The organism is Pseudomonas sp. GW822-FHT02G04 (genome assembly GCF_058802085.1).
This window is the reverse complement of sequence record NZ_JBXANU010000004.1, coordinates 55812-113482: the sequence shown is the minus strand read 5'-3', so window position 1 is coordinate 113482 and position 57671 is coordinate 55812. Positions and strand designations below refer to the sequence as shown.

General features: G+C 61.4%; 38 protein-coding genes, 1 tRNA gene and 2 pseudogenes (2 of these 41 cut by a window edge). 20 read left to right on the top strand and 21 right to left on the bottom strand.

Annotated elements, in window-relative coordinates; translation table 11 throughout:
- From AC1RO5_RS07365 to AC1RO5_RS07350, 4 genes are all read right to left on the bottom strand, one after another.
- Positions 1-1828: the beginning of a DUF5801 repeats-in-toxin domain-containing protein gene (locus tag AC1RO5_RS07365; RefSeq protein ID WP_493174032.1), read on the bottom strand. It extends 6050 nt beyond the left edge of the window; 1828 of the gene's 7878 nt are visible here — the first part of the coding sequence; its start codon is at positions 1826-1828; its stop codon lies beyond the left edge, outside the window.
- 334 nt (positions 1829-2162) lie between these two features.
- Positions 2163-6353, bottom strand: a complete 4191-nt coding sequence (locus AC1RO5_RS07360; RefSeq protein WP_493174454.1) for a DUF5801 repeats-in-toxin domain-containing protein — start codon at positions 6351-6353, stop codon at positions 2163-2165.
- A 342-nt stretch (positions 6354-6695) separates the two neighbouring features.
- Positions 6696-8672, bottom strand: coding sequence for a preprotein translocase subunit YajC (locus tag AC1RO5_RS07355; RefSeq protein ID WP_493174030.1), 1977 nt, complete (start codon positions 8670-8672; stop codon positions 6696-6698).
- Between the two features lie 219 nt (positions 8673-8891).
- Positions 8892-10004, bottom strand: a complete 1113-nt coding sequence (locus AC1RO5_RS07350; protein ID WP_493174028.1) for a CapA family protein — start codon at positions 10002-10004, stop codon at positions 8892-8894.
- Between the two features lie 224 nt (positions 10005-10228).
- Here AC1RO5_RS07350 and AC1RO5_RS07345 point away from each other — a divergent pair.
- Positions 10229-10303 (top strand) — tRNA-Gln (locus tag AC1RO5_RS07345).
- A gap of 171 nt (positions 10304-10474) precedes the next feature.
- On the opposite strand, the gene AC1RO5_RS07340 is transcribed toward AC1RO5_RS07345, so the two are convergent.
- Positions 10475-12472 carry a peptidase U32 family protein gene (locus AC1RO5_RS07340; protein WP_493174023.1) on the bottom strand — a complete coding sequence of 666 codons (1998 nt, stop codon included), beginning with the start codon at positions 12470-12472 and terminating at the stop codon, positions 10475-10477.
- 83 nt (positions 12473-12555) lie between these two features.
- Positions 12556-14079: a MocR-like pyridoxine biosynthesis transcription factor PdxR gene (pdxR, locus tag AC1RO5_RS07335; protein WP_493174018.1), complete on the bottom strand. Its 1524-nt coding sequence runs from the start codon at positions 14077-14079 to the stop codon at positions 12556-12558.
- Between the two features lie 129 nt (positions 14080-14208).
- Here pdxR and AC1RO5_RS07330 point away from each other — a divergent pair, with 129 nt between their 5' ends.
- Positions 14209-14844, top strand: a complete 636-nt coding sequence (locus AC1RO5_RS07330; protein ID WP_493174014.1) for an FMN-binding negative transcriptional regulator — start codon at positions 14209-14211, stop codon at positions 14842-14844.
- Between the two features lie 51 nt (positions 14845-14895).
- On the opposite strand, the gene AC1RO5_RS07325 is transcribed toward AC1RO5_RS07330, so the two are convergent.
- Positions 14896-15861 carry a helix-turn-helix domain-containing protein gene (locus tag AC1RO5_RS07325; protein ID WP_493174012.1) on the bottom strand — a complete coding sequence of 322 codons (966 nt, stop codon included), beginning with the start codon at positions 15859-15861 and terminating at the stop codon, positions 14896-14898.
- A gap of 159 nt (positions 15862-16020) precedes the next feature.
- Between AC1RO5_RS07325 and AC1RO5_RS07320 the strand changes: the two genes are divergently transcribed.
- The 13 genes from AC1RO5_RS07320 to AC1RO5_RS07260 all read left to right on the top strand — a co-directional run bounded on the left by AC1RO5_RS07320 (position 16021) and on the right by AC1RO5_RS07260 (position 34588).
- Positions 16021-18012 carry a TonB-dependent receptor gene (locus AC1RO5_RS07320; RefSeq protein WP_493174010.1) on the top strand — a complete coding sequence of 664 codons (1992 nt, stop codon included), beginning with the start codon at positions 16021-16023 and terminating at the stop codon, positions 18010-18012.
- 26 nt (positions 18013-18038) lie between these two features.
- Positions 18039-19079: a methyltransferase gene (locus AC1RO5_RS07315; RefSeq protein ID WP_493174007.1), complete on the top strand. Its 1041-nt coding sequence runs from the start codon at positions 18039-18041 to the stop codon at positions 19077-19079.
- Positions 19076-20386: an MFS transporter gene (locus AC1RO5_RS07310; RefSeq protein ID WP_493174005.1), complete on the top strand. Its 1311-nt coding sequence runs from the start codon at positions 19076-19078 to the stop codon at positions 20384-20386. The genes AC1RO5_RS07315 and AC1RO5_RS07310 overlap by 4 nt, the downstream gene beginning before the upstream one ends.
- A gap of 25 nt (positions 20387-20411) precedes the next feature.
- Positions 20412-22826, top strand: a complete 2415-nt coding sequence (locus AC1RO5_RS07305) for a decarboxylase (RefSeq protein ID WP_493174003.1) — start codon at positions 20412-20414, stop codon at positions 22824-22826.
- A gap of 23 nt (positions 22827-22849) precedes the next feature.
- Positions 22850-25360: a prodigiosin MAP biosynthesis aminotransferase PigE gene (pigE, locus tag AC1RO5_RS07300; protein WP_493174001.1), complete on the top strand. Its 2511-nt coding sequence runs from the start codon at positions 22850-22852 to the stop codon at positions 25358-25360.
- A gap of 181 nt (positions 25361-25541) precedes the next feature.
- A complete protein-coding gene (moeB, locus tag AC1RO5_RS07295) occupies positions 25542-26714 on the top strand; it encodes a molybdopterin-synthase adenylyltransferase MoeB (protein ID WP_493173999.1) in 1173 nt (390 codons plus the stop codon).
- 20 nt (positions 26715-26734) lie between these two features.
- Entirely contained in the window at positions 26735-27142 is a 408-nt protein-coding gene (locus tag AC1RO5_RS07290; protein ID WP_493173997.1) for a M67 family metallopeptidase, read from the top strand.
- 77 nt (positions 27143-27219) lie between these two features.
- On the top strand, positions 27220-27492 hold the full coding sequence (locus AC1RO5_RS07285) for a MoaD family protein (RefSeq protein ID WP_493173995.1): 273 nt from the start codon (positions 27220-27222) through the stop codon (positions 27490-27492).
- Between the two features lie 87 nt (positions 27493-27579).
- Positions 27580-29445 carry a CoA transferase gene (locus tag AC1RO5_RS07280; RefSeq protein ID WP_493173993.1) on the top strand — a complete coding sequence of 622 codons (1866 nt, stop codon included), beginning with the start codon at positions 27580-27582 and terminating at the stop codon, positions 29443-29445.
- Positions 29442-31091, top strand: coding sequence for a class I adenylate-forming enzyme family protein (locus AC1RO5_RS07275; protein WP_493173991.1), 1650 nt, complete (start codon positions 29442-29444; stop codon positions 31089-31091). The genes AC1RO5_RS07280 and AC1RO5_RS07275 overlap by 4 nt, the downstream gene beginning before the upstream one ends.
- Positions 31085-32308, top strand: coding sequence for an acyl-CoA dehydrogenase family protein (locus AC1RO5_RS07270; RefSeq protein WP_493173989.1), 1224 nt, complete (start codon positions 31085-31087; stop codon positions 32306-32308). Before AC1RO5_RS07275 ends, AC1RO5_RS07270 begins: the two co-directional genes overlap by 7 nt.
- Positions 32301-33509: an MFS transporter gene (locus AC1RO5_RS07265; protein ID WP_493173987.1), complete on the top strand. Its 1209-nt coding sequence runs from the start codon at positions 32301-32303 to the stop codon at positions 33507-33509. The genes AC1RO5_RS07270 and AC1RO5_RS07265 overlap by 8 nt, the downstream gene beginning before the upstream one ends.
- Entirely contained in the window at positions 33506-34588 is a 1083-nt protein-coding gene (locus tag AC1RO5_RS07260) for a glucuronyl hydrolase (RefSeq protein ID WP_493173985.1), read from the top strand. The genes AC1RO5_RS07265 and AC1RO5_RS07260 overlap by 4 nt, the downstream gene beginning before the upstream one ends.
- Positions 34589-34604: 16 nt before the next feature.
- Here AC1RO5_RS07260 and AC1RO5_RS07255 read toward each other — a convergent pair whose 3' ends face one another.
- The 6 genes from AC1RO5_RS07255 to AC1RO5_RS07230 form a co-directional block, all read right to left on the bottom strand.
- The gene (locus AC1RO5_RS07255) at positions 34605-35597 is read right to left on the bottom strand and encodes a LacI family DNA-binding transcriptional regulator (RefSeq protein WP_493173982.1); all 993 of its coding nucleotides are present in this window, start codon (positions 35595-35597) and stop codon (positions 34605-34607) included.
- Between the two features lie 75 nt (positions 35598-35672).
- Positions 35673-37163 carry a glycoside hydrolase family 32 protein gene (locus AC1RO5_RS07250; protein ID WP_493173980.1) on the bottom strand — a complete coding sequence of 497 codons (1491 nt, stop codon included), beginning with the start codon at positions 37161-37163 and terminating at the stop codon, positions 35673-35675.
- Complete coding sequence (locus AC1RO5_RS07245; protein WP_493173978.1) at positions 37160-38293, bottom strand: ABC transporter ATP-binding protein; 1134 nt, start codon at positions 38291-38293, stop codon at positions 37160-37162. Before AC1RO5_RS07245 ends, AC1RO5_RS07250 begins: the two co-directional genes overlap by 4 nt.
- A gap of 27 nt (positions 38294-38320) precedes the next feature.
- On the bottom strand, positions 38321-39163 hold the full coding sequence (locus AC1RO5_RS07240; RefSeq protein WP_493173976.1) for a carbohydrate ABC transporter permease: 843 nt from the start codon (positions 39161-39163) through the stop codon (positions 38321-38323).
- The gene (locus tag AC1RO5_RS07235; RefSeq protein ID WP_493173974.1) at positions 39160-40122 is read right to left on the bottom strand and encodes a carbohydrate ABC transporter permease; all 963 of its coding nucleotides are present in this window, start codon (positions 40120-40122) and stop codon (positions 39160-39162) included. The genes AC1RO5_RS07240 and AC1RO5_RS07235 overlap by 4 nt, the downstream gene beginning before the upstream one ends.
- A 21-nt stretch (positions 40123-40143) precedes the next feature.
- Positions 40144-41418 carry an ABC transporter substrate-binding protein gene (locus tag AC1RO5_RS07230; protein WP_493173972.1) on the bottom strand — a complete coding sequence of 425 codons (1275 nt, stop codon included), beginning with the start codon at positions 41416-41418 and terminating at the stop codon, positions 40144-40146.
- Positions 41419-41585: 167 nt separating this feature from the next.
- Here AC1RO5_RS07230 and AC1RO5_RS07225 point away from each other — a divergent pair, with 167 nt between their 5' ends.
- Positions 41586-43151, top strand: coding sequence for a carbohydrate porin (locus tag AC1RO5_RS07225; RefSeq protein WP_493173970.1), 1566 nt, complete (start codon positions 41586-41588; stop codon positions 43149-43151).
- A gap of 63 nt (positions 43152-43214) precedes the next feature.
- Here AC1RO5_RS07225 and alr read toward each other — a convergent pair whose 3' ends face one another.
- Positions 43215-44453, bottom strand: a complete 1239-nt coding sequence (gene alr, locus AC1RO5_RS07220) for an alanine racemase (RefSeq protein WP_493173968.1) — start codon at positions 44451-44453, stop codon at positions 43215-43217.
- A 34-nt stretch (positions 44454-44487) separates the two neighbouring features.
- Between alr and AC1RO5_RS07215 the strand changes: the two genes are divergently transcribed.
- The 4 genes and pseudogenes from AC1RO5_RS07215 (at position 44488) to AC1RO5_RS07200 (ending at position 47951) form a co-directional block, all read left to right on the top strand.
- Positions 44488-44613 carry a hypothetical protein gene (locus AC1RO5_RS07215; RefSeq protein ID WP_493173965.1) on the top strand — a complete coding sequence of 42 codons (126 nt, stop codon included), beginning with the start codon at positions 44488-44490 and terminating at the stop codon, positions 44611-44613.
- Positions 44614-44834: 221 nt separating this feature from the next.
- Positions 44835-46059 (top strand): annotated as a pseudogene (locus AC1RO5_RS07210) (aspartate aminotransferase family protein).
- A gap of 2 nt (positions 46060-46061) precedes the next feature.
- A pseudogene (locus tag AC1RO5_RS07205) lies at positions 46062-47093 on the top strand (HAMP domain-containing protein); the annotation flags it as partial.
- Complete coding sequence (locus tag AC1RO5_RS07200) at positions 47073-47951, top strand: methyl-accepting chemotaxis protein (RefSeq protein WP_493174452.1); 879 nt, start codon at positions 47073-47075, stop codon at positions 47949-47951. The pseudogene AC1RO5_RS07205 and the gene AC1RO5_RS07200, both read left to right, overlap by 21 nt.
- Positions 47952-48081: 130 nt before the next feature.
- Here the strand turns inward: AC1RO5_RS07200 and AC1RO5_RS07195 are convergent, their stop codons facing one another.
- The 7 genes from AC1RO5_RS07195 to AC1RO5_RS07165 all read right to left on the bottom strand — a co-directional run.
- Positions 48082-49137 (bottom strand): hypothetical protein, encoded by a 1056-nt coding sequence (locus AC1RO5_RS07195; RefSeq protein WP_493173962.1) that lies wholly within the window; start codon positions 49135-49137, stop codon positions 48082-48084.
- 33 nt (positions 49138-49170) lie between these two features.
- A complete protein-coding gene (locus AC1RO5_RS07190) occupies positions 49171-50979 on the bottom strand; it encodes a hypothetical protein (protein WP_493173960.1) in 1809 nt (602 codons plus the stop codon).
- A 3-nt stretch (positions 50980-50982) separates the two neighbouring features.
- Positions 50983-52293 carry a hypothetical protein gene (locus AC1RO5_RS07185; protein ID WP_493173958.1) on the bottom strand — a complete coding sequence of 437 codons (1311 nt, stop codon included), beginning with the start codon at positions 52291-52293 and terminating at the stop codon, positions 50983-50985.
- A gap of 19 nt (positions 52294-52312) precedes the next feature.
- Positions 52313-53236: a hypothetical protein gene (locus AC1RO5_RS07180; RefSeq protein WP_493173957.1), complete on the bottom strand. Its 924-nt coding sequence runs from the start codon at positions 53234-53236 to the stop codon at positions 52313-52315.
- 67 nt (positions 53237-53303) lie between these two features.
- Positions 53304-55700 (bottom strand): hypothetical protein, encoded by a 2397-nt coding sequence (locus AC1RO5_RS07175; RefSeq protein ID WP_493173956.1) that lies wholly within the window; start codon positions 55698-55700, stop codon positions 53304-53306.
- A gap of 10 nt (positions 55701-55710) precedes the next feature.
- Positions 55711-56850 carry a hypothetical protein gene (locus tag AC1RO5_RS07170; RefSeq protein ID WP_493173955.1) on the bottom strand — a complete coding sequence of 380 codons (1140 nt, stop codon included), beginning with the start codon at positions 56848-56850 and terminating at the stop codon, positions 55711-55713.
- A protein-coding gene (locus tag AC1RO5_RS07165; protein ID WP_493173954.1) for an alkaline phosphatase family protein crosses the window boundary here: on the bottom strand, positions 56829-57671 show its 3' portion. 603 nt of this gene lie beyond the right edge of the window; the window shows 843 of its 1446 coding nt (coding positions 604-1446); its start codon lies beyond the right edge, outside the window; the stop codon is at positions 56829-56831. The genes AC1RO5_RS07170 and AC1RO5_RS07165 overlap by 22 nt, the downstream gene beginning before the upstream one ends.

Below are 57671 nucleotides of genomic sequence, written 5' to 3'. Positions count from 1 at the left end.
TGGTTGCGGTCAGGGTCACCAGATTGTCCGAGGTCAGCGTCTTCGAATCATCCGGATTGGTCGTGTCGGGATGCACCACGGCACGGATCTGGTCAAGGGTGACGTCACCATTGGCGGCCACACTGACGGTGAACACCAGCAGGTTGGTGATGGCCGTTCGACCTTCGACCACTGTGCCGTTGAGTGACAGGTTGACTGCCTCACCGGTGGCCGTATCGGTCAGCCCGGAGCCGCCCGCGACCACGCCCAGTGCATAGGTCAGCGTGCCTGCACCGTCGGCGCCAAACGCCGAGGTGAAGTTGGCGGTAAAGCTCTGGGTGTCGTTGGTGGCCAGCACCGTTTCGTCCACCGTCAGCGTTGGTTCCGTGCCGGTGGCGCTGATGCTTGGCCCATCGTCCTCGAAGATCATCTTGGAGCCGATTTCGGCGGTCGAGGTGGAGGCTTTGCGCAGCGAGAAGCCGCCGATATCAAAATCGGCGTGGTTATCGCCTCTGGCGTCTAGGGCCGCGCCGTTCTGGACGAGTACGCGGTTGTGATCCGATGTTGTGGTGTATTCAATCTGGTAGCCGGCTTTAATGCCGGTGAGTGTTGCAACCCCACCCGTAAAGCTGATGGTGATGGTCGGATCATTCACAGAGCCGTCGGAATTCTCGATCACCAGCCCGGTGCTATTGCTGAAGACACGAACATTGGTGATGGCCACCGGCGCGTCATTCGCATAGCCGTTGATGAAATTCGCGCCAGGTTCAGCAGCGGTATTGAATGCGCTGATTTTTACCACAGCACTCTTGCCGCTTTGCAACTGCACGACGTCGAAATTGGCCGATGTCGAATTGTAGACGCCGGTAAAGTCGATGTTGGACTCAACATCGGCTTCGGTCTGACTAAGGTTGGGAACGGTCACATCCTGCCTGGCGCCGGTGACGAACGAAAAGCGGATGCCTTCCTGTTCCGTAATCATCTGGTTATTGGTGCCGATGGTGGTCGGGCCACCGCCCTGGCTGGTATTGATCGTGTCGCCAGTGTTTATCTTGGCGCCGCTTGACTCGTCAGCGGGGTCCTTGCCGGTGGCGATGATGGTTGGATCCGTGATCCGCACGACACCATTAACGGTTTCAGTTGCCGGGTTCGCTTTCGTGAACATCAGGAACAGGTTCTGACCGGAGGGGGCACCGGCCAGACTGAATCCCAGATCCTGAGTGACTCCGATGAACACCTTATTCAGCAGATTGAGCGAATCATCGGGGTTCGTTATATCTGGATGCTTGAGTGGTTGGTATTCCACGGTCCAGATCTTGCCGCCCGAGACCGGCGATCCGGTTTCTTCGATATAGCCAGCGAGCACGATCGCGCCGGCTGGGCCCCCGGCGCGGCCCACAACGATGTTATTGTTGCTCGTATCCGTATAGAGAAGGATGCTGGTGCCATCGAGGGTATCCAGTCCGCTATCCAGGCCATTGAGCGGTGCGCCGGCACTGTCGACGAAGCGGATGTCGGTAACGCCGGACGGGTCGGTGAGGGTGAATGCATTGCTGCCGGTGTTGCCCGCGGCACCGGTATAACCACTCAAGGCCGCACCCGTTGCGGTACCTGCACCCAGTGCGGTCAAACGGGTAGAAAAGGCCGAGGGCAGGGACGCCACCAGAATATCGTTATCGTCAGCGTCTCCCGCGGGGCTTGGCGTGGCGGTGAGGTTCTGCAACCCGGCTGTTTCGTCCAGCGTAACGTTCGCGCCGGGCACCACGCTCAGAGCGTTGGCCGTAAGTGACGTTAAGTTGAGGGAAGTCGGATCGCTCGTTAGCGATGAGTTTTGCTCGCGAATAGTCATGATTTTCTCCTGAGCCATTGCGGTCATCGAGGTCGGACCATTGACCTCTGCAACTATGACTAATCGCCGGGAATTGCACATCGGCCGATACTCCCAAGCGGGGTGGGAGTTTCGGCCTACTTGGGAGGGGAAACGGGATGAGGACGCGAAGGCGTGCTGCCCATATTCCGTTTGTGAATGAGCACAGGCTGCTGATGCTCGCCAGGACTTTAAACGCCAGCGTGTCGAGCTGGATGTGAGTCAGCGCCGAAGCGTCTGTTCACCTCCCGGAACTGCAAAAAAAAAAGCGAGGGTGTTTTTCACCACCCTCGCATTTTTTTACGCGCGCGCGTCCTCAGGCGCTGCCATGGACTATGTCAGTACTCAGCAGATCAACCCCGACCAGGGTAATGGTGGTTATTTGTCCGCCTGTTTCGGTAACCGTCACGATGCTGTTTGCGCCGCTGTTGTCGATCTGGGCAACGGAGCTCTGGTCGCCGTTGAGCACCAGCGTGTCGCGCAGGCCTGCGCTCGCATCGAAGCCGGTGATCTGGTACTTGTTTTGGGTGAATGACAAATCGACGTTGAAGGCATCCCGCTCACCGGCCGTGCCCACCAGCGTGAAGTCGAAGGTGGTGCCCAGGTCGTTGGCGAACAGGTTGGCGTCAAACGCACTCGTCGCCGAGTCCCCATCCTTGTCCGTCAGCGTCGCGTTGAATGCCAGCTTGATATCGCTGGCCAGGCTTTCGGTTGGCTTAATGAATTCGATCACCGGGATCTTGATATCGCCTCGGCCCATCGTGAGCTGAACCGCGTCGATCAACTTCGTGCCCTGCTGCTGAACGAGGAAGGACACTTGTCCGCCGGCCTCCGGTGTCACGGTGTTCACCTCGGTGAGGGCCGAGAACGTGCCATCCTCGTAGTAGGCCCTGTAGTACAGGTCCTCGGTCGCCGTGTTGTACCCTGCCACGGAGTTATCGATGAAGATCTTCATGCCCGCCAGCAAGCTTTCCGGGTTGATCACGAAGCTTTCATCGGCATTGCTGATGGCCACCAGGTTGTCTCCCTGGAGAATGTTATTGGCGACGCCGATGCCGGACGTGCTGACGTTCATGGCCGCCGGGTCGATGTACGACGGCAGGGGGTTAGTCTGCAGCTGGGCTTCGGTGGGGTCGGGTTTCCCGACCCCGATGCCGGTCAGGATGTCCGAAGTCGACGCAAGCGCCTTCGCGGAAAAGAACACAATCTCCTCTGATGGTGAAGGAATGGTCGGTGGATTCTGCGCCGGGATCAACAGTGTGCGCACCGGATCCGGGCCACCGGCACTGAGCGAACCGTCGGCACTGCTGAGTACGATCTGCGAACTGAAGCCTTGCACCAGGTCCAGTGTATAGCTGCCATTGCTATAGGCGGTCAGCGTGTAGTCGACGGAGGTATTCGCGGTGGCGGCGTTGTTGTCGAAATCGCCGGTCAACGTGCCAGCGAAATGGTAGGCGCCATTGACGTCCGGTGAAGGCGACTGCTCGGTGAGCGTGCCGGTCCCGGTCGCGGTCGTGTTGTCTGGCCTGACGAGGGTGAACTGGTTATTCACCAACGAAATATCCAGACCGGTTGCACCCAGACCGTCGGCTCCGTTTGAATGATCCCAGTACCCTTGTTGCGGAAGAATGCTGCCGGTCCCGATCAGGTTGCCGAAGGCGAGTGTTGGGCCGTCGTCCTTGAACACCAGGTTCTGCCCGATATTGAGGGTCGCCTGGGCGCTGTCACCGTCTCCATCGGTCTTGGTCGCTATCAGCGTCACCAGGTTGTCCGCCGACAGCGTCTTCGAATCATCCGGATTGCTGGCGTTGGGATGCACCACCGCGCGGAGCTGGTCGAGGGTGACGTCACCATTGGCGGCGACGCTGGCCGTGAACACCAGCAGGTTGCTCGTCGCTGTACGGCCTTCGACCACGCCGCCGTTGAGCGACAGGTTGACCGCTTGGCCGCTGGCCGTGTCCACCAGCCCGGAGGCACCCACCACCACGCCCAGCGCATAGGTCAGTGTGCCGGCCCCGTCAGCGCCAAACGCTGAGGTGAAATTGGCGGCAAAGCTCTTGGTATCGTTGGTCGCCAGTACCGTTTCGTCCACCGTCAGCGTCGGTTCCGTGCCGGTGGTGCTGATGCTTGGCCCGTCATCCTTGAACACCAGGTTCTGGCCGATGTTGAGCGTTGCCTGGGTGCTGTCGCCGTCCTTGTCGGTCTTGGTCGCTATCAGCGTCACCAGGTTGTCCGCGGTCAGGGTCTTCGAATCATCGGGATTGTTCGCATCGGGATGCACCACAGCGCGTAGCTGGTCGAGGGTGACTTCACCAGTGGTGGACACGCTAGCGGTGAACACCAGCAAGTTGGTGGTGGCTGTTCGGCCTTCGACCACGCCGCCGTTGAGCGACAGGTTCACGGCTTCACCGGTGGCCGTATCGGTCAGCCCGGAAGCACCGACCACTACGCCCAGCGCATAGGTCAGCGTGCCGACTCCGTCAGCGCCAAACGCTGAGGTGAAGTTGGCGGCAAAGCTCTTGGTATCGTTGGTCGCCAGCACCGTTTCGTCCACCGTCAGCGTTGGCTCGGTGCCGGTGGTGCTGATGCTGGGGGCGTCATCCTTGAACACCAGGTTCTGCCCGATGTTCAGGGTGGCCTGGGCGCTGTCGCCGTCCCCATCGGTCTTGGTCGCCGTCAGCGTCACCAGAGTGTCCGAGGTCAGCGTCTTCGAATCATCGGGATTGGTGGCATCGGGATGCACTATGGCGCGGATCTGGTCGAGGGTGACGTCACCATTGGCGGCCACGCTGACCGTGAACACCAGCAGGTTGGTGGTGGCTGTGCGGCCTTCGACCACGCCGCCGTTAACCGACAAATTCACCACTTGGCCGGTGGCCGTGTCGGTCAACCCGGAGGCACCTGCCACCACGCCCAGCGCATAGGTCAGCGTGCCCGCACCATCAGCGCCAAACGCCGAAGTGAAGTTAGCCGCAAAGCTCTTGGTATCGTTGGTCGCCAGTACCGTCTCGTCCACCGTCAGCGTTGGCTCGGTGCCAGTGGTGCTGATGCTCGGCCCGTCGTCTTCGAAGATCATCTTGGAGCCGATCTCGGCGGTTGACGTGCTGGACTGCAGCACCTTGAAGCCGCCAATGTCGAAGTCAGCGTGCGTCTTGTCGCCGTTCTTGTCGGTCAGCAACCCGGCGTTCTCGATCATCACGCGGTTGTGGTCGGTTGCCGTGCCGTAGGTGATCTGTGAGTCGGTCGGAACGCCGGTAATCAGCACCGTGCCGTCGGCGTTGTAGGTGATGACGGCGCCGCTGACGGTGGCGCCCGCGAACGTCTTCACGGTGACACTGCCGTTGGTGATCGCGACCCTTTCGGTGCTGTCGTTGGCGTAGCTGTTGACGAAGTTGACACCGCTCTGCGACCCGCTGACGTTGTCGGCGTTCTTGAATGCGGTGAGCAAGAGCTTCGAGGTCGTGCCGCCCGTTTCCTGTACAACTTTGAAGGTCGCGGAGCGGGCGCCGAAGTACTGGGTGAAGTCAATGTTCTGTTCGACACCCGCTTCGCCCGGGCTCAGGTTGGGGATCGTGAAGTCCGCCTTGGCACCGCTGACGAAGCTGAAGCGCAGGCCTTCCTGTTCGGTGATCGCCTGGTTATTGGTGCCCAGGGTTGTGTTGCCGCCGCCCTGGCTGCTGTTGACCGTGTCGGCGCTGGTGATGGCAGCACTGCTTGCCGACTGATCCAGCGGATCCCTGCCGGTGACGACGATAGAGACACCGGGAATCCGGCCGTTCGCATCGGCCGTCGCGCCCACGGTCGTGAACATCAGGAACAACTGCTGGCCTGACGGCGCTTTGTCCAGACTGAATTCTGCGTCCTGACTGGCTCCGATGAACACTTTATTCAACAGATTGAGCGAATCATCGGCGTTCGTCATATCCGGATGCTTGAGCGGTTGATACTCCACGGTCCAGATCTTGCCGCCCGAGACCGGCGACCCGGTTTCTTCGATATAGGCCGCGAACACGATCGCGCCGCTTGCGCTCCCGGCTCGGCCCACAACGATGTTGTTATTGGTATCGGTGTAGAGAAGGATGCTGGTGCCATCGAGGGTATCCAGTCCGCTGTCCAGGCCATTGAGCGGTGCGCCGGCGCTGTCGACGAAGCTGACATCGGTAATACTTGCTCCGGGGTCAACAGTGAGGGTGAATGCATTGCTGCCGGTATTGCCTGCGGCACCGGTATAGCCACTCAAGGCCGCACCCGTTGCGGTACCTGCCCCCAGTGCGGTCAAACGGGTAGAGAAAGTCGAGGGCAGGGACGCCACCAGAATGTCGTTGTCGTCCGCGTCTCCGGCAGGGCTTGGCGTGGCGGTGGCGTTCTGCAATCCGGCCGTTTCGTCCAGCGAAACGCTTGCGCCGGAGGCCACAACACCTAGAGCGTTGACCACCGAGTCGAGGGTCGGAATGTATAGGGGGGGCGGATCGCCCGTTAGCGATGAATTTTGCTCGCCGATAGCCATGACTTTCTCCAGAGCAAGTGCGGTCATCGAGGCCTGACCGTTGACCTTTGGCCGCAACTATGGATAAACGCCAGCAATTGCGCATCGGCCGAAACTCCCATGCGGGATGGGAGTTTCAGACTACTTGGGAGGGGAAAGGGGAGGAGGGCGCGAAGGCGTAGCGTGTCGCTTATTGCGGTTGTGAATGAGGACAGGACGCAGGGGTTCTAAGGCCGCCCGGGCGTTAACCGCGAGCGCGTCGAGCTGAGTTTGAGTCAGCTCGGGCGGCCGGGATCCCGCAATGACACTGGTATGCCGCCAGCGTCATGCAAATCTAACCCTTGTCCATAAAGGCAGGCGAGCTCATGAGGTGCTTCCTCCACGCCGAATCACGATGGGCTGCTCAATCAACCGCAGTTCGAGCTCACCCGAGGCTGGTACAAAGCGCGGGCCAGTGCTTTCAGGCGTTGCCCGCAACCTCCAGGTGCGCTGCACCTTCGCCAGTTTGGCGACTCCCGACGCCACGGACCAGCGCCGGCAGACCTTCTCCAGCTTGAGCGGGTAGATGGTGAGTTGGTCGCCGTTGAAGTGCATGCGCAGGAAGCATTTGTGGTCGGCGATGCGTTGCGAGGAAAAAACCACCTCGCTATGTAGTCCCCAAAAGGTATTGCCCATGACCATCCAGGCACCGAACAGCAAGCCTCCCAAACTACCGCCGAGCACCAGTGTCCCCACCAGGAACAACAAGACCTGGAGCAGGTTTTCTACCTCGAACTGCAAGTAATGGATGTTGATACGGCCCATGAGCCACAGCAGCCCGATCGCCAGTCCCAGGTGAAGCAACCCGTGAACGGCCCCGACGCCATAGGCAAGCTTTCGGGTGCGCTTGACCCCGGCGGCTGAGAGCACTGCGCAGCCCAGCACAATGGTCACGGCGAGCATCACCGAGGAAGGACTGTGTGCCAGGACCAGGACCAGTTGTCGCCATACCTCGCGCAGGTTGGGAATAGACGCTTCGAGGCCAGACAATACCTCGATCAGGCTGCGGTTATCGCGCGCCGGGTGGGGCACCTTGCTGGCGCTTTCTACCATCCAGTCGAACAGCAGGTACAAGATGGCCAGCATGCCGCAGAACGAGAGGTTGTGGGTGGGTAGCCGCCATGCCCGATTACGCAGCTGTTCGGAGGTCTTTTTGTCCGGGTAGGTAGCCGCCAGCTCGTAATGCTGCCGGGTTCCGCCGACGCTGATCGGCTCGGGCGGATCTGGAAGCTGATGCGTGCCATGCAGGAAGGCGCCACCGCCTCCACAGGTGATGCGTTGCGGCGCCAAGGTGCCGGCTTTTGGCTGGTAGCGCGCGTAGTGGTGCGAGTCCCCGGCCAGGACCACCGCCAACTGGTCACCCAAGAGCTCCTCGATCTCGCGCAGACTGCTGAAGCGCAGGGTCTGGGTCTCGATCGAGGGCAAGGTCTTGCTCCCCACGCGTGCGAGTCGCTCGGCTTCGTCCACCCAGCTTGGCTCGGGGGTACAGAGGATCACGCGGTCGCCTGGCTGCAGTTTGGCGTGCATCTCTTCGAAGTACTGCTTCTGCTGTCGGTCGATCAACGACTCCAATTGCAGGTCCAGGCCCCAGATCCACCAGCCATTGGGCAGTTGCAGCACGTAGTAACTGGTGCGCTGACGGGTTTCCCAGCCGCCAATGGGTTTCTGCTCGCAAAACAGTTGGGAGAAACCGCGCAGGCCGTCATACCAATCGTGGTTGCCGGGCGTCGCCACCATCCACGGTGCACCCGGCTGCGGCACGGGCTGGTCCTGCTCATTAGGGCGCACCTTGGGGACCGGCGCGGGGAAGGCGGCGCGGAAGGGGTCCTGGAAACGGGTGCGATAGCCGGATTGGGCCGGTGTGGGGTAGACCTGATCGCCGCCGAGCAGCAGCACGTCGCCGCGCGGCAGCGTGAGCTCCGGCAACTTGACTTCCTGGCTGACGCACAGCGCCATGGAATAGGTGGAGTCCCAGCCATCGCCGGTATCCGCCAGATAGTCGATCCACACGTCGCCGTCGGCAGCCACCTGAATGGGCGGGTTAGAGTCCCGAGGGTTGAGCATGGCCAGCACATCGCGTGGGTCCGCGAAGGCACCCATGGTGGTGGCTACTGCCGATTGCAAGCCCGTGCGCATGAGCTGAAACGGGCCTAGCCAGTTGACCATCGACTCCTGGGTGTAAAGCTCTATGCGGCTATTGGTCGTGGAAGATTGGGGGGCGTGGGTCGTGGCGAGAAGCGCAGAATGCCCCTCTCCAAAGTCGCCATCTCCAGCGCGGAACTCAATCGATTGCTCCTTCATCGCCTAGCCTCCATTGCTGTAAAGAGTCCGGGTACGTCAGGTGGGGTTTGACTTCTTGTCGGTTGATTCAGAATAGGCCAGTTATGCGAGAGCCGCCGGTTCATGGCAAGACGATCAAAACGATGGACCCGCCAGAATGGCGGGTCCGAAAGGGGAGATCAGAGTGTCGGTAACTGTCCGATGCGCGGAAACGCAAAAGCGACGCAGAAATGAAAAAGCCTACCAACGCAACTCGAAGGCATTTTGCGTGCCTGGCTGGAGGCTGCTGCCCAAGCGTTTGCACTCGCGAGAAAGGGTGTCGTGCAGCCATTGACGGTCACCCCCTTCGGCGCGACAGAGGCGAAAGCGCTGTAGGCGAGTGGGGATCAGCTCCAGTGTCTGCAGGCGTCCGTCCGGGGCTAGCGAGGCAAAGTACAGAAGCCCCAGGTCGCCGCGATAATCTGCGTGGCCCTCAATGCCTTCGTAATCGTTCAGCAGATCCCCGCAGCCATAGAGAATCAGGCGTTCGCGGTACACCTCGATGCCCTTGATGTGGTGCGAGGAATGCCCGTGCACCACGTCAACTCCGGCCTCGTCGATCAAGGCATGGGCGAACCGGATTTGCTCGCGCGGGATATCGAAGTCCCAGTTGCCGCCCCAGTGAATGGAGGCCACCACCCGATCTCCCGGATTTTTGTACTTGAGAATCCGCTCGGCCACAGGGCGCAGGCTTTGCATCGACAGATCTTCCAGCCGCGCGACGCCCGCGCGGCTATCCGTGGCGGCCCATTGCGGTGGAATGCCGCTGTCGGGAGCACCGAGGCCAAACACCAGCAAGCGCCGCCCGTCAGGCTGCGACAGCAAGGCGGGCGCTTCGGCAGATTGCCGATTGTGCCCGGCGCCGGCGCTGCGCATACCGTTGCTCGATAGGGTGCCTAGCGTATCGGCCAGGCCTGGGGGGCCCCAGTCCAGCACATGGTTGTTGGCCAGCACGCAGCAGTCGATGCCGGCGGCGCTGATGGCCGGGAAGTTCTCCGGGCTCATGCGGTAATTGATGCCCTTCGGCTCCGGTCGTCCGCGGCGGGACACCGCTGTTTCCAGATTGATGATGCGTGCGTGTGGCTGGCGAAGTTCGAACTCATCCAGCGCAACGCCCCAGATATAGGTGAAATCGACCGGGTGGGGGATCGGACCATTGTGTCTTTCTGCCAGCCGGACGTAATCGCCGGCTTTCTTGACGTAGTCTTCGTAAAGCCGCGGATCGCCAGGATGTGGCAGCACTGCGTCGATGCCACGGGCGGTCATGACATCGCCGGTGAGAAACAGCTTCAGCGTATCGGTAACGGCTGCCATGGCACCCTCCGGATATCCCGAATAGCCTGGATCAACAGTAAACGTCTGTTTTAAAACAAATTAGTTTGTTTTTGGGCTTCCCAGACGCCGCGAAAGTTGATAAATTTCCGCGCGTTCTTGCAGAGGCCCTCACAGGGCTTTTAGCGTAAGGACGCAGCAGCTCGATATTGTTCGCAAGCTGCACAATCAGAAAGACAGTGCCAGGCACTCGTCGCAACAGCCACAGGGGCGTCGCCAAGCGGTAAGGCAGCAGGTTTTGATCCTGCCATGCGTTGGTTCGAATCCAGCCGCCCCTGCCATTTTCCTTACACTCATTCAGTTATGACTCAGTCGGCAGTATTGCGCGAGTCCTGGATGGTCGTGTTTGCGAGAAACGCCAGCGCCTATCCGGCCTGGCGTTTTTTTGTGTCGGTTGAATATCCCTCCGAGCGCAGCGAGCACGACGCCGTAGCGGCGCGCTCGCCCGTCACTCAGTGGGGTGCGCGAGGGATGGTCTTGAGCAGGTCCTCAGGGCTGATGTGGCCGACAACCTGCTGCACGCTGCCCGGTTGCGGCAGGCCAAGGATGTGGCCCTTCATCTTGCCGATCACGTGCATCTCGCAGGGCTTGCAGTCGAACTTCAACGTCAGTACCTCGTCACCATGCACCAGCTGCATCGGCGCAACCTTGGTGCGCACGCCGGTGACGCCCTTGGCCTGCTTGGGGCAGAGGTTGAAGGAGAAGCGCAGGCAGTGCTTGGTGATCATCACCGGCACCTCGCCGGTTTCCTCGTGAGCCTCATAGGCGGCGTCGATCAGCTTGACGCCGTGCCGGTGATAGAAGTCGCGGGCTTTCTGGTTGTAGACGTTGGCCAGGAACGACAGGTGCGACTCCGGGTACACCGGTGGCGGATCGGTCTCGGCCTTGCGACCACCTCGTGGGTGGGCTTCGATGCGGGCTGCGGTCAGCGCTTCGATGACTTCGCGGCGCAAGGCCTTGAGCTGCGAGTTCGGGATGAAATACGCCTGCGGTGCATCCAGCTTGATATCCGTGGCGTGGTACTGCGTGGTGCCCAATTGGCCGAGCAGGTCGTGCAGTTGCTCCAGGGCCTGTTCCGGCTTGTTTGCCACGCCAAATGGACCGTCGAGGGCGACACTGGCGCTGACACCTTCCTCGCTGGTGGCGGTCAGCTCGAGGCGATCCTCACGCAGGCGAGCGACCCAGGCCAGGCCCACACGGCGCTCGGCGGAGGTCTTGAGCAGGGCCTGCTGCCAGTTGTGGTCAAGGTTGCGACTCAGCGGGTGATTCGGCCGCAACTGGTGCAGCCCCTTCGGCATTTCGTTGGGCTCGACACGGTAGCGGTAGCGCTTTTCACCGTCCTCTTCGAACTCGCCCTTGGGCTCGGCGATGTTGGTACGCCAGCCCACCACCTCGCGTTTTACCAACACATTGAGGCCGTCGCCGTTGGACAGCGGTTCATGGGTGACCACCAGCAGGTCGCGCTTGCCGACTTTCTCCACCACACCCACCGGCAAGCCGGTGAAGGTCGGCGAATCGAAGGCGCCGATGTCGATCTTGCGCTCGCTGACGAAGTAGTCGGTGCTGCCGCGGTGGAAGGTCTTGTCCGGATCGGGCAGGAAGAAGTGCGCGGTGCGGCCGCTGGAAGCGCGAGCCAGGTCCGGACGGTCTTCGAGGACGTCGTCCAGGCGCTGGCGATAGTAGGCGGTGATGTTCTTCACATAGCCCATGTCCTTGTAGCGCCCCTCGATCTTGAACGAGCGTACGCCGGCTTCCACCAGCGCGCGGATGTTGGCGCTCTGGTTGTTGTCCTTCATCGACAGCAGGTGTTTTTCGTAGGCGATCACACCGCCTTTTTCATCCTTGAGGGTGTAGGGCAGGCGGCAGGCTTGGGAGCAGTCGCCACGGTTGGCGCTACGGCCGGTCTGCGCATGGGAGATGTTGCACTGGCCGGAGAACGCCACGCACAGCGCGCCATGGATGAAAAATTCGATGGCCGCGTCGGTCTCGTCGGCAATGGCGCGGATCTCCTGGAGGTTCAGCTCGCGGGCCAGTACCAGCTGCGAGAAACCGGCCTGATCGAGGAACTTCGCCCGCGCCAGGGTGCGGATGTCGGTCTGGGTGCTGGCGTGCAGCTCGATCGGCGGAATGTCCAGCTCCATCACGCCCAGGTCCTGGACGATCAGCGCATCGACGCCGGCGTCATACAACTGGTGGATCAGCTTGCGTGCTGGCTCCAGTTCGTTGTCATGCAGGATTGTGTTGATGGTGGTGAACACCCGCGCGTGATAGCGACGGGCGAACTCCACCAATTGGGCGATATCGCTCACCTCGTTACAGGCGTTGTGGCGGGCGCCGAAGCTCGGGCCGCCGATGTACACCGCGTCGGCGCCATGCAGGATGGCCTCGCGGGCGATGGCCACGTCACGGGCGGGGCTGAGCAATTCCAGGTGATGCTTGGGTAGGGACATGTTTTTTTAGTCTGGCTTGTCACGGTCAAGGTGCGCATTGTAGCGGCGAAACGCTTGACCGGCACCCGTATGCTGCCCGATGGCTACGTTGTGATCGAGTCTTTGGCCGCCGCTGGGTTCTGCGCAGCTATCGTGATGACCTGCGCAAGGCGCCGGGTGGCGGACTCAATGTCTTCGGCACTGAAACCGCCCAAGCCCAGAATCAATCCCGAACGGCCATTGCCACCGGCATACATCGGCGACACGGCGCGTACCGATACCTGAGCTTCGGAGGCTTTGGCGGCGACCCACTGATCGTCGATACCTTCCGCTAGCCAAAGCACCAGATGCATGCCCTGATCGCTTGGCTCCAGCCATGCAAGTTCGCGAGGAATCAGTCTGGCAACCGCCTCGATGATTTGCCTGTGGATGTCTGCGTACACGCCGCGAATTCGCCGGATGTGCCGATCCAGATGTCCTTCTGCGATGAACGCTGCGAGCACGTGCTGATCGGCGTTGGCGGGATGCCGATCCATCAGGGCCCGCGCACCGCAAAAGGCTTGCACCAGATAAGGCGGAACGATTGCGTAGCCGAGTCGTAACGAGGGGAACAGTATTTTGCTGAACGTCCCCAGGTAGATAACCCGGTCGGGGTCCAGCCCCTGCAAGGATGGAAAAGGGTGGCCGGCGTAACGCAGTTCACTGTCGTAATCGTCCTCGACGATCCAGGCATCGGACGCCCTGGCCCATGCCAGCAAGGCATCGCGCCTGGCCATGCTCATTGGCATGCCGAGCGGATATTGATGTGACGAGGTCACGAAGGCTGCCCGTGCCTGGGGGCATTGCGCTATGCCGTTTTCTACATTCAGCCCCTCGGCATCAACCGGGACGCGGATCATTTGATCGCTATGGCCCGCGCTTTCCAGAATCCCGGTGATACCCCGGTAGGAGGGATCCTCCACCCACGCGAAATCCCCCACATCGAGCAGCACCTGGCAGGCCAGGTACAGGCCCTGTTGCGTGCCGGAGGTGATGATCACCTGGCTCGCTTCACAGCGCACAGAGCGTGACTTGCGCACGTAATCCGCGACCGCTTCCCGTAACTCAAGCGCGCCTTGTGGATCACCGTATCCCGAGGGCGCTCCAGCCCCTCGCGCCCTGATGCGATTGCCAAGGCGACGCCAGATATCGTCAGGCGCCGCTTTGCCAATCGGCACCGAGACCGAGAACGGAATCTGCGGCGCTGCGGCAAATTGCCGGGCCACCTGAGCGAACCGTTCGATTCGCGCGGAGGGCGTCCACGACCTGGCTTCAGCTGGGCGACCTTGCTCCTGCCGGGCGGTTGGCGACGCATCTGCCAAAGAGCGGGCCACCCGCGTGCCCGCTCTGCCTTCGGATTCGAGGAAGCCCTCGGCGATCAACTGCTCAAAGGCCTCGATAACGGTGCCTCGGGCAATCATCAGCGATTTGCCGAGAATGCGCGTCGATGGCAGCAGCTCACCAGGCTTGAGGTCGCCCCTGCGGATCGCGGACCGCAGCGCTTGAGCAAGCTGTCGTCCCAATTGACCTGCGGTTCGATCCAGCGTGCCCAGCGATGGGATTTCAACGACGTTGGCTTTACGTGCCATCAATTCTGGCTCAGTGATTATGTTGGATATTGGCTCTATACCATGGGCCAGTTCATCAACACAATTTAAATGAAGGCCACCTCACCACTGGCGCGATGTCCCCACCCTTGATCGATTGACGGAGTTGTTATGTACGTACCTGCCCATTTTGATGAGCCTCGCGCCGAAGCCCTTCATGAGCTGATCGTCCAGCACCCGCTGGGCATTCTGTTTACCAACGGTGAGTGCGGACTGGATGCCAACCATATTCCTTTCGAGTTGAAGGCTTCGGAAGGGCAGTTCGGTGTTCTCCATGCACACGTCGCGCGCGCCAATCCGGTCTGGCAAGACGTTAAAAATGGCGACGAAGTATTGGTGGTTTTTCGCGGTGCCGAGGCTTACATCTCTCCCACCTGGTATCCGAGCAAGCACGAAACCCATAAACAGGTTCCGACATGGAACTATAAAGTGGTGCACGCCCACGGGAGGATCACCCTTCACGATGATGAGCGCTACGTCCGTGGATTGGTGGCTCTCCTGACCCGAACCCATGAGTCATCCCAGGCCGAGCCATGGAAAATGACCGACGCCCCGAAGGACTACATCGCTTCGATGCTTAAAGCGATCGTTGGGGTCGAGATCGAGATCACTCGCCTGGTCGGTAAATTCAAGTTGAGCCAGAACAAGGAAGCGAGAGACATCCGCGGTGCAGGTCAGGCGCTCAAGGACAGCGGGAAAATAGTGCTGGGAGAGGCAATGCTCGCGAGTGTCGATGCCAAATCCTGAGGCGCCTCGTGCACCGGTCGGTCTGCTGGCGGGGAGTGCGCCGCTGATGACTCAGCGGCGTTTTCCGAATACCGATTTGGGTGGCTTGCCGAAGAATCGGGTGAAAGCCGCGCTGAAGTTGTTGGGGAACTTGTAGCCCACCTGATAGGCCGCCTGGGCCACCTGGCAACCGCTTTCGAGCAGGGTGTAGGCCTTGCGCATGCGGATCTCGTGCAGCATGCGGTGCGGGGTGGAGTTGAAGCGGTAGTGCAGGCCTTCCTTGAGTTTGAACTCATTGAGCCCGACCGCGGCGCACAGGTAGGGGATGGTCAGCGGCTGGTCCATCTGCTCGATCATGATGTCCCGGGCGCGGTCGAGTTTCTCGATGTCGACCGCGCTGAACTGCAGGCTTTCGGAGCTGGTCGCGGGGCTCAGCAGTTTCAACTGTTCGGAGAGCAGGCTCAGGGTGTGGATGTGCATCTCCAGCGTGCCGGTCACCCCCTGGTTGAGGTAGCGGGTCAGGGCGGTGGCGTGGCTGGCGCTGGCCGCCGAGGTCTTCTGGAACGCCAGTTGGCGGACGTTGCCGTTGCCCAGTATCTGGCGGGTGCGTTGTTCGCCAATGTACTTGTTGAGCATGCTTTCGCCGATCAGCAGCCGCAGCTGCGACACCGTTGCCCCGGCTTCGTAACAGCGCTCGCCGAGGCTCATCTGGAACGAGGTGATGGTGGTGTAGCCGGCGCGAAACGACACCGCCGAACCGTCGGCGCCCTTGTACCCGGAGTCGCCCTGCATGCCGAAGGTGATCACCAGCATATGGCGATTGTGCGGGCTGACGGTTTCCTCGATCAGGTTGCGTGTAGGGCGGTAGCGCGAGCGCACCACCATCAAGTCGTCATCCAGGCACAAGCGTTCGGAATAGCACTCGCCCAACTCTTCCGGCAATTGCTGGCGCATCCAGCCGCAGGTGTCGTTGCTGACCAGCCGCGAGTGCGTTGACGCGACTCGATACGACTGAGAAATCCTCTGTAAAACCGCCACTTTTACTGCCCTCCTTGATTTGACTGCGGCTCGCATATGGATTGATCCAGAATCCATACGTACACACATGATAAGCATTCGCATTAATGAATAACATGTTTCCAGGTCAGCTGCCATCTCCGGACATGGCAGTGCGCTGATTCATTGATGGGGAAAGCAATGAGCATGCATGTGTTGAAAGCCAGCGGTTATACGCTGTTTGTTGGCTGCTGGGCAGTTGGGGCGACGACTGCAAACGCACAGACAGAACTGCCGTCGGTCATTGTCACGGCGAACAAGATCGAACAGGAACAGGAGAAAGTCCCGGCCAGCCTGTCGGTGCTCAGCGGCGAAGACCTGCGCAAGGGCGCCATTGATGATCTGGAGCGCCTGGCCCGGGTCACCCCAGGGTTCACCTTTCAACCTTTCGGCCAGTCTGGCACCAACCTGCCAGTAGTTCGCGGCCTGACCTCCAGCCCCACGGCGTTTTCGTCTTCGATGCTGATGCTGGTGGACGGCGTGCCGACCCTGATGGCGCAGGGTTTCGATCACAACCTGCTGGGAGTGGAACGCGTCGAGATCCTCCGTGGGCCACAGTCGACTCTCTACGGCCGCAATGCCGAAGCCGGGGTCTTGAGCATTCATACCCGCCAGCCCGGTGCCGAGCCATACGCACGGATTGAAGCCGGTGGCGGCAGCCGCGACCAGCGCACCCTGAGCGCCGATGCCAGCACCGCCCTGGTGCCAGACACCCTCTACGCCGGGGTGTCCGGGCAATGGCTGGAGCAGGACGGTTTTATCGACAACACCTATCGCGGCGGCCAGGCCGATGATCGCGAACGGCACAGCGCACGGACGGTTCTGCGCTGGACCCCGGGTTTGGCCACCGACGTCAATCTGCGCTACAGCCGCCAGGATTATCGCGACGGCGGATCGCAGTGGGGCGCGGTGAACGCTTCGCGGCGCGAGGTGCGTTCCGGTACTTCAAGCTGGAACCATTCCAGTGGCCGCAGCCTGTCCCTGGACGTGCTGCATGAATTCGATTCGGGGCTGAAGCTGCGTTCGATCACCGCGCGCAATGACTTCTACGACCGGGTGCGTCAGGACACTGATTTCATGCCGGCGGACCTGTTTCACGTAGGCCGCGACTACCACATGAACACCCTGTCCCAGGAGTTTCGCCTGGAGGGCCAGTGGCGCGATAACCAGTGGCTGCTCGGTGCCTATGCCGACCGCGACGATAATGACCTGTCCTATGAGCAGAAGCTGCCCCTGAGCCTGACCCGCACCGATGTGCAATTGGGCGGTAACACCACGGCGTTGTTCGGCCAATGGGTGATGCCCCTGGCGGAGCGCTGGACGCTGACACTCGGTGCTCGGGCCGAGCAGGACAAGGTGCATATCGACCCGGCGGTCGGCAGCCGCCAGAGCGATCAATGGCAACGCTTCACCCCCAAGGCGGCGCTGCAATACGAATGGCAGCCCGACGCCTTTGTGTATGGCAGTTACGCCGAAGGTTTTCGCGCCGGCGGTTTCAACGCCTTCTCCAGTGCCGCCAATTACCCCGGCTACGACCCGGAAAAAGTCAAAACCTATGAGGTCGGGGCCAAGGGCTGGCTCGACGACAAACGCCTGCGCTACTCGGCGGCGCTGTACTGGATGGACATCCGTGACATGCAGGTGCAGCAGATCATCCAGCCCGGAGTGGTGCACATCACCAACGCCGCTTCGGCGCGCTCCACCGGGCTCGACCTGGAAGCCGAATACCTGTTTGCCGACAACTGGCGGGTGGTCAGTGCCGTGGGCTTGAACCGCACCCGGTTCGAGCGCTTCAAGGAAGGCAGCAACGACTACCAGGGCAACCACAACCCTTTCGCGCCGGACTTCACCGGCCACCTCAGCCTGCGCTATGACGCGCCCGAGGGCTGGTACGCCCAGGGCGGCATCAGTGCCGTCGGCAAGACCTGGCTGGATTCGGCCAACCAGTACAGCCGTGGCGGCTACGGCCTGATCGACCTGAATGCCGGTTACGACTTCAGCCACTACAGCATTTCCGCTTACGTGAAAAATGCCGCGGACAAGCGCTACGACGCCGTCGGCTATCTGAATGGCACCGCCCGGGTCTATAGCCCACCGCGGGAGATCGGCCTGCGGGTCAGCTACGAACTATGAATGATCAAAATAGTGAGCTGCGAATTATGAATGGAATCAACCTGGCATCCCCCCATCCCTTGCAACCTTACTGGGACCTGACCCTCGCGGCGGTACGCGCCGATGCCCTGCGCATTGCCCTGGACTGGAAACTGTTCAACCTGCTGCAAGTGCCGGCCACGGCCCTGGCGGTTGCCCGGCAATTACAGCTCGACCCAGCCAATACCGGCTATTGGCTGGAGGCACTGTGGAGCATGGAGCTGCTGGAGCGCGACGATCGCCAGCCGCCCCATTACCGCAACACCGCGGTGGCCAGCGATTACCTGCGCGCCGAGGCGCCAGACTATTGCGGTGACGCCTGGACCTTTCGCCTGCGCGGCTTGCGGCATTTCGGCAGCCAGCTTGGTGATCAGGTGCGCAGCGGCCAGCTCAGCGGCCAGGCGCCGAATGTGGCGACCACCATCGACAACTGGACCACGGCGGCGCGCTTGCAGATTGCCCAGGAACAACGGGCGGTCACCGTGGATATGGCGCTGCGCCTGATGGCCCAGGTGCCGGAGTTCTCCGCCGCGCGGCGCATGCTCGACCTGGGCGGTGGCCCGGGACTGGTGGCCATTGCCCTGGCCCGGGACAACCCGCTGCTCACCGGCGAGGTGTTCGACTTCGCCCAGACCGTGACGGTGGCGGCGGATAACATTCGCCAGGCCGGCCTTGAAGGGCGGCTGGACGTGCGCGGTGGCGATCTGGCGAGCGATCTGATTGGCGAAGGCTACGACCTGATCTGGTGTTCTTCGGTGCTGCATTTCGTCCCGGACATGGCCGCGACCCTGGCCAAGATCCATGCCGCGCTGCGCCCGGGCGGGGTGCTGGTCAGCGCCCATGCGGAAATCCCCGCAGACCCGGAGCACGCCCGGCGGGTCATGCCTTATTACCTGTCGATGCAGATGCTCGGACGCCAGGTGACCCACGCCGGCGGCTTGAGCGACGCCTTGCAGCAGGCCGGTTTCGTCAACATCGACAGTTACCCCGAAGTGGCTTTCGCCGTGGCGCCAGTGTCGGTGCTGGTGGCGCGTCGGAGTGCCTCATGAACCGCCAAGGCAACGTCGGTGCCTGGCGGCTGCAACTGCTCTTTGGCTGGCTGAGTTTCGTGCTGGCGGTGCCGAGTATCTACCTGCTGCTCGGGTTGCCGCTGGTGATGCGCGAGCACGGTTGGTCCGGCACCGAGATTGGCCTGTTCCAGTTGGCCGGCTTGCCGGCGGTGTTCAAGTTCCTGCTGGCCTTGCCCGTGCAGCGCTATCGTTTCAAACGCGGGCATTACCGAATCTGGGCCCTGGTGCTGTGCCTGTTACTGGCGCTGTTGCTGGTGGTGGTCAGCCAGCAGGCGATCACGGCCCAACGCGGGTACCTGTTCGGCCTGGCGTTCGTCGCCGGGGTGCTGGCGACCTGGGCGGACATTCCGGTCAATGCCCTGGCGATCAAATTGCTGCCACAGTCCCAGCAGATTCGTGCCGGTGGTATTCGCTCGGCGGCGCTGTTTCTCGGCGCCATCGTCGGTGCCGGAGTGATGTTGCTGGTGCACAACCGCTGGGGCTGGCAGGCGCCGTTTCTGCTGATGGCCGCTGGGCTGCTGCTGGCGTTGCTGCCCCTGGCCTGGTTGCGCGAAAGCGGCGCTGAGATCGCAACTCCTGCGCCAACCAGACTTTCTCTGGCCGACTGGTCGGGCTATTTCCGCCAGCCCGGTGCGCACCTGTGGACCTGGATATTGCTGAGCAGCTTTCCCTTTGTCGGTGCCGCCTGGCTGTATCTCAAACCCTTGCTGCTGGACCAGGGTATGGCCGCGCAGCAAGTGGCCTTGATTGCCGGTGTTGGCGGCGGCGTGGTGGGGGCCCTGGCCAGCGTGCTGGGTGGGCGGCTGATTAAGCGCCTGGGGCCGGGGCGGGCGACTCCACTGTTTATGGTCTGGGCCTTGTTTGCCCTGCTGGCGCTGACCGCGGCGGTGGGGTTGCAGGCCGGGATGGCCTGGTTGGTGGCCGCGGCTTTTGTGCTGGCCACGGCCATGGGGGCGGTGTCGACACTGGTCTTCGCTCTGATGATGTTTTTCTCCCGCGAGCATCGGCAAGCCGCCGACTACGGGCTGCAAGCCAGCCTGTTCGTGTTGACACGCCTGCTGGTGCCGATTGCAGCCGGGGTGCTGCTCGACTACAGCGGGCATGTGGGAATGCTGGCCGGTCTGTCCCTGGCGATGTTCGTGGTCTGTGCGCTGGCCCTGGCTGCCCGGCGTTCGATCGCGACGGCCACGGCCGGTCTTCACCAGGAGGCGCCAACAAGGCGGTTGGCGCCCCGTCCGGTTCGAGCTGAGGGCCATGGGCCACAGCAGCGAGCCATTCAATCGTAAGTCTGACTTGAGTAAGGATGAGTTCATGAAGGCAACCTTAGGTATCTGTCTGGTTACCCAGGCTGAGCCTCTGATCGAGGATGTAACCTTTGTCATCGAGCAGTTGCAGGCCGGCTTGCAGCTACCTGCCACCGCCGCTGACTGGCCATTGACGATCGGAGGCTGCGAAGAAATGCACCGGGCTTTGGGGGCACGCCCCCGCAGCGAAGCGGTTCTGGAAACCCTGATGGTCCAGGCCCAGAGCTACCTGCAGGGTAGCCCGGCGAATACCGCGGCGCTGCCCGATCTGTGGTTGATGACCTTCGATTCAGTCGAGGCTGCGCAATCGCGGCTGCGCCAGCTAGACCCGCAACTGTCGAGCGAGTTGTTTATTCTCGACCTGGGTGAGCAAGCCGACGCCGGCGTCGCAGACCCTTTCGACAAACTGATCGCCGCCGCGCCCAACTCGCGCCTGTCGCCTCATTCGGCGTTGCTGTATTGCAGCCTGTCGGCGTTGCCGGAATGGATGAACCGCATCGGTGGCAATCGCCATCTGCGGGTGGCGGGGGAGGACCGCGCGGCGCGGCGCGCGGACTTGTTGCGGATCCTCCTCGATCACCTGGAACATGCCCACTTCAACCGTTTGCTGGCGCGCTCCATCAGCGGCCCGCTGATGTCGGTGAGCCTGGCCACGGAAGTGACGCGTTTTATGCGCAGTCGCTGGCAGGAGCGCTGGGATTTTCATTCCTACACCGGTTCCATGGTGGCCGGGTTGATTCAATCCATGCAGCAAAACGTTGCCGGCACGGGCGTGCGTTGCCTCAGTGGCTGCAATGAACACAGTCTGGCGGTGAGCGCCATGGCCGGCTGGCAGCTGTTTGGCCGGGCCTATGTGATCACCGTGACCTCGGGCATGATCGATGAATTCCGTGGCACCCTGGCCAACCTCAAGCGCCTGGGCGCGCCGGGGCTGATCATCTGCGCCGACAGTCCGGAAAGCGTCTGGTACGCCTTCCAGGGCACTCATGACGGTGACAACGACGGGCGCCGGGTGATCGAGGCCAAGGGCCTGCGCCAGGTGTTCATCCGCAAGGTCGAGGAGATCGGCGCCTGCCTGGAGCAAGCCTTCGCGATGCTCGCCGAACGGGCCGAACCGGTGTTCATCCTCGCCACTCAAGGCGTGCTCGAATCCCGGCCTCTGGCGCCGCTGGATGTGCGCCTGCCCGAGCCGCCAGCGACCCCGGCAACTCTCCTCAGCAGTAACCAGATCGAGGCGCTGGATCAGGCCCTGGACCTGATCAACCACCAGCCGCTGCACCTGCTCTGGCAATGCGGCAAGCTCAGCGATCAGCAACGGCAACGGGTGCATGCCCTGGCCGAACGCGGCGCCATCGGCCTGGCCGACAGCATCACCCAGCCCGGCAGTGTCGGCCCTTACCACGAAGGGCGGCCGGTGCCGCACTATCTGGGGCCATTGTCGTTGTACGGCTTCAGTCGACGGGTCTATCGGTTCGTGCACACCGACCACGAATTGAACGGACCGCAAAGCCATTGCGTGTTTTTCCTCAAGGGTAAGGTCGACCAGGCTGCCACGCCGTTTTCCGAGGGCAAGCTCAAGCGTCAATTGCGGGTGGTGCAGGTCAACCATGAGCCGCGGCATCTTTCGCCGTTTACCGACCTGGCGCTGGATGTGCCGCTGGATGTATTCCTCGATCACATTGAAAGAGGCTTGCAGGTCGAGCCGCAGATCCTCGCCATGCGTCGTGCCAAGCTCGAGGAGCTGTCGGCCACCAGCGAGAGCGTGGCGGCGGACCACATCGAAACTTTGCCGATGACCTCCAACTACTTCTTTCGTCGCTTGGGCAACCTGGTGCGCGAACTGATCGAGCAGCAGGACTATCGCTATATCGGCGTCTATGACGTCGGCCGCTGTGGCATCTCGGCGGTGCGCAATGTGCCGCGCACCGATCCGGGTTTTTCCGGCTGGTACGGGCGCGCCTTGATGGGTGATGCGCTAATGGCCTTGCCCTATATCGCCATGACCGGCACCGGCAATGTCCTGGCGTTTGTCGGCGACGGCGCCCGGGCGCTGGTGCCGGATATCGAGGCGCGGCTGGCCCAGGGGCTGGCCGAGGACCCCGGTGCGGCGAAGCGCAACGTGACCCTGTTCTACCTCACCAACGGCCTGTTGTCGCTGATCCAGACCTACCTCGACAAACGCTACGCCCACAATGGCGCGCAACAGGTTTCGGTGACCAGTGCCGCGCCGTTGGCGGCACCGCTGGAGCAAGTGGGGCCGATCAGTCTGCACCGCGAACGTCTGGTGAGCTTCGATGAAGCGCACCTGCGCAGCGCCCTGACGCGCCCAGGGCAATTGAATATTTTCGACGTGTTACTGGCCCATAACTCGGAAGGCGACGGCTTGAGCCTGGTCTCCGAAACCGCCTGGAACCGTCAATGAGCCAGAACCCAGGAAAGACTCCCATGAAATTCGGTTTTATCGCCCACCCGACCTCCATCGCCCTGCAACGTCAGGTGAAGATCATCGACTTGTTGGACCGCACCCTCGTCGAGCAGGACCGTGGTTACCAGGCTCAACTCTGGAAGCCGCGCAACCTGGTGCCGTTCGCCGACTTCGGGCGCATCGTCAGTGCCAGCGGCGCAACCTGCGAAGGCATCCTGCATTACCTGCCGCTGACCGCCGAGCAGATGCTCAGCCAGCCGCGAACCATTGCCGGTCGTGTGCTTGAAGGTGTGCAAAGCCTGAAAGAGCAGGGCGCGCAATTGGTTGGACTGGGTGGGTTTACCGCCATCGTCGGCAATCGCGGTTTGCAGACCCTGGACCGCAGTGGCGTGCCAGTCACCACCGGCAACTCGCTCACGGCCTACGCCGCCTATAAGAACGTGCTGGAAGCCATGGCCCGCCTGGAGGTGTCGCCAGTGGACAGCGAAGTGGCTGTGGTCGGTTACCCGGGGTCGATTGCCCTGGTCATCGCCAAGCTGCTGGCCCGGGACGGTTGCCGCCTGCGTCTGGTACACCGCGGCAGTGTCGAACAGGGCCGCGAAAGCCTGGCGTATCTGCCGACGGAGATGCACGACCAGGTGCGCATGACGGCAGACATCGACAGCTGTTACGACGAGGTGCGCTTCTACGTCGCCGCAACTTCCAGCGGCGGGGTGATCGATCCCTATCGTCTGGCACCAGGTTCGGTGGTGGTGGACGCTGCGTTGCCGCGTGATGTGCTGCCGTTTCACCACGACCGCAAAGACATCCTGATCATCGACGGCGGTCTGGTTTCGGCCAGCGAAGCCCTGCGTTTCGGCACCGAAACCCTGGGGCTGGCACCGAAGAAATTCCTCAACGGCTGCCTGGCGGAAACCCTGGTGCTGGCGCTGGAGGGGCGTGCCGAGGCGTTTTCCATTGGTCGCGAACTGCCCGAGGAGCGGGTGCTGGAGATCGGCCGGATCGCCGAGCTGCATGGTTTCTCTCCATCGCCTATGGCGTCCTATGGCGAACGTCTGCGCGAAGAAGACTTCCAGGCTTTGCGCCGCTTTCATCGACGGCCCACGGCCACCCCGACCGCCGAGCAGCCGGCTGCGTTGCGTGCCGAAGTCTTGCGTTGTTTTGGCGAGCACATCAATCCGGTGTTGCGCGAGTTCTATCAGTTCAACCATATCGAGCGAGTGTTCACCCACGGCAGCGGCTGCTGGTTGACCGATCTGGACGGCGGCCGCTACCTGGATTTCGTCGCCGGTTATGGCTGCCTGAATACCGGGCACAACCACCCGCGAGTCAACCAGGCGCTGCAGGCGTACTTGCAACAACAGCACCCGACCTTCGTCCAGTACGTCTCGGTGCCGCTGCAAACCAGCCTGTTGGCCCAGCGTCTCAGCGAGCTGGCGCCGGGCAACCTGGAGCGGGTGTTCTTCAGCAACTCCGGCACCGAGGCGATCGAGGCCGCGTTGAAACTGGCCATGGCCGCCATGCGCCGCCCACGGGTGCTGTATTGCGACAACGGCTATCACGGCAAGACCCTTGGGGCATTGTCGGTGACCGGTCGCGACAAACACCGCGACCCGTTCAAGCCGCTGTTGTCGCGCTGCGATTCGATCCCTTTCGGCGATCTGGCCGCGCTGGAGGCAGCGTTGAATCTGGGCGATATCGGCGCCTTTATCCTGGAGCCGATCCAGGGCGAGGGCGGGGTGATACTGCCGCCTGCGGGCTACCTGAAACAGGTCCGGGAGCTGTGCAGTGCCCATGACTGCCTGTTGATTCTCGACGAGATCCAGACCGGTCTGGGGCGTACCGGCAAGCTCTTCGCCTGCGAGTGGGAGGCGGTGGTGCCGGATATCCTGGTGCTGTCCAAATCCCTTTCCGGCGGCGCCGTGCCCATCGGCGCGACCTTGTCCAGCGCGGCGCTGTGGAACCGCGCCTATGGCAGCATTGATACCTTTGCCCTGCATACTTCAACCTTCGGTGGCGGCAATTTCGCCTCGGCCTCGGCCCTGGCAACCCTGGACGTGATCGCCGACGAAGACCTGGCCGGCAATGCCGCGCGGGTCGGTGGGCAACTCAAGGAGGCGCTGCGCGAGGCGGTCAGCGGTTACCCGTTCATCCGCGAGGTGCGGGGCCTCGGGCTGATGATCGCGATCGAGTTCGAGTACAGCTTCCACGGTGGGGTCGAGGCGTTCGTGCGTGAGTTCGCCAGTCGGATTCCGGGGAATGCGGCGGGCACTTATCGCATGCTGTCGGGCAAGGCCAAGCGGCACATCGAGGAGGCCATCAGCGAGGTGGAGAAAAACTTCGAGGAGATGTTCGTGCTGCGCTTCGTCAGCAAATTGTCGAGGGAGCATGGGGTGCTGACCTTCGTCACCGCCAACAATAACCGGGTGATGCGCATCCAGCCGCCGCTGGTGCTCAGCGACGCCGAGGCGCGGCACTTTGTCGAGGCGTTCAGCGCCGTGTGCAAGGACATGTCGACCTTCCTCGCCTGACGTAATAGACGCCCCCTGAAAGCCCTCTAAAGAGGGCTTTCATCTATTCGTCATTAGTTACCGACGATTGTTTAAATGCATACAAAAACGTGGCTTCTGAATATGAAAATCCAGACCCGTTGAATTGCTTAATTGAAGTTGCTGCCTGAGAATCGGTTGCATTCAGTAACAGGTATTTGCCATGAAACTTCCTGCTCTTGTAGAACCACTCGCAAACCTAAGTAATGAAGAAATAACCCGCTATAGCCGCCACTTGTTAATTCCCGATGTCGGCCTTGAAGGCCAGCGTCGCTTGAAGAGCAGCAAAGTGTTGGTCATTGGTGCGGGCGGCCTGGGTTCACCGGCCTTGTTGTATCTGGCGGCGGCCGGCGTCGGCACCTTGGGCATCATCGATTTCGACCGGGTGGACGAGTCCAACCTGCAGCGCCAGGTCATTCACCGGGTGGCCACCGTCGGCCAATTGAAGGTTGAAAGCGCCGCCGCGGCGATCAAGGATTTGAACCCGCATGTGCAGGTCAACCTCTACGACCAGCGCCTGGAACCGGAAACCGCGGTGCAGTTGTTCAGCCAGTACGACCTGATCCTCGACGGTACCGACAACTTCGCCACCCGCTACCTGGTCAACGATGCTTGCGTGCTGGCCAACAAACCCTATGTCTGGGGCTCGATCTTCCGTTTCGAGGGCCAGGCCTCGGTGTTCTGGGAAAACGCCCCCGGCGGCGTCGGTCTCAATTACCGCGACCTGTACCCTGAGCCACCCCCCCCGGAGCTGGCGCCATCCTGCTCGGAGGGCGGGGTGCTGGGCATTCTTTGCGCCTCCATCGGTGCAATCATGGCCACCGAGGCGGTCAAGCTCATCACCGGCATCGGCGAAAGCCTGCTGGGGCGCCTGATGGTCTACGACGCCCTGGAAATGTCCTACCGGCAGATGCCGCTGCGCCGTTCACCCGGGCGCCAACCGATCACCGCCCTGAGTGATTATCAGGTGTTCTGCGGCCTGACTGCGCCCAAGGGCGTGCAGCCTTCGGACATTCCGTCGATCAGTGCCCGGGAGCTGCAAGCCCTGCGCGACAGCGGCCAGGACGTGCTGCTGATCGATGTGCGCGAGCGCACCGAGTGGGACATCGTGCGCATTCAGGGCGCCCAACACATCCCCAAGGGCCCGAAGACCGCCGCGCTGATCGAAACCCGTTTCGGCAAGCACGCCAACCTGGTCCTGCACTGCAAATCCGGGGCACGCTCCAAGGCCGTCTTGTTGGAACTGCAGCAATTGGGCTTCAGCAATGTGCGCAACCTCGACGGTGGCGTACTGGCCTGGGTGCGGGATGTCGAGCCGACGTTGCCGAGTTATTGAACGGGGGGCGAGGGGCGAGAATGTTGAGTATTCGTGCCGGCCTGCTGGAGGCCATGCTGGAGCAAGCGCGGCGGGATCATCCGCTGGAAACCTGCGGCATCATCGCCGCACCCGCTGGCGCCAGGACCGCCGAACGGCTGATCGCCATGGACAACGCGGCGCGCTCGCCGACCTTCTTCAGCTTTGCGCCGAAACAGCAACTGGCGGTCTGGCGTGAACTGGATGAGCGGGATGAGGAGTGCCGGGTGATCTATCACTCCCATACCGCCAGCGCGGCCTACCCGAGTGCCGAAGATGTGCAGTATGCCGGTGACGCTTCGGTGCACTACGTGATTATTTCAACCGTGCCGGATATTGATGTAGCGGTCCGCAGTTTTCGAATCGTTAATCGTAAAGTTACCGAAGAAAGTATTCATGTCGTGCGCTGAAACTTGATGCCGGCACGGCGTTAAACAAGATCCATCAATTAATAAGAAGAGCCTTATTCAGGCTCAGGGAGTTCTGCATGTCGATTTCCGTCATTGTGCCAACTTTGTTGCGCACTTTTACTCAAGACCAAAAGCGCGTCGAGGTTCAGGGAAGTACCGTTCTTGAAGTCATCGAACAGATGGAACGGGAGTATCCCGGCGTCAAGGAGCGGCTGATTGGCGACGGTCAGGTGCATCGTTTCGTGAACATCTACGTCAACGATGACGACATCCGCTTTGCCGACAACCTGGCCACCACACTCAAGGCCGGCGATGCCATCACCATCCTGCCGGCGGTCGCGGGTGGCTGATGACTGACTGATCGCTCCGGGCCTGCGCGGCGTACCTCACCCGAGGCCGTCCGCGCAGGGTTATGTAACCACTCTGGCGTAAGTTTTATGTCTCGTCTTTTACATGGATGTAGCCTCAGCGGCTCCTTTGCCTCTTCATCTGGCAGGCTCGTACGATGGGCCGCCCCACTGGCCGCGTCACTGCGCTACCAGGCGACGACGCTGGGCCTGAACCCGCTGACCACAGCCGATGATTCGGCACACGAGGGGGTGAGCTTCGCCTTGCATCACCCCGATCTGCAACCGCTCACCGGGCTGATTCATGGTTGGCCCGACGGCAGCAGCGCGGGTGTCACCGAGCACACTGTGCAGGCGGCCTGCGGGCTGATGTCGGTGCATGGCCGGGCCAGTGGCAAGGCCCAAGGGCTGGGGGTGGATTATGTTTCGACCCTGAGCGCCAGCCTGGCCCTGCAAGGCGTGTTTGCCGCAGCGCTCGGGCAGTTACGCGGTGGCAATTTCAGCAGCGTGACCACTTCCATGGCTGCGGCCGGAGCGCTGGGGATTGCCCAGTACCTGGCGGGTGCGACTGCGGGGGCGGAAGCCGAACGCCTGTTGCCGGGGGCCACGTGCGCAAAGAATCGTCCGCCGTTTGTCTCGGCCGATGGCGTGCACTTTGAACTGGAAACCCTGGACGCCGAACCGTGGCGGCGTTTTTGGGCGGCGGTGGGCATCGACGGCGAGCAGGCCGGGCAGGGCTGGAAGGCCTTTCTGCTGCGCTATGCCAAGGCTGTTGCGCCGATGCCGGCGGTCTTTCGTCAGGCGCTTTCCCGGTTGTCCATGGCGCGGATCAGCGCTCTGTGCGACTTGAGCGGCGTTGCGCTGTGCCCGGTGCGCAGCCTCGCCGAGCGCCGTGCTGATCGCGATTTGCCTGGTCAACTGGAACAAGGGCCCTGGGCCTTCGACGCTGTCAGCGCGGGCGGCAAGCCATTGCGTGACCTGGATGGACAAGCATTGCCCTTGAGCGGCCTGACGGTGATTGAGTCATGTCGGCGGATCCAGGGCCCGCTGGCCGGGCATCTATTGGCGATGCTGGGGGCCGAGGTGATCCGCATCGAGCTGCCCGGTGGCGATCCGCTGCGCGGCATGCCGCCTTGCGTCGACGGAGTGTCGGTGCGCTTCGATGCCCTCAATCGGCACAAGCAGGTCCGTGAACTGGACATCAAGTCCGCCGCTGGCCGCGAAGAGTTGTACGAGCGAGTCAGGCACGCCGATGTGTTCCTGCACAACTGGGCGCCGGGCAAGGCCGCCGAACTCGCGCTGGATCGCGCCGACCTGATGCGGGTCAATCCGGGGCTGGTCTATGCCTACGCCGGCGGCTGGGGTCACGACCGGGCGGGCGAACCCTTGCCGGGCACTGACTTTGTGGTCCAGGCCTGGTCTGGCGTCGGTGAACAGATCGGCCTGGCCTCGGCGACACCGGGCGGTTCGCTGTTCACCGTGCTGGATGTGCTGGGCGGCGTGGTCGCGGCCCAAGGGGTCAGCGCCGCCTTGTTGCATCGCGCCCTCAGCGGGCAGAGCGTGCGGGTCGACAGCTCGCTGCTCGGTGCCGCCAACCTGCTGTGCGCGCAACAACTGCAAGGGACAGACACCGCCGAAAACAGTTTGCTCAAGGGCGTGTATCCGACCCTGGCCGGGCTGCTGGCTATCGACTGCCAGACCCCGGCCCAGCTTCAACAATTGGAAATGATCCTCGCCTGCGATCTGCACAGCGACCCCGAGGGGCGTGACGGTCTGATTCGCAGTGCCTTGGCGTCGCAGTCCGCCGCTACCTGGCAACAGGTGCTGGGCGACGCCGCAATACCGGCCTCCGTGGCCGTAGAAGACCTGTCAGCGCTGGCTCAAGACAGGCGATTGAAGACGTGTTTAAGCGTGAATGCCTATACCTCGGTCAACGCTCACTGGAGTTTTCGATGAACAACGCAGGCATTATTGATCTGGTCCCCGCCGATGTTCGCAGTGCTTGGGAACGCGACGGCACCTACCCCAACCGTTCGGTCTATCAACTGTTCCGCGAGCACGCACAGCGTGCCCCGCAGAAACCGGCGGTGCTCTCGCCCGAGGGCACGCTGAGCTATGGCGAGTTGCATGACGCCGCGCTGCGCCTGGCCGCGAGCCTGCGCGCTGCTGGCATCGTCGCCGGCGATGTGGTGGCTTATCAACTGACCAACAGTTGGCGCAGTTGCGCCATCGACCTCGCTGCCGCGGCGCTGGGGGCGGTGGTTGCGCCGTTTCCACCGGGACGCGGCAGCCTGGACATCCAGGCCCTGGTGCGCCGTTGCGATGCGCGGGCGGTGATCGTTCCGGCGGAGTACGCCGGCATCGATCTGTGCCAGGTCATCGAATCCCTGCGACCGAGCCTGTTGTCGCTGCGGGTGCTGGTGGTTGAAGGTTGCGCCCGGGACGGCTGGCAGAGTCTGCACGACATGCTCCAGGCCGAGCCGTTGACCCAAGCGCAATTGCCCAAGGTTTGTCCCAATTCGCCGGTGCGCTTGCTGGTGTCTTCCGGCACCGAATCCGAACCCAAGCTGGTGGCCTATTCGCACAACGCTCTGGTGGGCGGGCGCGGGCGTTTCTTGCAGCGCGTCCACCCCGAAGGCGAGAGCTTCCGTGGGCTGTATCTGGTGCCGTTGGGATCGTCCTTTGGTTCCACCGCCACCTTTGGCAGTCTGTCCTGGCTCGGCGGTTCGATTGCGGTGCTGCCGCAGTTCGACGTGGAGGCGGCGATCGAGGCCATCGAGCAGCTGCGTCCGACGCACATTCTCGGGGTGCCGACCATGCTCCAGCGCATCGCCGCCGATGCTCGCCTGCAACAGGTCGACAAGTCCAGCCTGCTGGGGCTGATCTGCGGTGGTTCGCTGATTGATGAAGTGACCGTGCGCCGCTGTGTCGAGGCGTTCGGTTGCGGCTTTATCAGCCTCTATGGTTCGGCGGACGGGGTGAACTGTCACAACACCCTGGATGATGCTCAGGACGTGGTGTTCTACAGCGTCGGCCGACCGAACCCGGCGGTGTGCGCGATCAAGATTGCCGATGAGCAGGGCAACGAATTGCCTCAGGGCAGCGTCGGCGAAATCAAGGCCCGTGGCCCGCTGAGCCCGATGCAATACGTCAACGCCCCGGAACTCGACGCGCAGTATCGCGATGCCGAAGGCTGGGTCAACACCGGCGACCTTGGCTACATCGACGCCGACGGTTACCTGATTCTGGCCGGGCGCAAGAAGGACATCATCATCCGTGGTGGCGCCAATATCAGCCCGGTGCAGATCGAAACCCTGGCCACCGGTCATCCGGACGTGGTCAGCGTCGCTTGCGTGGCGGTGCCGGACCCGGACCTCGGCCAGCGCGTGTGCATCTGCGTGACCCTGCGCGACGGCGCACCGCGCTTCTCCCTGAGCGAGCTGACCGACTACCTGCGCGAGCAGGGCCTGGAGGTCAACAAACTGCCGGAGTACTTGCGTTTCTATCGCCAGCTGCCGCTGACCCCGGCCGGCAAGATCGACAAGAAATCCCTGGCTGCCGAAGTGGCGTTTCTGGAGAGCGGGGCGGGCATCGCATGTTGAGCGCACAGCCATTGGCGGCCACCCGGGACAATGTGGAATTGGCCCGAGCGGTGCGACGTTTTGTCGACGAACGCATCATCCCGCTGGAGGCTGAACTGGCGGCGGAGCCCCGGCAGGCCGCCCGACGTATGGCCGAGCTCAGCGCCGAGGCACGGGCCGCCGGGCTCTGGGGCAGCTTTTACCCGCAGGCTCTCGGCGGGCGTCTCGCCAGCCTGCGCGACTACCTGGCGGTGGCCGAACAGGAGGGGCGTTCCGAGTACGCCCCGGCGATCTTCGGTGACGATGCCACCCTCGATCTGCACATGCTCACCCGGCATGCCAGCGAAGACATTCGTCAGCGCTTTCTTGCGCCTCTGGCGGCGGGGACGCTGGTTTCCAGTTATGGCATGTCCGAGCCCGACAGCATCGGCTCGATCCCGGCGACCCTGAACAGCCACGCGGAGTTTGTCGACGGCCAGTGGTTGTTGAGCGGGCGCAAGTGGTTCATCTGCCGCGCCGAGCGTGCCGGCCTGATTACGGTGATTGCCCGCACGGGTTCCGGTCCTCTGGAGAGCGCTCTGTCGATGCTGTTGGTGCCCAGTGATGCGCCGGGCTTTCGGATCGAGCGGCCGTTGTCGATCCTCGGCCGGTTCTCCGGCCAGGGCGAGTTGTCCTTCGATCAGGTGCGGGTCCCGCCGAGCCATGTGTTGGGGCAACCAGGGCAGGGGCTGGCGCTGATGCAGGAACGCCTGGGGCTGGGGCGGATATTGCGCTCGGTGCACTGGCTGGGCCTGGCCCAGCGCTGCTTCGACCTGATGTGCGCGCGCATCCACTCGGCCCGTGGCCAGCAGGCGCGGCTGTTGGATAAACAACTGGTGCGCCAACGGGTATTCAAGGTCTATCAGGCCATCGCCAGCGCCCGCGCGCTGCTGCAGGACGCTGCCGGTAAACACGATGCCGGGGTGGCCAACAGCATCGAGGTCAACATCGCCAAGGTTGCCGCTTCCCAGGCGTTGAGCGAGGCGGTGGATTCGGCGATCCAGATCATGGGCGCCGAAGGCCTGAGCGAGCTGTCACCACTGTCGGGGATTTACCGCACGGCGCGCACCACGCACATTCTCGACGGCACCGACGATGCGCTGATCAGCGCGGTGGGGCGGCAACTGCTGGATAGTTGCGGCGACACCGGGCTGGATTTCGACTGGCCGTCGGTGACACAGGGGATGGCCGATGACTGAGCACAACACGCCGTCAGGCTGGTGTTTGCGGGTGGTACTGACCGCGGCGATGGCCTTGCCGATGCTGATCTTCTACGCCGTCGGCACTCTCGGGCCGTTAATCGTCGCCGACCTTGGGGTGCCGACCCATTGGCTAGGTTGGCTGATTACCAGTGCCTTCGGGTTTGCTGCGTTGTTGTCATTGTGGGCCGGACCGCTGGTCAATCGGCTGGGCACCCGGCGGGCCATGGCGGTGCTGTTCTGGAGCACAGTGGGCGCCTATGGATTGCTGGCCAGTTTGCCGGGATTCGTCGGCGTAGTGCTGGCGCTGGCCGCATGCGGGATTGCCCAGGCGCTGGCCAATCCGGTGACCAATCTGCTAATCGCCGAGCGCGTCGAGCCCCGGCACAAGGCGGCGGTGGTTGGCTTGAAGCAATCCGGGGTGCAGGTTTCGGCGCTGTTTGCCGGCTTGCTGCTGCCGACCCTGGCGGTGAGTTTTGGCTGGCGCGAGGCGCTGGCGAGTTTGCTGATACCGGCCTTGTTGTTGGCATGTCTGGGGCCACGAGTGGCTCCCCGGGAACACAAGGGTAAACCGCTGAGCCTTGCGGTTGCCCGACCCAACGGGACGCTGGCGCTGTTGATGAGCGTGCAGCTGTGCGTGGGCATCGTGCTCTCGTCGTTCGTAACCTTTCTCGGGGTGTTCGCCGCGGGGCAGGGAATGCCGGCGACGTTGATCGGCGGGCTGATTGCCGGCTTTGGCGTCATGGGCATTGTGGCGCGGATTTTCCTGACGCCGTTGGGCGCGCGCATGGCCGATGAGTCGTGGCTACTGCTGGGGTTACTACTGCTGTCGAGCCTGGCCTTGTGGTTGACCTCGTTGGCCGCGCCGGGCAGTCACTGGCCGTTGTGGGCCGGGGCTCTGGGCATGGGGCTGACGGCGGTGGCGACCAATGCCATCGCCATGAGCATGGTCCTGCGCGATCCGGGCTTCGGCAGCCCGGCACCGGCTGCGGGATTGCTGTCGGTGGGGTTCTTTGGCGGTTTTGCGTTGGGCCCGCCGCTGTTCGGGCTGGTGCAGAACGGAGCATGGGGCTTTGCCTATGCCTGGCTGGCGCTGATCGGCGTGTTGCTGCTCGGTTGCCTGCTGTGCCTGATGTTGACGCAGGTTCGGCAGCGCCAGAGAAACGGTGCTGTCGAGCCGTCCCTGAGGGTGGTCAAATGAGCGCCCTCGAGGCTCTGGATCGGCCTCTTGAAACCGCTGAAGTTCGGCGCGCCATCAACGCTATCTTCACCCGACTGGAGCAGATCGACGCTGTCTGTGGCCAAGGCTTTCCCCTGTATTGCACGGGTGGCAGCGAGGCCTGGAAGGTGTCGGCCGGCGGCTCCTGGCTGGGCGGCTTCTGGGCCGGCCTGTGGTGGTTACGCGCCCATTGCAGCGGGCGCCGGTCGGATCAGCAACAGGCGCTGCGCATTGCCGAGCGGTTGCGTGGTCAGCTTGACAGCGATACCCATCATCGCAGCCTGATTTTCTGGTACGGCGCCGGGTTGGGCGCACGCCTGTTGGCCGATCCCCAGGCCGAGGAATTGACGGAGCAGGCGGTACAGCGTTTGGCCCGGGCTTTCGATCCGGTGCTGGGTTGCATCCCCCTCGGTCGCGGGATGGGCGGCGGCGAGCACGGTGACAGCCGCTTAAGCATCGATCCGCTGGCCGCGACCCTGCAGCTGTTTGCCCTGAGTGCCGAGCCACGGTTGCTGGGGCTGGGCCGCCAACAGTTGCAGACCTCCTTCCGCGCCTGCGCAGGCGGGGGCGGTACCTGGAGCAGCCATGCGCGTTTTGATCAGGGGCAATGGCAGGCCGGCGATGTGCCGGGCAATTGGTCCCGGGGCCAGGCCTGGGCCATGCTCGGCCTGGGGACGGGCGCCCGCTTGTACGGCGAGCCGTTCAGCAGCGACGCTGAAAAGGCCAGCCAGTACTGGTTGGGCGGTCGGGGCTTGTCTGTCCCGGTCAATCGCCTGGATCAGCCCCAGGAACTGAACGACCCTTGCGCCGCAGCGATGGCGGCATTGGCCCTGCAAGGGCAGGCGATGGGTGCCGCTGAGTCTGAGGTATTGCGGCAACAGGCCGGCCAGTTACTGGCAACAATCGTGCGCAGCGCCGACTTCGAAAATGGGCGCTTTATCGGCCATTGCTATCGCACCACTGCGGCGCAGGAACAGAAAGTCGAATCGGCCTGCGGCAGTTTCTTTCTGTTGGCGGCACTGCTGGCCTGGACCGGGGAGATTGATCCGCGCTGGATCTGAGGGAAGGGCGTGCGCCTCATAGCGACGCCCTGATCACCAATGGACAATCTACCGGCTGGGCTCCTTCCACCTCGAGGGCTTCAATCAGGTGCCGGGCCGCATTGCGACCGATCTCGTAGTACGGCAGTTGCACCGTGGTCAGCGGCGGGACGAACAGTTCGGCGATACCGATCATGTTGTCGTAGCCGAGCACCGCGACATCGCCGGGGATTTTCAGGCCACGGCCCAACAGCAGCTGATAGGCACAAAACGCGATGCGATCATTGCCACAGATCAGAATGTCGAATTGCGGGCTCCCCTCAATGATGTGCCGGTCGAGGATGGCTGCGGTTTCACCGTAGGCGTCATGCTCGGAAAGGTCGTATTGCAGGAGCGCTTCAGGCGCCAGCCCGAATGCCTGACAGGCACGCTGCAAGCCTTCTTGTCGCAGGCCCCAGGCGAGGCTCTGCTTTGGCAGATTGATGCACAGCGGGCGCCGATAGCCTTGGCTCAACGCGTGATGCACGGCTCGATACTGCCCCGTTTCGTCGTCCGGCACATAACTGACCAGGCGACTGTCATCCGCCAGGCAATTGGCGAGCACCAGGGGTTTGCTCTTCAAGCGCTCGGGAATGCTTACATGGCGAAAGCCCATGGCGCTGAAGATCAACCCGTCGGGGCGGTGCGACAACATCAGGTCGATGTTCTGGTCGGTGGGCGGGTTGCTCAACAAGTTGAGGATGAAGACATTCCAGCCCGCCTGCTGTGCGGTCTGTTCGATGGACAGCAGCAGTTCCACCGCGAACGGTGTGGTGGCGGTGTCCAGCGCGAACACCCCGATAGTACGCGACTGGAGGTTGTCGCCGCGCATCTTGCGCGCCGACAGGCTCGGTACGAATTGCAGTTCATCAATGGCGCGACGCACCCGCTGAAGGGTTTCGGGGCTCAGTTTTTCCGGGTTGTTGAGCGCTCGAGAAACCGTCATCAGGGACACGCCGGCCAGTTGTGCAACGTCTTTCACTGAAGTCATGCGAGGCGAGGCCGGTCAGGTTGACGCAGAATCATGACACAGGGCCCGGGCTTCTCGCGACTCGAATGACAACGCTCATACCCATCCTGAAGCGAGAGGCCACGCCCTGGGAATCGAGACACGCCCGCCACTGCCGCTGTCAAACAGCTTTACGCCCAGACTGTCGGGCCGTGGATAGAGGCGACTGCTGAGGCTGAAGCGCCCGTTTTCGTCGAACACCTCGATGGACGAACGATCAAGAAATACGCGCAGCTCCAGTCGCTCTTGTGTCGGGTCTATCGACACGCTGCGCTGGCCGGTGACTTGCGCACCCGAGCGGCTGCGGTCCAGCACCAGGCGCTGCAGCGCCGCATCGTAGTAGAGCAGGGTTTCTTCACGGCCATCGTCGCTGCAGCGCAAGGCGATGCCCAGGTGGCCGTCGGTGCAGCCGTGCAAATCCAGATGCACATGGATTTCGAGCATGTCGCCATTCACTTCCGGCACCCATTGGCTTCCCGATTCGTTCCGCCAGGAGGTGACCGGCAACTGCGCCTTGCGCAGCGCGGTGAGCTCCCGTGCCGGATACACGCAAAGGCGATCGTCATGCAGTTCAAGTTCGCGCGGCAAACCGAGCATGCCGCACCAGTGATGGGCCTGGCTGGGCATCGGGCTTTCCCACATGTCGAGCCACGCCCACACCAGGCGCCGACCATCGGCGGCCACCAGCGTTTGCGCGGCATAGAAATCGTGGCCGTTATCCAGCTCGATAAAAGGCCCGCCAGTGAAGTGCCATTGGCTGTCGAGTTGGCCCACGCGATAACCGGTCTGGTACTTGTTGAGCCGCTCGTAACCCTGGGGCTGCATGCCCTGAGGGGAGTACAACAACACATCGCGCCCGTTCAGGCGAAACAGATCCGGGCACTCCCACATATAGCCATCGCCCTCGCTGCCGCTGGCTACATAATCGAGGAACTCCCAGGTGTGCAGATCGGTGGAGCGGTACAGCGGCAGCAGCGGTTTATCGCCCAGCCGTGCGCCGGCAATCAGGTACCAATCGTCATCCTCCTGCCAGACCTTGGGGTCACGAAAATGCATGATCGAGTCGTGCGGCGCGGTCGCGATGACGGCGCCATGTTTGACGAAGCGGATGCCGTCGGTGCTGGTGGCCAGGCACTGGACTTGACGGATCGAGCTTTCGTCACCCACGTCCTTCAGCCAGGTGTGCCCGGTGTAGATCAGCGCCAGGGTATCCCCACACACCACCGCGCTACCGGAAAAACAACCGTCGCGGTCGAAGTCATCGCCGGGTGCCAGGGCAATCGGCAGATGCTGCCAATGGACCAGGTCGGCACTCTTGGCATGCCCCCAATACATCGGACCCCACTTCGCGTCAAAGGGGTGGTGTTGATAGAAAACGTGATACTCGCCACGGAAGTACACCACCCCGTTAGGGTCGTTCATCCAGCCTGTCGGGGGGGCAAGGTGATAACCGGGGCGGTAATCGTGGATGACCCGAGACAGGCCATCACTCAGCGCTCGCTGCGCAGCAGATATTGAATCGTTCATGGTATTCAAAGACAAAGTCATAGGGCGCCTGCTCGTGCCGGGCGCAGAGGGACGGTTTCAATGGCGTGTGGGTGGCGTTTCAAGGCTGTGCCGTCGGTGTCGAACAGGTGCAGGTTGTCGATGTCCAGCAGCAGCTCGACCCGGTCGCCCACCTGCCATCCGGCGTGGACCTCACAACGACAGATCAGCGGCTCGTCCTGACCTGTTTCGAGGTGCACATAGGTTTCGCTGCCCAGGTATTCGACCGCGGTCACGACGATGCCGGCGGCTCCTTCCGCCGCCTTGAGCGACACGTGTTCCGGGCGAATCCCCAGGCTCAGCGGAGCGTCCGTCGCCAGACTCGAGCTGTCGAAGGGCAGGGACGTCAGACCCAACACGGGGCTGTCGACCAAGCTGGTTTCGCCTGGCGCCTGCAAGCGAGCCGGCAGAAAGTTCATTCTGGGTGAGCCGAGAAAACCGGCGACAAAACGACTGGCCGGGCGCTCATAGAGTTCGCGCGGTGAGCCGACCTGCTCGACGCGACCGCCATTGAGCACGACAATTTTGTCGGCCAGGGTCATCGCTTCCACTTGATCGTGGGTGACGTAGATCATGGTCGAGCCCAGCCGGGCATGCAGCCGGGCGATTTCGTTGCGCATCTGCACCCGCAAGGACGCATCCAGGTTGGAGAGCGGCTCATCGAACAACAAAATGTCCGGCTCCCGCGCCATGGCTCGGCCCATGGCTACACGCTGACGCTGCCCACCGGACAATTCCTTTGGCTTGCGTTGCAGCAGTTTGTCCAGTTGCAGGATTTGCGCGGTTTTCAGCACGCGTTCGCGCAGGCTGGTCTTTTCGGTCTTGGCCAATTTGAGACCAAAACTGATGTTGTCGTAGACGCTCATGTGCGGGTACAGCGCATAAGACTGAAACACCATGCCGACGCCACGCTCGCGCGGCTCCAGGTCGTTGACCCGACGCCCGTCGATCAGCAGGTCGCCGGCGCAGATCGAATCCAGTCCGGCGATCAGTCGCAGCAGGGTCGACTTTCCGCAGCCCGAAGGGCCGACGAACACCACGAACTCACCCGCCGCGATCTCCAGGTTGACGTCGCGCAGAATCCGCGCGCCGCCCAATTGTTTGTTCACGTTATCCAGTTTCAACTTGATCACGATGCTGTTCCTTGTAGTTGTCGGGCATCAACCCTTTAACGCGCCGGTAGTGAGGCCGGAAACGATTCGGCGCTGGAAGATCAGCACCAGAATCACCAGAGGGACGGTGACCAGCACCGATGCCGCCATCAACAAGCCCCAAGGCAATTCATGGGGGCTGCCACCGGAAATCAGGGCGATGGCCACCGGCACCGTGCGTTGGGTGTCGGTGAGGGTGAAGGTCAGGGCAAACAGGAACTCGTTCCACGCGGCGATGAAGGCCAACAAACCCGTGGTGACCAGTGCGGGCCACAGCAGCGGCAACAGCACTCGGGTCAGCGTGACCCAGGGCGAGGCGCCATCCATGATTGCCGCTTCCTCCAGTTCATGAGGCAGTTGGCCCATGAACGTGGTCAGCACCCAGACAGTGAAGGGCAGGGTGAAAATCGTGTAGCTGAGGATCAACGCCCAGGACGTGTTGTACAGGCCCAAGGCGCGGATCACCTCGAACAGCCCCGACAGCACTGCGACCTGGGGAAACATCGACACCCCAAGGACCATCATCAACACCGTGCCACGCCCACGGAATTTCACCCGGCCCAAGGCATAAGCAGCGGTCAGGCTAAGGAACAGCGCCAGCGTCACCACGCTAAGCGCAACCACCAGCGAATTACCGATCGCCCGCAGGAACGAGGCTTGGTTGAGCACCGCCGCATAGTTGGAGAAGTCGGGGTTTTTGATCCAGTAACTCACTTCGAACAAGGCACTGGACGGCTTCAGCGACGTGACGATGGCGTAGTAGAAAGGGAACACCGCATACAGCAGCAACACCCCGATCAGGCACCAGAAGCCGAGGCGCAACAGCGATTTTTTCAGGAGGCGCGGGCTCATGACCGGACCTCCAGTTGACGGCGTCCGAGGTAGAGATAAAGCATGGCGATCACCGCAACCACCAGAAACAACAGGGTCGAGGCGGCGCTGCCGTAACCGACGTCCTGAAACTCCACCAGGTGTTGGCGGGCATAGACCGACATGCTCATGGTGCTCGATGAGTTAGAGGTCAGCACGTAGATCACGTCGAACACCCGCAGGGAGTCGAGGATGCGGAAGATCGCCGCCACCAGCAATGCGGGCATCAGCAGTGGCAGCGTGACCCGCCAGAACACCTTCAGTGGATGAATGCCATCGACCCTGGCGGCTTCGTAGCAATCGCTCGGCAACATCTGCAAGGCCGCGAGCATCAGCAGGGTGACAAACGGCACGGTCTTCCAGACGTCGACGATAATCACCGCCCACATCGACAGATCGGCATCTGCGGTCCAGGCCAAAGGCGCGGCAATCAGGCCGAGGCTGAGCATCAGGTGATTGATGATGCCGAACTGGTCATTGAGCATCCACGACCAGATCTTCGCCGAGACAATGGTTGGAATTGCCCACGGAATCAGAATCAACGCTCGCACCAGGGAACGGCCGGCGAACTGGATGTTCAGCAGCAAAGCCACCAGCAGCCCCAGCACAACTTCCAGCCCCACCGACACCACGGTGAAATGCAAGGTGTTGCGCACCGCGTTCCACCATTGCGGATCGACCAGGATGCCCGACCAACTGGAACCGTTGTGGAACAGATAATTGCTCAGGCCAACGAAGGTTCCGCCAGCGGTGTCCGCCAGGTTGGCGTCGGTCAGGCTGAACCAGAATGTCCGCAGCAACGGCCAGGCCGCCACCAGGGCCAGACACAGCAACATCGGCGTCAGAAACAGCCAGGCAGCGCGCACTCGGCGGCGCTGTACCGGCGTTTCCCTGGCGAGCAGAAGCTCGTCACAGGGAGCATGGGTAGTAGAGACAGACATGGTGATTTCCTTCCTTGTGGCTTACCAGTTCCGGTGTTTGATGCGCGTGAGTTCGCCTTCCAGTTCGGTCAGCGCCTGATCGACCGGCAACTCGCCGGCCAGCACGCCATGCACTTGATCGAAGAACGCATTGGTGACCCGTGGATAACGAGCGGCGGTGATTGAAGCGGGGCGCATGACGCCATCGTTGAGGATGCTGTGCAGCTGACTGTAATAAGGCATGGCCGCGAGCAACTCGGGATCCTGGTAAAGCGACTCGATCACCGGGTTGTAGGCGCCAATCAGCGCGCGATGTTTCTGCTGTTGGGCACTGCTCAGGTAGCTCACCAGTTCGGCGGCAAGCTTCGGGTTGGCACTGTAACGCGATACCGCCAAACCCCACCCGCCGAGGGTGGAGGCATGGGTGCCGGTGTTGCCGCCGCGGGGCAGGGGAGCGACCCCGACCTTGTCTTTTACCGCACTGTCCTGGCTCTGCACCAAGGCCCAGACATAAGGCCAGTTACGCATGAACAGCGCATTGCCCGACTGGAATACGCCGCGTCCTTCTTCCTCGGTGTAATTGAGTACGCCACGCGGGGAGATGTCGCCTACCCAGCTTTTTGCCAGGGTTAACGCCGCTCTGGAGGCCTGGCTGTTGACCACGATGTCGCCTTGAGAATTGACCAGCCCGCCTTGCGGTTGGCTGCTGATCCACTCCAGCGCATTACATGTCAGACCCTCGTAGGCGCGTCCCTGAAAGATGTAACCCCAGGCATTGGGGTTCCCGGCATTGCGCTCGGCCTGTTGTACATCCTTGGCGGTAGCGGTCATTTCCTCCCAGGTCTGGGGGACTTGCTTGTTGTATTTATCGAGCAAGTCCTTGCGGTAATACAGCAGGCCCGAATCGGTGAACCACGGCATCGTCACCAGCCGTCCGTTCACCGTGGCGTTGTCCACCTGTGCCTGGAAATAGCCTTGGGTCGCGTCGGCGGGCAGCACCTCGCGCAGATCCAGCAGATGTTTGGCCAGCATCCCTGGCCACACCATGTCGATCTGAATGATGTCGATGTCGCTGGATTGCGCACTGAGGATTTGTTGGTAGAACGACAACCGCTCGGTTGCCGAGTTAGGTGTGGACACCACCTCGACGTGATTGCCGGTCTGTTTCGACCACGCCTCGACGGCCTCCTTACACAGTTGTAATTCCGCGCCCACCGCACCGCAGGAGATCGTCAGATTGGCGGCGCTGGAGAGGGATGGAAGCCCGGCGCAAAGGGCAAGTAGTGCTGCTGGAAGGAGTGATTTGAGCTGTTTCATAAAGCCCTCTTTATTTTTGTTTTTAGAAAAGTTAACGTTAACATCGCCAAATGTAGCAGCGTATTTGCGATGAGGCATCCTTTTTTTCGTAGATTTTGACAATTAACAATTCACGAAAAAAAGGCCGGTCGCAGGACAAAAAATAAAAACAAAACAGGAAATCCCCCATGCAGAAAGCATCAAGCTGGCTACTCGCAGGCGTACTCGGCACCTCGGCGGCCACCGCTCAGGCCGCGACTCTGGAAGAACGCATGGCCGCGTTTGAAGCCCGCGCCAGCGCCGCGGAAAAACGTGCAGCCGCCGCCGAACAGCAAACCCAGGCACTCGCCAGGGAACTGCAGCAGCTCAAACAGTCCACCCCCGCCTTGCAGCCTGTTGCGTCCACTGCGACCGCCACTGCGGCGCCCACTTTGGATACGCGGTTGGCAAAACTCGAAGCCCGTCAGCAAAGCCTGGAGAAGGAAGGCAGTACCGGGCACCTCACCGACGGGTTCAGCTTCAAGGGCTACGCCCGCTCCGGATTGCTGATCAACGATGGCCTGGGTGGTGGGCGTGGCGGTCCTTATACGACGCCTGCCGGTTCAGTCGGTGGTGCAGTCGGGCGACTGGGTAATGAAGACGATACTTACATGCGTATAGACCTGTCGAAAGAAGCCTATGCGCAGAACGGCACCCATTCCAAATTCACGGTTTCCATCGCCGATGGAGTGGAAAGCTCCAATGACTGGACGGCCGCCGAAAGTAACCTGAATGTGCGCCAGGTATTTACGGAACTCGATCATCTCGCCGCATTCAAGGGCAATTCGACGTTCGAGAACGCCACCCTGTGGGCAGGCAAGCGATTCGACAGGGACAACTTCGATATCCATTGGCTGGACTCGGACGTCGTCTTTCTGGCCGGCACCGGGGGTGGTATCTACGACGTGCAGATGAACAAGAACTGGCGCTCGAATTACTCGTTGATCGGGCGTAACTACGGGGATTTCAGTGAGGGCGGGATCAACGCCGATGTGGAAAGCTACATCCTCACCTCAAATCAGTTCTTTGACGGTGGTCAGTGGCAGTGGATGTTCAATGGCATTGGCTCAAAGAAAAACGACTTTGGCACTCGCACCAATGAAGCGGGCCTGAAGCCTGCGGACTCCGGCTTGCACAGCATGATCGCGAATCATCAGAAAAACTTTTTCGGCAGGGAAGGCTTCTTCAAGACGGCGCTGCTCTACGGGCAAGGGCTGGGGGCCGAGGTCAAGAACATCGGCTCGGACGGCGAACTGATCGACGACGCCCGCGCGCTGCGCCTGGCGCTGTACGGCGAGACACCCATCGCACCCGGCTGGCGCATCGGCCCCAGCTTACTGGCTGAACAAAGCAAGGATCGCTACGTCAAGGGTGACGACTATCGCTGGATGACCCTGAACATGCGGCTGGCCAATGAAATCAACAGCAATTTCGAGATGGCCTACGAAATGAGCTGGCAAACCATGAACCTCGACCCCAAGGGCTACCTGCAACGTAATGCGGTGGACGGTAACTTCTGGAAATTCACCATCGCCCCGACCTTCAAACCCGACGTTGGAGACCTGCTCACACGCCCCGAGTTGCGAGTATTCGCCAGCCTCATGAACTGGTCCTCGGACCTGGACCGATACAGCTCCACAGACAACTTCGGCAAGACGGACTTCAATGCCGGCGGTGTGTGGCAATACGGGATACAGATGGAGACCTGGTTTTGATTTTCGGGTGATCGGAACGTGCTTGTGTAGGAGCTGCCGAAGGCTGCTCCTACACGTCCAGCCTTACCTGGACTTCAACACCTTCGGATTCGAGTTGCCCCAGATCGTGTAGAGGTCGGCCAACAGCGCGCCGTTGATGGTCTCAAGTTCGGTCTGGGTAATCTCTTCATCGCCCTGTTTGCCATACAGCACCACTTCATCTCCCGCCTGCACACCCTTGATACCGCTGACGTCGACCATCAGCGTGTTCATGGTGACCTTGCCGATCACCGGCGCGCGTTGGCCGTGAATCAGCACGGAGGCTTTGTTGGAGAAGGCTCTTCGATAGCCGTCGGAGTAGCCGGCCGGGATGTTGGCGATCAATGAGTCTTTGCTCAGGGTAAAGGTGCGGTCGTAGCTGATGGTGCTGCCCGCCGGGTAGGCGTTGACCGCCGCGACCCGCGACTTGAACTGCATCACCCGTTGAAACTCGTTATGCCCACCCACGGGATAGCCATAAAGGGCAGCCCCCGGGCGAACCATGTCCAGCCAGCCTTCGGGCACCTCGAGGGTGGTGAAGGTATTGGCGCAGTGCAGGGTGATCCGGCTGCGGGCCAGTTTGGCGTGTTCGATCAGCCAGCTCGATTGCTCCTTGAATGTGGCCAGCCCGCGCAGAACATCCTCGCGCTCTTCAACCGGAAAGTGGGTCATGATCCCGACGATATCCAAGTGATCCAGTCGAGTCAGGTCCAGCGCCTGCTGCTGCCCTTGCGCCGTACTCATTTCCAGGCCATTGCGGCTCATGCCCGCCGAATTCAGCGCCAGGTGAATCGGCAGTTTCACGCCTTTGCGGGTGGCCAGTTCGTTGAGCTGGCGTGCAACCTCCAGGTTACCGACCAGTTCTTCGATGTTGTAGCGCAGCGCATTCTCGACTTCATCGACGGTAGCGCTGCGCAGACGCATCAGGCGGCCCTTGAAGCCTTTTGCCCGCGCAACGCGCGCCTCCTCGTTGCTCGCCACACCGATACAGGTGATGCCCATCCGGATGGCGGAAGGGATCAGTAAACCAATGCCGTTTCCATAAGCGTCGGCTTTCATCACGGCGCACATCTGGCTTTTACCCGCCAGCCGTTGCTGGAGCTTGGCGATGTTTCCTTCGAAGGCGGCCTGATCAATCTCAAGCCAAGTGTTGGCCTGGCCTGGTTGATTGTCGGCGCGTGGGTGTTCGGGGGTGGGATCGAGCAGAGGGGCGGCATCGACCACGGGCATCATTGCCGTGAAAGCCAGTGCGAGTGTCAGCGTGCTGAGCATAAAACGTGGCATATCAAGTCTTCCATACTGGATGAGGAAAGGCCCCATGCGCGCGTGGATCTGGTATCAGCCAGTTCCCTGTGGCATCGAGCGAACAGCCATGGAATTTTTCAGCAAAGCCGACGTTTGTTTATGTGGAGTGATCGGCCTGACACAGCGGATGACGCTGTAAAAAGGGGCCAGACAACAGAGAGTCGATGGGGGCACTGGCAAGCACGGAATCGGCTGCCGAGGTGAAACTTTCAGCATTCTGAGTCGAGCGCCCATGGGATAACAGCCGAGTCGGCCGCTTGAGTGGAGGGAGAATAACCGCACTCATTTCCCTTTCTTGAAAGGCTCCCCATGCAAACGACTAATACGGTGTTGATGACTCAATCTTCGCGGTGCTCCGACCTGCCAAATCAGCAGGAGCCGGTTGATCGTGGAGATTTCGATCGTGTCATGGTCCCCAACTACGCGCCTGCGCCGTTTATTCCGGTTCGCGGAGAAGGATCGCGGCTATGGGACCAGAGTGGTCGTGAGCTGATCGATTTCGCCGGCGGGATCGCCGTCAATGTGCTCGGCCATGCTCACCCGAAACTGGTCAGTGTGCTGACGGAGCAAGCGAACACGCTCTGGCACATCTCCAACGTATTCACCAACGAACCCACATTACGTCTGGCGCGCAAACTGGTGGATGCAACCTTTGCCGACCGCGCGTTCTTCTGCAACTCGGGAGCCGAGGCCAATGAAGCGGCATTCAAGCTCGCGCGACGGGTGGCCCATGACCGTTATGGCGAGGAAAAATTTGAAATCATCGCTGCGTTGAACAGCTTCCATGGCCGAACACTGTTTACCGTGTGTGTGGGCGGCCAACCCAAATACTCCGACGGCTTCGGCCCGAGAGTCGAAGGGATCAGGCATGTGCCGTTCAATGACCTGGCGGCGCTGCAGAACGCGATCTCGGACAGAACCTGCGCGGTAGTCCTTGAGCCGATACAGGGCGAGGGCGGTGTGCTCCCGGCTGAACGTGCTTACCTGGAAGGTGCCCGCACGCTATGCGATCAATTCAATGCGCTGTTGATCTTTGACGAAGTACAGACCGGCATGGGGCGCACTGGAGAGCTGTTTGCTTACCAGCATTACGGCGTTGAGCCGGACATTCTGACCAGTGCCAAGAGCCTGGGGGGCGGTTTTCCGATTGGCGCGATGCTGACTCGCGAAGCGCTGGCTCAACATCTGGTGCCGGGCACCCATGGGACGACCTATGGCGGCAACCCTCTGGGCTGCGCGGTGGCCGAAGCGGTGTTTGACCTTGTGAACGATCAGGCCCTGCTCGACGGCGTCAAGCAACGTGCGGAACAGTTCAAGTATCGCTTGCTCAATTGGCTGAGCAGTATGGCGTGTTCAACCAGGTTCGCGGGTGGGGTTGCTCATCGGTTGCGTGCTCAGTGACGGCTGGCGCGGGCGTGCAAAGGAAATACTGAACGCGGCCGCCGGGCAGGGGCTGATCTTGTTGCAGGCCGGTCCCGATGTACTGCGCTTTGCCCCCAGTTTGATCGTGACCGAGACCGACCTGGTCGAAGGGCTGGCCCGGTTCGAGCGCACGCTGGAGCTTCTGACCCGGGCTGCAGAATAGCCATGCGTATTCACCTTAAGTTCAGCCACAAAATCCTGCTGGCCGTCTCGCTGATTGTCATCGTCGCGTTCGCGTTGTTCACCGCCTACAACGACTCTCTGCAGCGCAATGCGATTCGTAAGGACCTGGACAGCTATCTGCATGAAATGGGCGATGTCACCGCGAGCAATATTGCCAATTGGCTGTATGGCAGAGTGTTGTTGATGGAGACCCTTTCACAGTCGGTGGCGATCAATCCGGCACCCGAGAACATCGCGTTGTTGCTGAAGCAGCAAGCCCTGGCGTCGACGTTTATCGCCACCTACGTGGGAGATAAAGAGGGGCAGTTCATGACTTACCCGGATGCCAAGATGCCCGAGGGCTACGACCCGCGTGCCCGGCCCTGGTACAAGGATGCGGTCAAGAGCACTGGCCCAACCATCACCGAACCGTACCTCGACGCTACGACCGGTAACCTGGTGATCACCGTCGTCGACGCCGTCAGCAAGACCGGGCAGACGCTGGGTGTCGCGGGCGGTGATCTGGGCCTGCAGGCCATTGCCGACAGTATCAATGCGCTGGATTTCAACGGGATGGGGTATGCCTTTCTGGTCAGCAGCGAGGGCAAGATTCTGGTTCACCCGGACAAAGCGCTGGTGATGAGGACACTCGCCGATGTCTATCCGCAAGATACCCCGCGCATCAGCAGCGATATCAGTGAAGTTCAGGTGGATGGCAAGGACCGCATCGTCACCTTCGCACCGATCAAAGGCTTGCCGTCACTGAACTGGTACATCGGTTTGTCCGTGGACAAGGACAAGGCGTTTTTGATGCTCAGTGAGTTCCGTGCTTCGGCGCTGGTCGCCACCCTCATCGCTGTGCTGATTATCATCGCGCTACTGAGCATGCTGATTCGCCTACTGATGCAGCCGCTGCGGGTGATGACCGGGGCCATGCAGGATATCGCCGAGGGTGAAGGCGACCTGACCAAGCGCCTGACCATCCAGACCCAGGATGAATTCGGCATCCTCGGCATGGCGTTCAACCGCTTCGTCGAGCGGGTTCATGGTTCGATCCGCGAGGTCTCCTCGGCCACCGAGCAGGTCAATGAAGTGGCGCTGCGGGTGGTCAGCGCTTCCAATTCGTCGATGCTCAATTGCGATGAACAATCCAGCCGGACGAGTAGCGTGGCGGCCGCCATCAACCAGCTTGGCGCCGCCGCACAGGAAATTGCCCGCAACGCAGCGCAAGCGTCGCATCAGGCCAGCGATGCCCGGGGGCTGGCCGAGGACGGCCAACAGGTCGTCGATAGAACCATCCAGGCCATGAACACGCTGTCCGACATGCTCAGCAGCTCCAGCGTCAATATCGAAACCCTCAATAGCAAAACCGTGAATATCGGGCAGATTCTCGAGGTGATCAGCAGCATCTCTCAGCAGACCAATCTGCTGGCGCTCAACGCCGCCATTGAGGCTGCGCGCGCTGGCGAGGCCGGGCGTGGTTTTGCCGTGGTCGCCGATGAAGTCCGTAACCTGGCCCATCGCACCCAGGAATCGGCACAACAGGTGCAGACCATGATCGAGGAGCTGCAAGTCGGCGCCCGCGAGTCGGTCAGCACTATGAGTCAGAGCCAGCGCCACAGCCTGGAAAGTGTGGAGGTCGCCAACCTGGCCGGCGAGCGCCTGAATAGCGTGACCCAGCGCATTGGTGAGATCGATGGCATGAACCAGTCGGTGGCCACCGCCACGGAAGAACAGACTGCCGTGGTCGAGTCGATCAATACGGACATCAGGGAGATCAACACCCTTAACCGGGACGGCGTGGAAAACCTCCATTCGACCTTGCGCGCCTGTTCCGATCTGGAACAGCAGGCGGCTCGCTTGAAGCAGTTGGTGGGCAGTTTCCGGATCTGATCGGGGCCTGTGGACACAAGGTGTGCACGCGAAGAGCATCCGTAGGAGCTGCCGAAGGCTGCGATCTTTTGATTTTGGTGTCAGACGAATTGCAGAAGATCAAAAGATCGCAGCCTGCGGCAGCTCCTACTCAGAGCTGCACCCGCCGCAGCCTGCCGCTCAACGGGACGACGGTGTTGTCTGGCATGGGCAGTGGCCGGCCGGTCAAACCCATGCCTTCGCTCACCAGTACCGCATCCTCCAGCAGACACAGGTTGGAAGGGGTATCCAGGTCGCGGGCGAGCACCACGACCTGGGCGGTTTGCAGGTTGCAGCTCAGCAGTCGCCCGGTGAAACGGGTGAAGCCGCCGTGCAGCGGTTCGCCGTTCCAGTCCGGTGGCAAGGGTTGCTGCAGGCGGTCGCAGAGCTCCAGCACCAACACGTTGCCCTTCGGACACAGCGCCAGTCCGGTGGGCAGTTGCAAGCCGCGAATCAGGGTTTCGATCTGCCCGCTGTCAGGCCAGACCCGAATCACCCGGCCTGCCTTATCGGCAAAGTCGATGCCCTTGCGCGTCGGGTCGCCCTGCAACTCTCCGGAAAACAGACTGATCAGCACGGCGTCGGTCGCCGGTTCGTACACCAGGGTCACCGGGACGGCTTCCTGGCCCTGGTCCAGTTCGGGCAACTGGGCCAGCACACGTTCGTCCTGTCCGCTGGTGAATTCCACCAACTGATTGGTATCGGGTTTGACCGCCAGCCAACTGCGGCGGGTCGGGTGGTAACACAGCGCATTCAGATTGCCGCGACTGTGAAACACCGGTTCGGGCGGCGTGTATTGCAGGTCCAGCAGCTTGGAACCCTCGACGTAATCGGTCTGGCTGACCAGACAGCGCCCGTCACCGCAGGCGATGTCCGACAGCCCCATGATTTCATCGCGCAGCATGCACGCCTGCATGTTCATGGCGCGAAAACCTTGCGCCAGTGTCTCGCGGGACAGGTAGGCGCCGGGGCTGTGCGGATCCGGCCGCAGTCGACTGATCCGGCCGCTGAAGGTCTGCTCCGGCAGGCCTGAGCCGGCTTCGGTCAGCAGCAGGCTGCCATCGGTCTGCACACCAATGCCCCGAGGGTTCAATAGACCTTCGGCAATGATCGTACTCGGGCGCAAGTTTTCGCTGGGCCGCGCCGGGATATTAATGGGAATGGGCATAGGGCTCTCTCCATGAATAAGGGATGGATGCGGTTACTGCGGCGGTTGCCACGGTTCACCGGTGAGATAAGCCCGCAGCAGCGCCCGCTGGCAGGGCGACATCGAGCGCACCACGGGCATGAACAGGGTGGTGCCTTTGTACGCATCCGAAGTTCGGGCGAGGATCGGGTTCTTGGCGCCCATGACCGCGTCGGGCTGATTGAGCGGGATGTAGCGCGACATGGCGGGGAAGGCCAGGTAGTGAAAGCGCAGGACATTGGGGTACATCAGTTCCCAAGTGATGTTGGTGCCCGCGGGGATGCCGAAGTCGGTCTGTGCGTATTTGCGAAAACTGGTGAAGTAGCCACTGCTGGGAAGCCCGTTGGCGATGCAGGTCAGGGCGACAAAACCCGCCTGGGCGGCAGAACCCGTTTTGACATTGACCGGGAAACTGATTGCGAGCTGGCCGGGGTTGACGGTCAGCGATGCAGGAAAATCGAGGAAGTCCCAATATTGCGGTTCATCGTACACGGCAGGAGCAGCAGCCTGCAGGTCGATTTCGGTGACGCTGGGAACAGGACCGCCCAGGTACCTGACCTGCAAGGTGATCGACAGGCCATTGGGGTAGTCCTCCAGATACACGTTGCGCTGATCGGCGTACACCCGATAAGTCGATTCGGTGGCTTGCAACGTGGTACCGGCGACCTTGCCGGGCGCGTTGATCGCCAAGGCGGTGGTCTGCACTGCCTGTAGCTGGTTGGCGGTCAGGGGCAGGTCGACGATGCCGCCATACACGTAGTAGTCGAATAAAAAGCGGTTGGTCGGGTCCAGGGTGGCCAGTGTGGTGGTGCCTGCGGTGATGGTGACGGGGCCGTAGTTCGCGTTGGGTCCGATAGGGCTGGTGATATCGTCCCTGACGGCCCTGAAGGTTTCCTTCGGAATGACATTCACCATGTCGATGCTCAGGTAACCGTTGCCGCCCAGGTCGGCATAGCCGGCATTCCCCGTACTCTGGTTGACCAGTTGCCGGCCCGGCTGGCAGATCAGCGGCTCGTCGGCGAAGGCCGGGGCCAGTGTGCCGATGACCCGGCCGGTGCTCGGGTTGGGGGTGTATTTGCCGGCGGCATAATCGGCGTCCAGTTGTTCGGTGGTCATCGTGGGGCACATTTCGAACATGACGAAACGCAGGACAATGCCGGTCGCACCCGGTGCCTGGATGATCGAGCGCAGGCCACTGCTGTTCTGGTTCCAGCTGACGATGCTGCTCAAAGGGAAGGTCAGTTGAAATGTACCGCTGGCGTGGAAAGATCCCGGCGCATCCATTTTCGCGGGCAACAGCACACGTCCCGCCACGTCGAAACTGCTGCACACGGTATTACTGCGAATCAGCAACTGGATGTCGCTGTTACCGCCAATTTGCAGACCGCCGACGAAAATCTGGGTGGTCGTTGAGGAGGTCGGGTCCAGGTCCACCATCATCGGGCCGGAGACGGGGCCTTGTCCGGTCACCGGGTCCACCGAGCCGAGCAGATAAACCGGCTGGTCAACCATGTCGCCGGTGGTGCTGATGCTGCCCGGATTACCCTGGGAACTGATCAAGGCGTTCTGCATGTCGACGACATGCTGCCCATAGTGATTCCAGCCGCCGGCGGTGTAGTAGTCGCCGTCGGGCGCGTTGATCATATTGTTCAGCTGATCGTCGGTGTAAGACTCGGCGCTCGGTGCCAGGGTCGAGGTGGTCAGGTCGAAGAGCGGCCATTCATCATTGCCGTCGTAAGGAATGGTGGGGGAGTTGTTCGGCAGGCTGACGTCTGTGCGGATGCCGCCCCAGAAATTCAGTCGTGGTCCATTGAGAATGCTCATGATCTATTCCTCGTCCTTGGTGGTTTTGCCGACAGGCGCATTGGCGAATTTGAACAGGTAAGAGAAATCGGCCTTGTAGGGGCTCTTGACCGGTGTCGCCATCGAGTGGCAATTCATGCAGCTGCTGTTGGGCTGGATGTAGCTCTCCATGGTCACGTTGGCCGAGAGCGACGGGGTCGGCTGGCCCAGTGGGTTGCTGGGGTTGTCCGGCATCAGCGGGCGTTGGGTGGTGATGAGCTGGTAGTACTTCAACACGCTTTTTTGCACGTCCGGATCGGTGCGGTAATTGGTGTTCACCCCGTTGGTGATCTCGGCAATCGGGGTGACCCGGTTCAGCGGGTTCGGGGTCTGGAACGTGGTGCCGGGCTTGGGCACGCAGACCAGTTGTCCGCCCTGAGTCTGCCAGTCGCATGGCGACTGGTTGAGGCTGACGAGGGGCGCGGCGGGGTTGAAGTAGGAGTAGGTCGTGCCGGGTGTCGGCTGATCGACCCACGCACCGTTTACCAGTTCCTTGGGCGGAACGTTGTCGATCTGCTCGAAGGTCGACCAGATCCACTGCGGATAGCCGTTGACCTTGGTGATGATGTGCAAGCCCACCAGGCCCAGGTAGGCCTCGGTGACACCGGTGCGCTGGCCCTGGTCGTTGAACGTGGCCACGCGCGCCAGCATGGTCAGGTAGTGGCTGGCATTGTCGCTGGTGGTGAGGATGCGCCAGCTCGACTTGACCTCGATGACCCCATTGGGGAAGTTGATGTTGTTGGCTTTGGAAACGACATTGGCGTTATAGAAGTTGTTGTTGACGATGTAGTCGTAGGACGTCTCGTTGGCCGAGATGTCGTAGTAGGTCGGGTTACCCGCCTGGTCGATCAGCCAGCCGCCGACGGCCTGGTCGACGGCATTCACCTGAGTGCTGTTCTTCAGCGCGGCGATGTTGATGATGCCCAGGCTTTTGGCGGTCTGCGGGGTATTCCACGGGCCAGGGTTGGCGCCCCTCGGCAGAAAGATTTCCTCCACGGTCTTGTAGGTTTGCCAAACGGTGTAGCCGGGATCCCCAAGCTGTTTGGCGCAGTCGGGATCACCTCGTTGCCCGTCCTGTGCGGGCCAGTTCAAGGCGATGAACATCTGCCAGCTGTATTGATCGAACTTGTCCTGACTGGCCGTGGCGACCGGCGCGGTGCTGGGGGGCTGGCAACTCAGGTTACTGGCCTGCGTCGACGGCATGGCCTGTTCTCGAGCCAGGGCCTGCTCCGGGGCCAGCCCCGGCAGACTGGCCAGGCCCACTAACATCGCGGTGAGACGGAATGTGGTTTTCATGGCGATCCTTCGTCGTTGTTCAGGGTTTGCGCTGCATGAGCTTGTTCCACTGCGCCTTTTGGCCGTTGCTCTGTGACGCCGGTGGCTCGAACAATTGGCAGGGCGGCGGATTCGCCGGGCACATGGCGGCCACTTGCGCCCAGGTCTGGGCCGGGTCCGGTTTGGCGATGCGGAAGTTGGTGTAGTTCTGGCTGACGATGGGCGCATTGGCGACGCTGGTGTCACCGGAGAAGAAGAACGACTGGGGATGCCGGTAGGGCGGTTGTCCCGATGGTTTTTTGTAAAAGGCATAGCCGAACAGGATCGGACCTTGCGGCGAATCGAGGTCCAGCGCGTAGGCCTGCACGCTGCCATTAAGGTTTTTGCTGCGCTCGGCGCTGTAGGGCAGGTGCTGGATGAAGTCTTGCCGTGGCGGATGATTCATCGGTGAAAACATGCAACAGGCCGGCATGTCTTTGGGGCGGTCTTGCGGGTAAGTCAGGAAGTACGCCTTGTTGCCCAGGGACACGAACGAGCAGGTGTAGTTGTTGTTCTTGATCGGGAAAATCGGCAAACAGTATTTCTCGTAGTGCTCCATCATCGCGCCAAAACCGTCGCCATCCGGCGGGATGTAGGCGGTGTCGTAATAGCTGGTCCCGCGAGAAACGGTGTAGTCCGCTGGGGTCAGGGTGGTGGGTGGATTGCTGTAGGGCGGCGGGTTTTTTTCGTAGTTGTGCATCACCCGGTACATGGTCCAGTCGCTGATCCAGAACGCCGGGAAAAACGGATCGGAAGGCTCACCCGGTGCTCGTGTGGCGATGCAATTGCCGTTCTGTTCATTGCACCCCTCGGTGTTGTGCACCCCCATGGTGAAGTACACGGCACCGCTGTCCGCCTGGGCGAATAGAGTCGGGATGAGCAGCAGGGTCAGCAGCAACAGCCGGTTCAAAATGCTGGCTTTCATATGACACTCCTGTGAAGTGCCGGGTGACAGGCTCGTCACCCGGTGGTCCTGTTTGAGCATTGTTGTTTCAGTACTGCCCGTAGTCGCTCATGCTGAGTTTTTTGGGTGGGTAATTCTGTTTCACCAGCGCGTGCGCCCAGAGCTCCAATACGGCGCGCCGACTCTGCGACATGTCACGGGTAATGGGCATCGCGAGCGTGCTTTCATCCTGGTAATCCTTGCTGATCAGCAAAATCAGCTGGTCGATGGCGCCTTCAACGCGTGCCCGGGAGTTGAGCGGCATGAACTTGTTCATGATGGGGTACAGGTAATAGAAGGTCTGAAAGATTTTTGGGTAGAGGAATTTGTCCCATAGCTCCGTTGCGGCGTTCGTATCCTTGTAGATGGAATTCCACTTGTCGATGAAGTCTTGTTGCAGCTGCGGATCCAGTGGCAGGACGCGTATCGGGGCGAGGAAATCGGTGTAGGCCTCGGTGAAGCTGAAGCTGAAGGGAATGGCCGGGTCCTTGCCATCTTCCTGCACGAAAAACCGCAATGTGGGGAAGCCCGGGGCCTGAGCGCTGATGCCCAGCCGGGCAATGCCGCTGGCGTCGGTGGTGATCTGTGCAACGGTGTAGCTTACGGTGCTGTTTTGCGCGTCGTGCAGCGTCCCGGTCTTGGAGACGGCTGCATCGAGTGTCAGGCAAGGACGCAAATCGACCGCAACCGGTTTCCCCGGGCCATGCAGGAATTGCTGATAACCGACTGGTGTGCCACTCGGCTGATGCACGTTCTTCAGGGCGGTAAGCCGCCGCCCACTGCCTGTGGCCAGGTAGTTTGATACCGAGGGCGCGTCATTGAATTGCGGCAGATTGGCCTGGTTCAGATTACGGTCTGTCGGGTCGTCATAGAACAGCGTGAAATCGGCCTGGTTACTGAATGCCAGAAAGTAGTCGCTGGTGGTTACCATGTAGGGGTTGTTGTACTCCGCCACCCACAGCGTGGTGTCGGCCGCTGGCTGGCCATCCTTCTGCACCATGATTTGCAGCGTCTTGTGATCACCCACGTCGATGAAACTGCCGCTTTCTATCACTTCGGCGGTCCACCTCTGTTGGCTGGAGACGATCTGGGGCTGCTGCGTGCCCTGTAGTTGCAGTTCCAGAGGGCCTGATTGCAGTATTGCCTTGGCCGTATCGTCGAGTTCGAAATCCAGCAGGCCGGAGCGTTTGTCGAAGGCTGCTTGTCGATACTGCTCGAAGCCGAAGTTGATCACCGGAGTGAACTGTTTATCCTTGCGCACGCCCAGTAGATAGTTGCCGGCCTGGAATTTTTCGGCGGTAAGGATATCGGCGGCGGGGTCCACCGGATAAAACGGAAAAGTATTGGTTAGATCCAGCGACAGGGTGTTGTCGGTAATCTGGGTCGACATCACGCCCAGGGTGATTTCGGCGGCCTCGACATTCTGGTTTGTTTCATAAACAGGTACGGCGCTAGCGGGCACCAGGCGGCGGCCGGCGGGCGCGGTAGGGTATTCGTCGGCGAACCAGAGGCCCAGGGTCGCTGCGGTGCGACTGTAAGCAGGGTTGAAGAAAATTTCGGAGACGTTGTCCAGGCCCAGCTGATACATATCGTGCACACGTGTCGTGTCCGGGGTTGCATTGGAGCGGGTATTGATGTGCTTGAAGTCGTTGAAAATACCGTTTCTGTCGTAACAGGTCAGGTAAGTGGAGAACCTGAACATCAGCCCTTGGGCGCCTTGCTGCGTCATCTGCTGCTGAAGGTTACTCAACAGGACCGAGTCGCCGACGACCCATTCCAGATTTTCCCGGGGAAAACAGGTTTGCCAGGTGGTGGTGACGTACGCCAGGCCACCCAAGGACGCCCAATTGAAATTCAGGAAACGGTCCATCATCCGGTGTCGGCGATTGAGGGTCAGGCCGCATTTGTCATCACCCAGCACCAGCTTGTCGAAATACAACGCCGTGAAGGTGTTTTGCCACGGGCTGATATCCACGAAGCGCGCGGCAGTAGGGTCTTTGCTGCCAAGGGGGTTGCCAAGTAATTGGTAGTTCTTGCCGACCAGTGCATCCTGGGCGATGTAGGTGTTGGCCTGCAGCTCACCACCAATAACCTGCGAGCGGATATCCACCTTCTTTTGGACATCTGTGTAGGTCACCGTGCCGCAGGCATTGTCGCCAAACAGATCCCACTCGGCGGGCATGTACGGGTAGTGTTTCGGGTCGGCGTTGGTCGGCACCTGCAGCACATAAGACGGGACATTCTCCATCTTCAGAGCCGTGATGAGCCAGGGCATCAGCGTGCAGGGGGCGTTGTCGCTCGTGATGTCGTACTGCTTCACAAACGGCCAGTTAATATCCATGTTGACCGCGTCATACAGTGGAAACTGATCGTTGTTGTTGGCCGTCGGCGGGTTCCAGAATATATGGCCGTTGAGGTAGATGCGGGGGAAATTCAATACGCTCATGTCATGCTCCTTAGCGTTGCCACTGGGCGCGCTTCAGCGACCAGACAAAATCCAGTTTGTTGTAACCGACGAAGGCCGAGTCCGGCAGCGGGGAGGTGGGGTAGACGATGCCACCACTCCCGTCCTTCAGCGCGAAATTGAAGTAACCCTTTGTGCTCGAATAAGCGGCCGTGCCATGACAGGCCTGGCAGTCCGACGTCTTCTGGAAGGCCGATTCCAGCTGGGAGTTGGCCAGTATCTGGGTGTTGGGCTGGACAACCCCGATCAGTTCGTACTTCGCCAGGGCGGGATAAGCGGCCTGAAAGCTGGTATTGACTGGTTTGGCGGCCGGCGTCGGCCCCGTGGTGTTGGTCATCGGAGCGGACGATGGGGCGTTGGTTACGGTGTACTTGCTGTTGTTGACGTTTTCGAAAGTAGCCCAGACCCAGTTGGTGTTCAGTTTGTTGACGACGTGCAAGCCGCTCAATGCTGCATAACCGACCTTGTACTTACCGTCTTGCAGGTAATAGGCCTGGGCGATGTAGTAACCGTCGTTTTCCAGTTTCTGTTTGTAGGTCGTATCGGAGCCGACCCACAGCCAGGCGGATTTCAACTCCCAGGCAATGGGCGGAAACTCCAGATTGCTGGTCAGGGCGGCCTGGCCGTTCATGTTGTAGACCTGCTTCTGCACGATGTAATCGAAAGTGCCCTGGCCCATCAGCAGCTGAAAGCGCACGGGACTGCCTTTTTCTGCCGGGGGCACCGCACCGCCCATTTGCAGAATGAGGCCATCGACCTGTTGGATGGCATTGAGGTTATGGATGGTCCGGGACATATCCATTCCTAGCGCCTTGGCCTGCGTCAGCACGTCGTCCGGGGGCGGAGCGGCCGTGCCATAGGAGGCGGGCTTGGCGCCATTGGCCAGGTAGACCTGGTCGGAGGGCTTCATGGATTCCCACTCGCGGTTGGGGCTCCCCGCAGCGGCGGGCTGGTTCAGGCAGACGAACCAGTTCCAGGCCATGGTCTCGGGACTCTGGGCAAACGCGGCCCGGGTCTTGTCGACGTTTCCTCCAAACTGCAGGAAGTTGCTGCAGTCAAAGGTGTTTGTGCTCTGAGCCTGAGCCAAACCGGCCAGGGTACTCAGAACTGTTATAGAAATGGCTCGCCGCATGGAAGCTCCTTGGCATTGGCCGGGTCGGTGTGTGAGTGCCCCAGGAAGTGTTCCAGGAGCAGTTGCTTCACTGCCGTGGCCGCAAGACGCTGCGGCAACGGCAGATCGCAATTGGTGATGAGCAGCGGGCCGGTGTTCTCGCTGTCGGGCAGGCGGCCATGGCTGCCGCGGACCAGGCGGGTGTCCAGCGGAATCAGGTCCATGTAGTAGCGAAAGCCGAGCTTTTTCTGCAGCAGGCGGCGCGCCACTTTCAGTTTGGGGAAGCGAATGGCCGGGTCGATGAACAGTTCCAGCGGGTCGTAGCCGGGCTTGCGATGGATGTCCACGGTGCGGGCAAAGTCGGGTGCCTTGCGATCGTCGAACCAGTAGTAGTAATCGAACCAGTAACCCGGCGCAGCCACGGTCACCAGCTCGCCGCTGCGCGGATGATCCAGTTGCCAGGTTCGTTGTTCGGCTTTATCCAGCACCTGCTCGATGCCGGGCTGGCGCTGCAACAGCGCTTTGACGCGAGGAATGTCTTGCGCCTGCTTCACGTAGACATGTGCGATCTGATGATCGGCCACGGCAAAGGCCGCACTGGCGCCGGGGTCGAGCAACTCCCAGGTCAGCGATTGGCGCACCTGCAACAAGCCTTCCGAGCGCAGCAATCGGTTGATCGATACGGATTGCTGTACCGCTTCGATCCCGTATTCGGACAACAGCATCACCGCCGCGCCTTGCTCCTGGGCAAAGGTCAGCAGGCGACCCACTTCATGGTCGATGGCCCGCACCTCGTCGGCAATCGACGGATGATCGGGGCCCAGTCGCTGCAGGCAGTAGTC

What these genes read in the sequence shown, in the direction of transcription:
- AC1RO5_RS07360 (WP_493174454.1), bottom strand. Translation starts at nt 6,353, where the DNA reads ATGGCTATCGGCGAGCAAAATTCATCGCTAACGGGCGATCCGCCCCCC.
- AC1RO5_RS07355 (WP_493174030.1), bottom strand. Translation starts at nt 8,672, where the DNA reads ATGAAGGAGCAATCGATTGAGTTCCGCGCTGGAGATGGCGACTTTGGA.
- AC1RO5_RS07350 (WP_493174028.1), bottom strand. Translation starts at nt 10,004, where the DNA reads ATGGCAGCCGTTACCGATACGCTGAAGCTGTTTCTCACCGGCGATGTC.
- AC1RO5_RS07340 (WP_493174023.1), bottom strand. Translation starts at nt 12,472, where the DNA reads ATGTCCCTACCCAAGCATCACCTGGAATTGCTCAGCCCCGCCCGTGAC.
- pdxR (WP_493174018.1), bottom strand. Translation starts at nt 14,079, where the DNA reads ATGGCACGTAAAGCCAACGTCGTTGAAATCCCATCGCTGGGCACGCTG.
- AC1RO5_RS07330 (WP_493174014.1), top strand. Translation starts at nt 14,209, where the DNA reads ATGTACGTACCTGCCCATTTTGATGAGCCTCGCGCCGAAGCCCTTCAT.
- AC1RO5_RS07320 (WP_493174010.1), top strand. Translation starts at nt 16,021, where the DNA reads ATGAGCATGCATGTGTTGAAAGCCAGCGGTTATACGCTGTTTGTTGGC.
- AC1RO5_RS07315 (WP_493174007.1), top strand. Translation starts at nt 18,039, where the DNA reads ATGAATGGAATCAACCTGGCATCCCCCCATCCCTTGCAACCTTACTGG.
- AC1RO5_RS07310 (WP_493174005.1), top strand. Translation starts at nt 19,076, where the DNA reads ATGAACCGCCAAGGCAACGTCGGTGCCTGGCGGCTGCAACTGCTCTTT.
- AC1RO5_RS07305 (WP_493174003.1), top strand. Translation starts at nt 20,412, where the DNA reads ATGAAGGCAACCTTAGGTATCTGTCTGGTTACCCAGGCTGAGCCTCTG.
- pigE (WP_493174001.1), top strand. Translation starts at nt 22,850, where the DNA reads ATGAAATTCGGTTTTATCGCCCACCCGACCTCCATCGCCCTGCAACGT.
- moeB (WP_493173999.1), top strand. Translation starts at nt 25,542, where the DNA reads ATGAAACTTCCTGCTCTTGTAGAACCACTCGCAAACCTAAGTAATGAA.
- AC1RO5_RS07290 (WP_493173997.1), top strand. Translation starts at nt 26,735, where the DNA reads ATGTTGAGTATTCGTGCCGGCCTGCTGGAGGCCATGCTGGAGCAAGCG.
- AC1RO5_RS07285 (WP_493173995.1), top strand. Translation starts at nt 27,220, where the DNA reads ATGTCGATTTCCGTCATTGTGCCAACTTTGTTGCGCACTTTTACTCAA.
- AC1RO5_RS07280 (WP_493173993.1), top strand. Translation starts at nt 27,580, where the DNA reads ATGTCTCGTCTTTTACATGGATGTAGCCTCAGCGGCTCCTTTGCCTCT.
- AC1RO5_RS07275 (WP_493173991.1), top strand. Translation starts at nt 29,442, where the DNA reads ATGAACAACGCAGGCATTATTGATCTGGTCCCCGCCGATGTTCGCAGT.
- AC1RO5_RS07270 (WP_493173989.1), top strand. Translation starts at nt 31,085, where the DNA reads ATGTTGAGCGCACAGCCATTGGCGGCCACCCGGGACAATGTGGAATTG.
- AC1RO5_RS07265 (WP_493173987.1), top strand. Translation starts at nt 32,301, where the DNA reads ATGACTGAGCACAACACGCCGTCAGGCTGGTGTTTGCGGGTGGTACTG.
- AC1RO5_RS07260 (WP_493173985.1), top strand. Translation starts at nt 33,506, where the DNA reads ATGAGCGCCCTCGAGGCTCTGGATCGGCCTCTTGAAACCGCTGAAGTT.
- AC1RO5_RS07255 (WP_493173982.1), bottom strand. Translation starts at nt 35,597, where the DNA reads ATGACTTCAGTGAAAGACGTTGCACAACTGGCCGGCGTGTCCCTGATG.
- AC1RO5_RS07250 (WP_493173980.1), bottom strand. Translation starts at nt 37,163, where the DNA reads ATGACTTTGTCTTTGAATACCATGAACGATTCAATATCTGCTGCGCAG.
- AC1RO5_RS07240 (WP_493173976.1), bottom strand. Translation starts at nt 39,163, where the DNA reads ATGAGCCCGCGCCTCCTGAAAAAATCGCTGTTGCGCCTCGGCTTCTGG.
- AC1RO5_RS07235 (WP_493173974.1), bottom strand. Translation starts at nt 40,122, where the DNA reads ATGTCTGTCTCTACTACCCATGCTCCCTGTGACGAGCTTCTGCTCGCC.
- AC1RO5_RS07230 (WP_493173972.1), bottom strand. Translation starts at nt 41,418, where the DNA reads ATGAAACAGCTCAAATCACTCCTTCCAGCAGCACTACTTGCCCTTTGC.
- AC1RO5_RS07225 (WP_493173970.1), top strand. Translation starts at nt 41,586, where the DNA reads ATGCAGAAAGCATCAAGCTGGCTACTCGCAGGCGTACTCGGCACCTCG.
- alr (WP_493173968.1), bottom strand. Translation starts at nt 44,453, where the DNA reads ATGCCACGTTTTATGCTCAGCACGCTGACACTCGCACTGGCTTTCACG.
- AC1RO5_RS07215 (WP_493173965.1), top strand. Translation starts at nt 44,488, where the DNA reads ATGCGCGCGTGGATCTGGTATCAGCCAGTTCCCTGTGGCATCGAGCGA.
- AC1RO5_RS07200 (WP_493174452.1), top strand. Translation starts at nt 47,073, where the DNA reads ATGGCGTTCAACCGCTTCGTCGAGCGGGTTCATGGTTCGATCCGCGAG.
- AC1RO5_RS07195 (WP_493173962.1), bottom strand. Translation starts at nt 49,137, where the DNA reads ATGCCCATTCCCATTAATATCCCGGCGCGGCCCAGCGAAAACTTGCGC.
- AC1RO5_RS07190 (WP_493173960.1), bottom strand. Translation starts at nt 50,979, where the DNA reads ATGAGCATTCTCAATGGACCACGACTGAATTTCTGGGGCGGCATCCGC.
- AC1RO5_RS07185 (WP_493173958.1), bottom strand. Translation starts at nt 52,293, where the DNA reads ATGAAAACCACATTCCGTCTCACCGCGATGTTAGTGGGCCTGGCCAGT.
- AC1RO5_RS07180 (WP_493173957.1), bottom strand. Translation starts at nt 53,236, where the DNA reads ATGAAAGCCAGCATTTTGAACCGGCTGTTGCTGCTGACCCTGCTGCTC.
- AC1RO5_RS07175 (WP_493173956.1), bottom strand. Translation starts at nt 55,700, where the DNA reads ATGAGCGTATTGAATTTCCCCCGCATCTACCTCAACGGCCATATATTC.
- AC1RO5_RS07170 (WP_493173955.1), bottom strand. Translation starts at nt 56,850, where the DNA reads ATGCGGCGAGCCATTTCTATAACAGTTCTGAGTACCCTGGCCGGTTTG.